The following is a 56,560-nucleotide window of genomic DNA, read 5'->3' as shown; positions in this document are numbered from 1 at the left end:
GGCGCATGTCGCCAACATGAGGGACCCGCAGATTCCGGCGGCGCTCGCTCCGGCAATTGCCGGCGTGGTGTCACTCAACGACTTCAGGCCGCGCGCTATGAACAAGCCGCGGCCTGCATACACCTTCAGCGGATGTGGATTTCTTAGCGGTGAGGACTGTTACGCGATGGTGCCCGCGGACCTTGCCACCATCTACAACTTCAACCCGCTGTTCGCGGCGGGTTATTCCGGACAGGGACAGACGATCGTGGTGATCGAGGACAGCGATCTCTACGAAACTTCGGACTGGGACACTTTTCGTAACGCGATGGGACTCGCTAGCGCCTACCCCGCGGGCTCGCTCAGCCAGGTTCATCCGGATAATTGTTCTGATCCCGGAATAAATGGCGCCGATGGCGAGGCGGAGATCGACGCGGAATGGTCGAGCGCCGCCGCGCCGAACGCAAAGATCGAGGTTGCTTCGTGCAAGGATACGGCTACCACGTTTGGCGGATTCATCGCGATGGCGAACCTGCTCAACGAATCGAAGACGCCACCGGCTATCATGAGCATCAGTTATGGCGAGTCGGAGGCCGAAAACGGCGCGACGCAAAACGCGTACATCAATTCGTTGTATCAGCAGGCGGTTGGCGAGGGCGTGTCGGTGTTCGTGGCGGCGGGCGATGAGGGCGCGGCCAGCTCCGACGCCGGCGGGGCCACGGCAACCCACGGGATAGGTATCAGCGGATTCACCTCGACGCAGTATAACGTGTCGGTGGGCGGCACCGATTTCGGCGATACTTACGCGCACGACAACGGCACTTACTGGAGCGGCTCGAACGGGGCGACCGATGGCTCGGCGCTGTCGTACGTTCCGGAGATTCCCTGGAACGATTCATGTGCGAGCGGGTTGATCGACAGCTATCTCGGCTATAGCAGCGCGTACGGCTTGAGCGGGTTCTGCAACAGCACTATCGGCTCGCAGGATTTCCTGTTCGTCGTCGCCGGTGGCGGCGGCCCGAGCGGATGCGCTACGGGCTCGCCATCGAGCAGCGGCGTCGTCGGCGGAAGTTGTGCGGGATACGAAAAGCCGACCTGGCAGTCGATTCTCGGCAACCCTCACGACGGCATGCGTGACATCCCGGACGTGTCGCTGTTCGCGGCCGACGGAGTTTGGAATCACTACTACGTCATCTGCTATTCCGACCCGGCGCCGGGCCGGTACGGCGCGCCCTGCACGGGTGCACCAAGCACTTGGGCAGGATTCGGCGGGACGTCATTCTCCTCGCCGATTATGGCGGGGATTCAGGCGCTGATAAATCAAAGGACAGGAAGCCGGCAAGGCAATCCGAATCCGGCCTACTACGCGCTGGCCAACGCGGAGTACGGTGCGGGCGGCGCGGCCTCGTGCAACTCGACGCTCGGCAATGGCGCGGGCAGCTCGTGCATCTTTTACGACGTGACGCAGGGCGACATCGACGTGCCGTGCGGCGGCTCGCATAACTGTTACACGCCGTCGGGCAAGAATGGCGTGCTGTCGGCGTCCGACTCCGAGTTTGCGCCCGCGTATCCGACGGGCACCGGATGGGACTTCGCGACCGGCATCGGAACCGTCAACGCATACAACTTGGTGATGGCATTCGGCGGGACGGGCCCGACGCCGACGCCTACCCCGAGTGCGACGGCGACCGCTCCAACTCCCACGCCAACCGCGACGGCAACCGGAGGAACACCCACTGCCACGCCGACTTCAACGCTTACGCCGACGCCTACGCCGACATCGACGCCGACCGGGGTTCCCGGGTCGCTGAAGGTCAGCCCGTCGCCGGTCAATTTCGGCGAAGTGAAAGTGGGACACATCGCGAGCATGACGATGAAGTTCAAAAATTCGGACGGGCATGGACCGCCGATCACCTTTGGCAATCCGCTGGCGACGGTCCCGCTGACCAGCCCGCAGATATTCGGATTTCCCCGGGGCCAGGGCGCGTCCACCTGTCCCGCGCAGCTGGGGCCCAACAAGAAGTGCAAGCTCGTAGTGCTGTTCGCGCCGACGTCGCCGGGTCCGACTTCCTCCACGGTGACCATTTTCGACAACGCGGGAAACGCGAACCAGACGATCGAGTTGAAGGGAACCGGGAAGTGAGGCGGGTTACGCGGAGACTTTTGCGGCGAGATTCAGCAGTTCCTGCAGCGTCTGATTGAAGCGGTAGAACTTATCCTCGCGCAACTGGTCGCGACTCCAGTTCCTCGCCCACCAGCGCCAGCGCTTTAATTTCTCCGCGCCCGACTTTGGCCTCAACGCGGGTGAAACTGCGGAATGATGTCCTCGGCGAAGGCCTGGATGTCCTCTTCGGCGGTCAACGGCGGGCTGTGCAGGAAGATGAAGTGCGTGACGCCCGCCTTGATGTAGCCTTCGAGCTTGTCCACGCACTCCTGCTTGTTGCCGATAACCATCATATCTCGCGCACGTTCGGGCGTCGTCTGCGCCATCATCGCGACTATAGATGAGAGCGTTTCCTCGCGCTGTTTGGGCGCCTTGTAGCAGAGCGCGAGCATCAAGGTTTTTTCGATCTCGTCAGTGTTGCGGCCGACCGTGTCGCCGTGGCGCTCGATCACTCCGATCAGCCGCTTCATTTCCGCGGCATCCGCATTGCCCATGTTCCACATGTCCGCATGCTTGGCGACGAGCTTCAGCAACACCTTCTCGCCATGGCCGCCGATCATTAGCGGCAGGTTTTTCTGGATTGGCTTCGGATTACAGATCGCATCGACCACGTTGTAGTGCTTGCCCTGAAGCGTGGTCTTCTCCTGCGTGAGCATGCCCTTGATTATCTGGCACGACTCGTCGAGCGCCTGAAGCCGGCCGCCCAGAGTCTTGAAATCGAAGCCGAGGCTGCGATGCTCCGCCTCGAACCATCCTGCACCGAGTCCGAGATTGAGCCGGCCGCCGCTCAGGTTGTCGAGCGTCGCCGCCATCTTCGCGGTTAGGGACGGGTTGCGATATGTATTGCCGTTGACCAGTGCGCCGATCCGCGCGCGCTTCGTGTTCTGACTGAGAGCGCTCAGCAGCGTCCAGCCCTCGAGGCACGGCCCTGCCGGGTCGGGCGTAAAGATCGGATAGAAATGGTCGAACACCCACAGCGAGTCATAGCCCCAGCCGTCGGCATTCGCCCAGAAGCTGCGCAGTTGTTCCCACTCGATGTTCTGCTGGCCGGTCTGAACTCCAAAGCGAATCGGATGCTTGTCCATGCGCACTTCCATTGTGTTCGCCGTCGAGACGCGGCAAACGTTTTCGAAACTTCTTAAGCGGGGACTTTCGCGGCGAGATTCAGCAGTTCCTGCAGCGTTTGGTTGAAGCGGTAGAACTTGTCCTCGCGCAACTGGTCGGTGGACTCCAGCCACAGTTCCTCACCTACCAGCGCGAGCGAACTCAGCGTATGCCGAAGCTGCGGCCGGCCGTGCTCGGCAATCTCACCGAGCATTCGATCCCAAATCTCGCGCTTGCCGCAGATGACGAAATCGGGATCGTATTCGTTGAGATCGACGATCGGCTTCGCCTCGGTAAGTTGGTAGCCGTCGATCACTAGCCCCACGATTCGATCGCCGCCGTTGCCGGTGTTGTTCGGCACGACGCGTACCGCGAAGCGCGTCTCGGCGTATCCGAGCCGCCGGAAAAGTTCACCCTCGGCATGCATCAGCTTGCCGAGGGTGAGGAACCACTGCGAATCGGGAAACGACGCCATCAGGCCGCTGCTTCGAACATCTTGTTAAAGTCGGTCGGCAGGATGCATCGTGGACGGCGATCGAGTCCGGCCGAGTCGCAGCGCTGCAGGTACTCGTGCACGATTCGCCGCCACAACTGCCCCTGCAGCTCCATGCCCTTGTCGAAATGATCGATGCCGCCGCCCATCAGGATTGCCATCGGCTCGACGGCTTCGGGCACGCTGAACGTTTCGAGCAGAATCCGCTCAGCGTCATCGAGCTGCTCGTGCAGCTGTTCTGCCACCGCGGGATTCGCCTTGAGCTGCGTGCGCAGATGCATCGTGCCGAATCCGACGTGACGCGATTCATCCTGCATGCAGCGCCGGAAGATCTCCTGATCGACGCGGCTCGGCGCCAGGAACTCGCCTTGGCGGAACATCGTCAGCACGAAGCCCTCGCCAAGTAGCTGCAGCCGTCCGGTCTGCGCCGAGAAAGTCGGGCAGTCGAAGATTCGTTTCAAGGAAAGCTCGCTCAGGTAGCTGGCCTTGCCGAGACCGCCGCCATTGGCCAGCGCGCGCTTGCGGAACACGTCCATGTGACGCGCCTCGTCCATCGCTTGCGTCGCGAGGAACATCTTCACTTCGAAGAAGTCATGATTCATCTGTCCCATCCATCGCGTGGGTGCGTCGGCCGCGATGAATTCCACCTCGGTCAGGAACGTGCACAACTGGCACATCGCGCGCTCGAGGTCGTCAGGCAGCGGCTTCAGTTCGGTCCACGGGATGTCGCGGGCAGAGCTCCACTGGCGCGCGACAGCTTCTTCGTACAGCTCGCTCACGTTGTCGGCCCAGCACTCGGCTTTTTCGTTAATCGTGAATCCGAGCGACGGCAGATCTTCGACGATCTTCGCGCCGCGCGGCGCCATCGATCGATGCGCTCCGCCATGCTCGGGAACGACGCCGTAGCTGCCGATCTCGATGTCCTTGAGGCGCAGTCCGAGGTTGCCGGGCTTGGCGCGCACGCCCCATTCGCCCATCTGGTTCATCCAGCCGAGGTCGGGGGTGCCGGACTCGTAGAGCTTCTGCAGATAAACCGAAGGTTCGAGTTTATATTTAGCTTCCGAACCGACCCGCTCTTCATCTTTGATATGGACTGATCCCATCGGCTGTCCTCCTGACCGTGCGTGGATGCGAGGTTTCAGTGGCGCGGAAATCGCGCACAAAATGCCCGCAACAAAATCCCAATCTTAAGGGGCTATCAGAAGCGTTTCTGAAAAGTCAATCTACCGAGCCCGACCTACGGGCGTCGCCGCCCGTTTTACATCGGCGTGCCGCGATGCTTTTGTAGGCGAGGCTCCTCACCAATTCCAACCGACCAACGGAGGACGCATCGTGTCGATACTCTCGGAGTTCAAGCAGTTCGCAATCAAGGGCAACGTGATCGATCTAGCGGTCGGCTTCGTCGTCGGCGCCGCGTTCGGGAAAATCGTCACGTCGTTCACCAATGACATTCTCATGCCGCCGGTCGGCCTCGCGCTCGGCGCGGTGGATTTCTCAAACCTGTTTATCAACCTTTCGTCCAAGCATTACGACACGCTCGCAGCCGCCAAGGCCGCAGGCGCGCCGACGCTGAACATCGGATTGTTCATCAGCACGATCATCGATTTTCTGATAATCGCGTTCGCGGTCTTCATCCTCGTCAAGTGGATAAATCGTCTCGTCGGCGACAAGCCTGCGCCGCCTTCGACCAGGGACTGCCCGTATTGCGTAAGCGCGATTCCGCTCGCCGCCACGCGATGCCCCCATTGCACGTCGGAAGTGAAGGCGGCTTAGTCCCCGCCGGAATCAGTCGCGCACAAAAGAAAAAGGAAGCGGGCGCGTGCATAGCATGCGCCCGCTTTCGCTGCATCAAAAATGCTGGCGCTTACTTGTGGCCGCCGGTCACTAATCCAGTCGAAGGATCCAGGAATACCTGGTGGCGATGGCCCGGGTTCACCTTCTGCGTAAAGTCGAACATGTTCTCGATTGACCCCGACAGTGCATCGAACGAACCGCCGCCGATCCTCCCGAGGCCCCAGTTGTCCTCGACGAAGTGGATGATCGAGCTCTGGTCGGTCAAAGTGTGATCGACGAAGTTCGTCTTCGCGTACGGTGAGATCACCAGCATGGGGATTCGTGGACCGTATCCGCAGCGGCCTTGGATACCGCCGAGCTGGCCACTGACGCCATTGCCGCACTTGCCAGGTCCGTTGAGCTGATCGCTGTTCGACGCGGAGCCGGCCTGCAGGACCGCCGACGAGTTGACGATCGGGCTCATCTGATGGTCGTACCAGCCGTCGGAATCGTCCCAAGTGATCACAACCGCAGTGCTGCTCCAGAAGCCGGAGTTCTGGATCGCGTTGATGACGTTGACCACGAATTCCTGCTCCAGCAGCGGATCGGAGTAGCCCGCATGACCGTCCATGTTCGCCGGCGCCTTGAGGAAGCTCACCGCAGGCAGATTGTTCGCGTCGAGCGCGTCGAAGAAGTCGTGGATGTCGTAGTTGTGGTTGGCGGCGTCAGTGGGGCTACTGAACATGCCGTACTCGCTAGCCGGAACAGTGGGCCGGGTGTGACTGAGATTTACGGTACTGGCCCAATACTGGAAGAAGGCATGATGCGGAATGTAGTCGGCGGTAAAATTCATATCACCCGGTTGTGGGGGGAAATTCTTAGTGTCGTTTGCAGCAGTCGCCAGACTGGACCGTTTGCACCCGGTTGTTCCGTTGGGATTCGTGATGGTCAAATCGAAGCCGCCCATGAACGAGCCCCAACTCAACCCCTGCGCGCTCAGCAGGTTGCCGATGTTCTGCCCGCCCATCTGGACATTAGTCGCGCTCGAACACACGTCACCGGTGGGATCGAGGTCGCCAACTAGCGTCCCGTCCACGACCTTGGTTGATGACCCGGTTAGCGTCGCCGGATTCGTGTTGCCGGCGACCAGGTTCAAAACGCCGGGCGTCGACGGCCCGAAGGTGGTGCCGTAGAAGTTGTCGTTAAGCGCGTAGTTCTGCGCGTAGTTCCACATCGCGGTCACGGTGTTGCCGTCGAAATAACCCTCGTTGATGCCATTGCCCATTCCGTACGAGTATTGGTCGAAGCAGAAGGCGCTTTCGCCCACGCCGACGCTGGCCGGGAACAGATCCATCAGGCCCATGTCGAAGGCCTTCTGTTCGTCGCCGTAGTTGTGATCCTGGTCGCAGGTAGAAGCCTGGGTGCGATCGAGAAGAAATGGATTAATCTGGGGGCTGTTGGTGGCGTTGTTCTTGTTTGGATTGTTGCTCAGCAGCGAGCCCGTCAGTCCGTTAACGGTCGGGGTTCCGGGTTGCGCGACGAAGCCCGCCGCGTTTGGGTAGCTGCCGAAGTAATGATCGAACGACACATTCTCCTGAAAGATCACCACGACGTGCTGGATCGGAGTCACCGTGCCCGGGTCCGCCATCTCCGGCCGCGCCATCACCGGCGTCGTGCAGATCGACGTGATCGCGAGCGCACTGACGGCTCGCGCGAGTAGTTTGGTTCCTCGCATAATGAGTATTCCTCCCTGGAGTTTGTTTGCGCGCGGACCGATTCGATCCGCGAGATGCGCCACACTAACCAGCGAAGGTGACGGCGCGATGAAGGAAATTTTTCGGCGCGATCAATTTCATGTGACGCGCGCGATTCAATTGTGAGTCGCGACTATAAACGGAAGCGGAAAAAGAAACCCGCGTCTATGACAACGCGGGTTCCCGTCAATCAAGACAAACTATGCGGTGACGCTGCTATTCGCCTGCCTGTGCGACGTCGGCCATCGCCTTCGCGGCGCGTTCGCAAACCTCGCTCAAGACTTCGTCGGTGATCACGGTTGAGAGTGCGATCATGCCGCGCGGCGCGAGGAACAGTCCTTGATTGAGCGCCGCCAGATGGAAGTTGGAGACTGCGCGCGCATCCTCGCGCGCGATCGTCGCGGGCGGCGGCTCCTTAAGGAAAAATACGTTCAGTAGCGATCCGCAATGCCGCACGGAAAACGGCAGCTCCACCTGCCGCGCCGCGCGCGCCAGCTCCGCGGCCAGCCGCTCGCCCTGCTTGGCCATCTTGTCGATTCGCGCCTGCGTCAGTTCGCGAATCGATACGACGCCGGCCGCGCAGGTGACAGGATTTCCGTTGAAAGTGCCCGAATGAAAAATCGATCCGCGATTGCGCGGATCGAACGCCGACATCACGTCTTCGCTGCCGCCGATCGCTCCGACCGGGAATCCGCCGCCGATGATCTTGCCGAACATTGTCAGGTCCGGCTTGACGTCGAAAATCTGCTGGCCGCCGCCTTCGGCCAGCCTGAGCGTGATTACCTCATCGACAACGAACATCGCGCCCGCGCGGCGCGTCGCTTCGGCCACCCGTTCGAGAAATCCCGCCGGTGGCTCGACGACGCCCGCCGAGCCGAGTACCGGCTCGAGAAACACCGCTGCGATTTCCGCACCGCGCTCCGACAGCAGCGCCTCGAAGGCCGTCGCCTCGCCGAAGTCCGCGAGCATCGTGCGCTCGCCGTCCTGCCCCGCAAGCCCGACTTCCAAATCGTCGTACGATCCATGATAGCCGTAGCGCGCCATCAGGATGAGCTGGCGACCGGTGAGGCGCCGCGCGACGTGCGCCGCGAGCATGCCGGCCTCGGTTCCTGAATTGCAAAAGCGCACGCGGTCAACAGACGCGACGCGCTCGCACAAAAGCGTCGCCAGCTCGAGCTGCGCTTCCGAGCGCGCCGGCCACGAGGAGCCATCGCGCACCGCCTTCGTCACCGCCTCGACAATCGGCGGATACGCGTTGCCGTGAACCAGGCTGGTGTAGTTGCCGAGCAGGTCGATATACCTGTTGCCGTCAACGTCCCACAAAAAAGGTCCTTCGCCGCGCTTGAGCGTGAGCGGGTAGGGGCGGTAGTAGGTCGTCGTGCGCGTATCACCGCCGGGCATCACGCGCTCGGCGCGCTTGGCGAGTTGCGCGGATTGTTCGGTCGCCGCGCGGTAGGTTTCCTCGATACTGTTCATCGTCGCCATCCCCTGATGAGATTCCACGAGAGGTTGCGCGTCTGCTTCCATTATGTTTCCTCCATCATTTGCGGGCATTCCGCCGCTGCAAGTCAAGCTCCCCGCCGCCGGCAACTTTGCCGATGAACCCTACTGTCTACTATGACCGCGCGAATGAATCAAATTGTAAGAAATTATAACTTGAAGACAGTCCGGGGTTAATTCCAGCCCCCGGACTGTCGCGGCCGGCCTTTCAGAACTCGACCGGCAATGATTCCAGTCCGCGAAAGCGCCCCATCGTCTTCCATTTCAGTGCATCGGTCACCAGCCGCAGCCGCGGCATCCTGCGCACGATCGCGCCGACTGCGATTTGCGCCTGTAGCCGCGCGAGGCTCGCGCCGAGGCAATAATGCGTCCCGTGGCTGAACGCCAGATGCTCTCCGTCGGCGCGCGCGATGTCGAATCGGTCAGGCTGAGGAAACTTCGCGGGATCGCGATTGGCCGCGCCGATCAAAACGGTCACGACTTCGCCTTTGGAGATTTCACGTCCGCCGATCTCGACGTCCTCGGTCGCGACCTGCGGGTTAGGCGCCTGGGTCGGGCTGTCGTAACGCAGCGCCTCTTCGATCGCGCTTTCGATCAACTTGGGATTCTCGCGCAGCTTCTCGAACTCGGCCGGATTTCGTATCAACGCGAGCACTGCACTCCCGATCAGATTGCGCGTCGTGCCATGGCCAGCCGTGAACAGTTGCTCCGCCATCGTGACCGCTTCGTCATCGCTGAGCCGGCGCCCGCCTTCTTCCGCAGCGATCATCGCGCTCATCAGATCGGTGTGCGGCCGCGCGCGGCGTTCCTGCACCAGCGCGCGCAGGTACCCCATGAACAGGCGCGCCGACCGATCGCCCTCGGCCATCATCGCAGCCGTACGCACGATTCCGCGCGACAGGATCACGCCATCCACGAAGCCGCGCAGCATCGCCCAGTCCTCGCGCGGCACGCCGACCATCGCGGAGATTGCGTCGGCCGGCAGCGGATATGCGAAGTCCGCGATCACGTCCATGTGGCCGGAGCGGGAAAGCCTGTCGAGCAACTCGTCGACGTGCGCCTCCACGCCGGGACGAGCCGCTGCGATCGCACTGGGCGAGAACGCTTTCGCGGCCAGTCCCTTCAGCATCGTGTGGTTCGGCGGGTCGTTGAATGCCAGCTCTCCTGCCTGCAACTCGAGGATTGGCTGGTCGCCGAACTTCGCGCGCATCTTGTCGAGGTAGGCGATGCGGCTGAACCGCCGATCGCGCAGATACGAGATCGCGTCGGCGTAACGCGTCAACACCCAGCCGCCGACGAACGCGCTGAAATGAACGGGGTCGTCGGCGCGCAGCCGATGCAGCAGAGGATACGGGTCAGGATGTCCGGGCAGCGTCGGGTCAACGTCGGTCGGAAAGCTATCCTCGGCGAGGCGCATTGCGGAACCGATTGCTCACTTCACCGCCGCAATCGCTTCCATCTCGACCATCAGCCCGTCGACCGCCAGCGACGTGACGCCGACCATCGTCGAAGCCGGCGGCTCGCCTTCAGGAAACAGTTCGGCGCGCGCCTCGCGCATCGCGGAATAGTCCGACTGCTTGTAGTTCACGATGTAGGTATTGGTCTTTACGATGTCCGCGGCGGTCGCTCCTGCAGCCGTCAGCGCGGCTTTCAGATTGCTTGCTGCCTGCCGAATCTGCGCCTTCAGGTCACCCGGTCCTACCAACTTGCCTTCCTTGTCGACCGCGACCTGGCCCGAAATGAATACCAGCTTGGCCGGCCCCGCGATCGTCACGATTTGCGTAAAGCCGCGCGGCGTCATCAACGTATCCGGATTGATGTACTTTTTTTCCACGTTCGTTCTCCTAACTTTTCGATTTCCCGCCGCCGTATTGCAGTACCTGCACCTTCTCGACCGTGATCAGCCCCGAGCCCATCATCTGGTCGAGCACGGGTAAGAACGCGTCGATCTTCGTCTGGCTATCGACGATCTCGATGATCATCGGCAGGTCCTCCGACAGCCGCAGAATTTTCGCCGAATGCAGATGGCTCGATCTGCCGAAGCCCATCGGGCCGCGCAACACCGTCGCACCGCCGAGTTGAAGTTCGCGCGCCTTCAGCACGATCGCTTCGTACAGCGGCTTGTGGTCCGAGCGTTCGCTCTCGCCGATGAAAATTCTCAGCAACACCGCATCGCGTGGGATTTGCATCGCTACACCCCCCGGTTGAGCGCCGTCGCGGCGACATACCCGATCGATACTGACACGAGGCACAGGATAACCGAACCGGCGGCGTTCATTGCCGCGGGCATCCACTCGCCCGCCTGCATCAGGTAAAGTGTCTCGAGCGAGAAACTCGAGAAGGTCGTGTAACCGCCACACATTCCGATCATCACGAATTGACGCGCCGGCGTGCCGACCAGTAAACGCCCGTCGGGACCGCTCAACGTCGCGAAAAATCCGATCACCAGGCAGCCGGTGATATTCACAATCATCGTGCCGTACGGAAACGTGCCGCCGGTGAGCGTCGTGACAACGCCCGAAACAAAATACCGGCCCATCCCACCCAGCGCGCTGCCAATCGCAATCAGAACGTACGCGAGCACCGCAAACCTCCCGTCAGATTCCGGCCGCAATATGGCCGGCGTCGACGACTGCGTTCACAATCAGATGAAGATAGATGAGTCCGCCGTACGGATGCCACCGCTCGAGCATCGCGGCGACGCCGTTGTAAGTCGGCTCGCCGTCCGCGCCGAGCCATTCGAAGAGTTTGTTGCGGCCGCCGACATCGTCGCCCGGGAAAATGTTGATGCGGCCGAGACCCCTCAGCATCACGTACTCCGCGGTCCAGCGTCCCACGCCGCGAATCTTCGAGAGGCGCGCAATTGCGTCGTCGTCCCCGAGCCGCTCGACCGACGCGAAATCGCGATCCTTGGGATCGATCGCCATCCGCGCGAGTCCAATCAGATATTCCCCCTTCTGCCTGCTGAGCCCGAGCGCGCGCAGCGCCTCAGGATTCGAGTGCGCAATCGCGCCCGCGGCCGGGAATGATCGCATCAGACCCGCAGCGCCACCGATTTCGCCGCGCACTCCGAATGCTTCCGTCAGCCGGTTCAGTACGTGCATTCCGGCGCTCAGCGACACGAGCTGGCACGCGACCGCATTCGCGAACGCCTCGAATGCCGTGGCGTAGCGCACCGGTTTCATTCCCCGCAGGCGATCTGCCAACTCCCGCAAATGCGCATCGCCGCGCGCGAGCCGATAGAAGTCCGACAGGTCGCGCTCCAGCCCGAGCATCGTCGTCACGAGCGCGACGACTTCCGCCTTCACGGCTCGCGGCCGCGCCGCTGAAATCCGCACTTCGATTTCCGGACGCGAGCCGCGCCGCGTCTGCGTGACTGCGACCGTCACCGGTGACCTTCCGATCACGAGAACGCGCCGCCAGACGCCGTCGTCGAATTGGTCGACGACGTTATGCGCTCGCCGCCGGATCGCCCACACGGTCAGGTCGAGTCGAAACGGTGGCCGCGGCGCGAGAGTGAAGGTCAGCTCTGGCACAAGCGGCGGCCGAATCCTTTACTCGATTTCGCTGTCAGGAATTTTTTGCGGCGTCGCGCTCGTGGACTTATCGCTCTGCGTGTTTGACGCGCTCAACGCCGCGTTGTTCTTGTCGTGCTCGTACTTGTAGCCCGAATACGCGAGACCCGGAATCATCAGCGCGGGACATCCCGAACAAAAGAACGCCGCCGCCACCAACGCGATCGTTACAACTGATTGACGCACGTTGCGTATTTCACATCGCCACCGCTAAGACTTACGCCTCGTCGCCGCCGATGCCGACGCGACCCTCCAGCGCGCGCACGCGCCGTATAATCTCCGGCAGTCGCGTCAGCACGACGGCGTAGCGGCGGAACTTGCGCACATCGACCGCCGGGATGCCCGAGACAATCGCGTCGTCTTTCAGGTCGTTGTGGATGCCGGCTTTCGCCACAACCATCACGCGATCGCCGATCGTCACGTGGTCGGCGCATCCCACCTGTCCGCCGAACAGGCACCATTTGCCGATTCGCGTCGAGCCCGAGATTCCGGTGTGGCCCGAAAATCGCGAGTACTCGCCGATTTCGCAGTTGTGCCCGATATGTACCTGATCGTCGAGTTTCACACCGCGATGCAGCACCGTCGCACCCATCATCGCGCGATCGACCGTCGAGTTCGCGCCGATCTCCACGTCGTCCTCGAGTATTACGCTGCCGACCTGCGGAATTTTGATCAAGTCGCTCTTTTCCTCGACAAACCCGAAGCCATCGGCGCCGATTACCGCGCCGTTCAAAAGCGTCACGCGATTTCCAATCACGGTGCCTTCGCGAATCGACACGCCGCTGTGCGCGGTGAAGCGATCGCCGATGCGCACGTTGGGGTAAATCGTGACGTTCGGATGAATCACGGCGTCGCGCCCAATCGTCACGCCCACGCCGATCACCGCCGACGCGCCAATCGACGCGTTCGCACCGATCGTCGCGTCGGGCGCAATTGAAGCCCGCGGATCGATCCCCGGTGCGGGGCGGTACGGCGGAAAAAAGATCTCGAGCACGCGCGCGAAGTCCGCGTACGGATTCGCGCTGATAAGCGTCGCGCACTTCGCGCCAACCGCCAGCTCCGCCGTCGTGATGGCGGCCGACACATTGGATTGCAGCGCAGGGGCGTACTTCGCGCCCGCGACGAAGACGATCATGCCGGGACTGGCCGCCTCGATCGGCGCCGGCGCGAAAATCTCCACGCCGCCGTCACCGCGGAGTTCAAGTCCCAGCTTCGATGCGAGTTCCTTGAGTTTCATCTTGATGTCCTGATTTTCCGCTCGCGAAAGTTTCTCAATCTTCTGGATTCAACGCGGCGCGCGCATCGCGAGGATCGCGTCGGCGAGCTCTGCGGGCTCGATTTGCGTCAGGCAGTTGTAATGCCCGAAGCGGCAGGTGCGCGCGTGGCATGGGCTGCAATCGAGCTTGCGGTAAATCACGCGCGTCTTCGGCCCCAGCGGCCCGGTGCGATTCGGATTGGTCGATCCGAAAATCGCGACTGTCGGTATTCCGAGCGCGCCCGCCAGGTGCATGCAGCCGGAGTCATTGCCGATGAAGCCGTCGCACAGCGACAACAACGCGATCAGTTCGCCGATATTCGTATGTCCGGCCGCGATCATCGCGGCCGCTTTGCTCGCCGCCGCGACCTCCTCGCACTTCGCGCGCTCCGACGGCGCGCCCACCAGCACGACTTCGGAATCGTCGCGACGCGTGAGCAAATCGATCAGCGCGCCGTAGCTGTCCGCGGGCCATTCCTTGGCCGGTCCATACGCCGCAGCGGGTGCGATCGCAAAAACGGGGCGGCCGGGACGCTTGCGATTCGCTGCGAGCCATTCGCGCATCCGCTCGCGAGACGGCCCATGCACGTCGATTGCGAAATCATCGGCGCGCCCGTCGGCGACGCCCGTCGCACGCACCATCGCGAGCCAGTAATTCACCTGATGCCCCGTCAACGCTTCAGGTGGTGGCGACGCTTTCATTGTCAGCATCGCGCCGCGCGCGTCGGCGATAAACCCGGCGCGGCGCCGGATTCCGGCCATCGCGATCCACAACGCCGACTCGAAGCTGTTTGGGAACAACACTCCCAGATCGAATCGTCGCGACCTTATCTCGCCGACAATCCTGCGCCGATCGAAAAACCCCGAGAGCCCCCGCCCGACCGAGTAGGGGATCACTTCGTCGAGCCATCGCGCGCCGTCAAAGAAGCTGGCGAGCTCTTTCTTGACGAGCACTGCAAGATGCGCGCGGGGCCACGCGCGCCGAATCGCCCGCAGCGCAGGCAGGCTCATCACGACATCGCCCAGCCAGTTAACTTCCTTGACCAGGATGCGCGCCGGCGGAGGATCGAGCGCGACTACACGCGCCGCCAATCCCGGCTCGCGCGAGTCAATCCCCTCATCCTGCCGAATATTCTCCGATTCCACGCTATTGGTTCTCTGCAAAGCGCAATTCGATTCCGCTGGAGATTTCATCACGCGCGCGCCCCCAAATAAACCCGCCTGGCAGCGTTGCGTTTTCGTTTCAGCATAGCTGGAATTAGTACTACCATCGGGGTATTCCCATTGTGGAATCGCACGCGAGAGGTATGCCGCGATGGCTGGGTTGAGAGAACGACCGCTGATGCGCGATGCGTTGCTTGTCGGTGGAGTGATCGCTGCAAGCGCCGTGGCGGTATTGGTCGCTCTCGATCCCGGCCAGGTGATTCGTCCTCGCTTCGGTTCGATGGCCTCCCCGCCGATGCGCTCCGACAGCGCCGCCTCGACCTCGCCACCGGGAACATCCAGCGTAGCAACCGATGCGCGTGATGGCCCTCCCGCCGCGCGCTCTCTCCCTAAACAGATCGGATTCGGGCCGCCTTCACAGAAAGAGAACTCCGGCGGGGGCGATGTAGTCGTGATGGTTCCGGATTTGCCGCGCGAAAATCCTGAGCCACCGCCGTCGGGCGTGTGGAACGATCAGGGCAGCGCCGGTCCTGTCAGCGGCGCCAACGCTCAAGCTGCGGGGCCGATTGCGATGAGCGCAGTCGGTGGCATCTCGAGGCCACTGACTTCGCCGACGGGCGGATCGTTGCCGAGCTCTCCGGCAGCGTCTGGCGGCGGGATCAATGCTCCAGCTGTATCAAATCCTGGCGGCGGCACTTCACCGGCAGGACATCCTGACTTGGCGTCGCATAATGGTTTCGTACTGGTGGCGGGCGGGCAGGGCGGCGGGCAGTTTGCGCTCTCGAGTGCCGAGCTCTTCGACCCCGCCAAAAGCGCGTTCGCAGCCGCTTCACCTATGAAGGATGCGCGCGCGGATCACACGGCGACGGTGCTGCCCGGCGGCACGATCCTGGTCACGGGCGGCGAGGGCGCCTCGGGCGGCGCGCTGTCGTCGGCTGAGTTGTACGACCCCATCAGTGGAAAATTCTCAGCGATCGCCTCGAAGATGGACACCGCTCGCGCCGAGCATACCGCGACGCTGATTTCCGGATGCAACTGCCCGGCCGACGGCCAGGTGCTGATTGCGGGCGGCACCTCCGCCACTGGCTCGCTCGGCTCCAATCTAAGGAGCGCGGAACTGTACGACCCTGCCACCGGCAAGTTCACCGCGACTGGCGCGATGAAGGCGACGCGCGCGCCATTCGGCCACGTTAATCGTCAGCGGTCCGCTGGCGGGGAACGTGCTGATCGCGGGCGGCGCCAGCGATGAAAGCGGCGGTCCCGTCGCCTCGGCTGAACTCTACGACCCTGTAACGGGACAATTCACGCCGACCGGCAGGATGAGCGCGCCGCGCGAAAATCACAGCGCCACTTTTCTTTCGCCGAGCGTTGTTTCGGGTTCGCTCGCTGGCAGCGTACTGGTCGCGGGCGGTGGCGACGTGAACGCACCGAGCGACAGCGCGGAAGTTTTCAATCCCCAGACTGCGACCTTCTCGCCGGTGGGCGCGATGACCACGGCGCGCACACTGCAAGCCGCGGTATTGCTGGCCAACGGCAAGGTGCTGATCGCGGGCGGTCAGAGCAGCGATACGGAATTTCTGCAGAGCGCCGAGCTTTTCGATCCCGCGCACGCTACTTTCGCCGCCACCGGGTCGATGCGCAACCTCCACACCGGCGCGACCGCGACGCTGCTCGAGAACGGCAACGCACTGATCGCCGGTGGCCGGTCAAACTGGGCCGACCTCTACGACCCGATGGCCGGAACCTTCTCGGCGACAGGCGGGATGGTCACCGACGTCGCCGAATCGACCTCAACTTTAATCAGGTAGCAGCTATTTCTTCAGCGCCGCGATCACGTCGTTGACGATCGCGTCGGCCTTCGCGCGCATCTGCTCGTCGGTCGCGTCCTGAATCGGATGCGGCACGAAAACGCGCCGCAGTTCCGGCAGCCCCAGCGCGTCGGCTTGTTTCTGCGCCGCGTCGACGAACTCATTCGACGCGATTACAACCGCGGGCTTCTTATTCGTCTCGAACCATACGGAGTCGTGCACACTGCACGTTGTGCATGACCCTCAATCGGCTAGCGCTTCGATAACGAAGTCGCTCTCCTGCGCGATCCGGCGGCGCAACTCGTCGGGCGCCGGCTTGGTGAAGGTTGGTTTGCGAAAGCGCGTGATCTCGATGCCGGGGATGCGGTTCTGCAAATGCTCCGCGAGCCGGTCGATCAACACGCTGCCGCGTGGTTTGGCGATGTCGAGCAGCGCGACGCGCCCGACAATGGAGTCAGAGCGCGGCGCAAGCGTGCGCCGAATCGGCACGCGCTCGTCGGTCGGATCGATAATAACCTGTTTCATGTCGCCTCCTCGATTCGCCGGCTGACGCTCGACGATCCCATCGGACCCGAGACCCATCCGGCGAACACCGCCGAAAACTTTCCCGCGTTGCCGCCAGCGACGATGATATTGATATCCTCCGGCTTGCGAAACTTCGCAATCTTCTCCGCCAGCCGCTCTTCGGTCACAGTGCCGAGTGAGCTCAGCGGAATTCCCTCGCCGCTACTGTCGTCGCGCATCAACTCGCGAACAGGCCGCGACGTCACCTCCTGGATTCGCGCGCGCACATCAGCCTTGCTCCACTTCTCGCGCGCAAGAGTGTCGGCATGCTCGGGCGAGATGACCAGTAGAATCTCGCCGGCATTATGCTGCTTGGGATGCCAGCATGCTTCCAGCCCCATGCCCAGGCTGCCGGCCAGCGCGCGTGCCGTTCGCGAAGTCTGATCGGCGATCTGTCGCGAACCCGCCTCGAGCCCGAACACCGTCACGACGTTTTCATCCTTGTTGAAGCCGCGCTCGACGTGCAGCGGCTCCCACGGGCTGCGCTCCTCCCATTCGGCAAAGCAGGTCGTGAACTTGCCGATCGCGCCGAGCGTCGAGCGCTCGATATCGCCGGGCCGCGCGCCGCCGACATTGCGCAGCACCAGTTTCAGCGCGCGCCCGATAGTCGCGTTGGACCGTGTGCCGTAGCCCAGCGCCATCATGCCCATGTTCATGTCGAGGCGATGGCGAATCGGACCATTGACGACAATCACCGGCGTCGCGCCCCACGTCGTGGACATGATGCCGTGGATGTTGAACTCGTCGGTGCACACCGCTTCGAGCGCCGCGATCACGACCGGCAGATACTCGGGCTTGCATCCCGCCATCACGGCGTTGACCGCGACCTTCTCGACCGTCACCGGCGCCAGGTTCGGCGGCACGATGGCTACGACGTCGCGCGGATCGCGCCGCGTCCCCGTCAGCATCCACATCACACGCTCGGGCGTCGGCGGCACCACGGGCAAACCGTCGGTCAGTCCGCGTTCGAACATGAATTCGAAAACGTCTTCCGCGTCGCCCAGCTCGATTCGGCGCGCGGTGAGCTTGTCGCCGCGCGCATTCGCTTCGAGGCGTTCCGCGATTCCCGGCTCGACCGACTTGGAGCCGCATCCAGGCCGCGACTCGGGATATGAATTCCAATCGACGGCAGGCCACTGCTTGCCCGACAGTCGCGACAACTCCGCATTCATATCGCGCCAGTCGTCGCGCCCGAAGCCAACGAAGCGGCGCTGCTCGTAGCCGTTTGCGTCTGCGAGGATGATCGTCGGAACAGTGTCGAGGTCGTACTTGAATGAGACCTGGAGCGCGGAGTCGTCGAGCATCGGAGCTGTCAGCGCGTATCGCTCGACGAGTTTCGCATTGCCTTCGGCGTCCTGGCCTATCGCCCACACATCGACCGCTGCACCGAACGTACGATGTGCGGCCTCGATCAGCGGCATCGTCATTCCGCACGTCGGGCAATCTTCCTTGACGAAGCAGAGCAGCGCCGCTCGCGTGGACGGGAACGCGCGCCCGGTTCCGCGCGCGTCGTGCAACTCAAACGCGGGCAATAGATTTGTCGGCGACTCTTTCATTCCGTTGACGCGGAGGTTTCAGGGAGCATCAGGAACCGATGCTGCGTTGGAGAATAGAATTCGACCGCCGCCGTGATCAGCGCCTTGTCGGCGATGCCGCCGGCGACCAGCACTTCGCCGTCGTTCAGCAGCGTTGCGGTGTTCGTCAGCCGCGCGACGTTGGTGCGGCCGACGTGCGAAAACAGGTTGCTCTCCGGCACGAAGAGTTCCGCGTCGTGCATCCCGACCACCACCGGTCCCTGGATAGTCCATCCTCCGACGACGAGCACATTCCCGTTGTCGAGCATCGTCGCAGTCGCCAGGTAATGCGGCGCGCTCATGTCGGCGGTTCCGATGAAGCTGCCGGATTCAGGATCGTAAATCTCCGCAGTGTTGAGTGGTGCCATCGAAGCGAGTGTACGCATGCCAACCAGAACTTTGCCGCTCTTTCCGCCCACGATCAGCACGCGCCCGTCGTTCAGCTTCACCGCAGCCGCGCCGACGCGATCGCTTTTCATGCGCGCGAATATCGGCGTGAACCTGCCCATCGCCGGGTCGTACATTTCCGCAGTGTCGTACGAGATATAGCCGCTCGGCGTGCCGCCGCGGCCGCCGCCGGCGATCAACACTTTTCCCGTGCCAAGCAGCGCCGCGATATGCGCGATGCGCGGCTGATTCAAGTGTCCGGTGCTGCTGAAAATGCCGCTCGAAGGATCGTAAATCTCGGCCGTGTCCAGCGTATGGATGCCGTTGTCGCTGCCGCCCACGATCAGCACGCGCCCGTCGCGAAGCATCGTCGCCGTGTGCCCTTCGCGCGCCACCGACATCGAGCCCGTCGCGCTGAAGGTGCCGGTGCCTGGATCGTAAATCTCCGCGCTCGAGAGCTGCGACCGGAAGCCCGCGTTCTGAACCCCGCCCGCCACCAGCACGCGCCCATCGCGTAGCATCGTGATCGTCTGCCCGGCGCGCGCGACTGTCATCGAGCCGGTCGGCGTGAACGTGCGCGCCGCGGGATCGAAAAGTTCGGCACTCGAGAGCACGCCGCCGACTTCTCCGGTCGCCGTGCCGCCGCAAATCAGCACGTGTCCGTCGCGCAGCCGAATCGCTGCCGCATTGGCGCGCGGCGTGGTCATCGAGAGCGCTTCGACGCGGTTCCCTTGCGGATTCGTCAGGAACACCGGCGGCGCCTCGGTCACACCGCCGCCCGCGCACGCGGCGAGTCCGGCCGCGATCAGGAGCGACATTGCAATAAGATACCGTCGATTCATGCAGACCTCGCGCGCTGAATCATAAGCTCGGCGAGGCGCGAGGGAAAGTTATCTATTCGGCGACCGGACGCCGTGCCGAAGTGCGTTCATCGTTGCGCGGATGAACATCAGTCCGGGAAAGACGCCGCGCTTGCGCGGTTTGGTTTGCGGTTCGGCGCCACGGCCGAGTTCGCGCACCAATTCGAGCAGTTGGTCTACGCTGACGCGCGATGCAACATCTTCCAATGCGCGGAAGCGCACGACGCGATCGCGGTCAATCACGAATGACGCGGGAAACGCGATGCCGCCGGCTTCCCGCTCGTTGAACAGACCGTACGCCTTGACGACCTCGCGCCGCGTGTCGCACAGCAACGGAAATTTGATGCCGAGTTCCTCGCGCACTGGCTCTACGCGAGCGGCGTCGTCCACCGAAATAGCAACCAGCGCGGCGCCAGCTGCGCGAAAGTCTTCGATATGCTCCGAGTAGTCCGCCAACTGGCGGAGGCAGAACGGTCACCAGTGTCCGCGGTAGAAAACGAGGACGCACATTCCGCCGGCGATCAGGTCGTCGAGCTGGCGCACGACGCCGGTCGAGTCGGCGAGCGCGAACTCGGGCGCGGTCTCGCCCACCGCCGGGATGTGCCGTTCGTCCATGCCCACAACAATAACTCCGCTCGCGCGTTAGAGGAACATCGCACCTTCGCCGACGATCGCGCATCGTCCGCCGATTCGAATCGCAAATGAGCCGCTGTCCTTGCGAGCGACCTCGACATGAATCTCGCTCGGCCGTCCCATCTCGACACCTTGCCGGATCAGGAACGCCGCCTTGGGCGCGGGATCGATCAACTTATACGTCGCAGCGTACGCACCGAATGGAGCCGAAGCACCCCCTGTCGCCGGATCCTCGGGAACACCATCATGTGGCCCAAACATCCGCGACCGCGGCGCGAACTCGCCCGCCTCGTTCGCGACGAACATATATACCGGAAGAATCGTTTCGCCCGGTTTGAACAGCGCGGCGAGCGCCGCCGCGTTGACCGCGCATTTCGCGAGCGCGTCGAGACTGCGAACCGGAACAAAGAGAAATGGGACGCCGGTCGAGACGGCCTGAATCGGTAGATCGTCGCGGATGTCGGCTGCCGTGATTCCAAGGGCTTTCGCGATGCGCCCGCGGTCGTGCCGCTTGGCGCCGAACTCCGCCGCGCGATGCCCCATCCAAACAAAATCCGGCTTGCCGCCGGTATTTTCGATCGTCACCGTCACGGGCCCGATCCCGAGATGCACCGTCGCATCGACACTCGCCGAGTCGAGCGGGATCTCGCCGCGACTGGCGAGCACCCATGTGGTGCCGACAGTAGGATGCCCAGCCATCGGCATTTCGTGCTTCGGCGTGAAGATCCTCACGCGGCGCGCGCCCGAAGATTCGGGTGGCATCACGAACGTCGATTCACTGAAATTCATCTCGTGCGCCAGCTCCTGCATCTCGCTCGCGCTGAGCGCGGCGCCTTCGGTGAACACGGCGAGCTGGTTGCCGCCGAAAGGCCGCGACGTGAATACATCGACGAGGATGAATGGAGTTTTTCTGGACATCCGGAAATTGTGCCGCGCCGGCGCGCGCGAGCCAATCGCGATTGAAAAAAAACGGCGATCCCTTCCAGGACCGCCGCTTCGACAATTCGAGAATCGCTCGATTACTTGCCGACGATGAATACGCAGCTCGTGGTGCCGCTGCCGCCGATATTCAGCATCGCAAATTTCTTCGCACCTTCGACCTGGTAGTCGCCCGCGCTATGCGTGATCTGCCGATGGCAATCGAGCATCTGGCGCACCCCGGTCGCGCCCACCGGATGGCCCGCGCCAATCAGCCCGCCGCTTGGATTGATCGGCAACTTGCCGCCGAGCTCGATCACGCCTTCCTCGACCGCTTTCCACGATTCGCCCGGCTTGGTGATTCCGAAATGATCGATCGCCATGTACTCCGACGTGGTGAAGCAGTCGTGCGTCTCGATTCCCGACAGCTCAGCCACCGACCCTATCCCCGCGCGCTTGAACGCGTCGACAATCGCCTGCCGCGTATGCGGCAAGACGTACGCGTTGTCGCGGCTCTCTGCGACCTTGGCGTCGAATTCGAGCGGCGCAGTGTGATGGCCCCACCCGAGGATGCGCGGAATATCCGCTAGCGTCTTGCCATTGCGCTTCGCCCACGCGCTCGCAAATTTTTCCGACGCGAGGAAAATCGCGACCGAGCCGTCGGTCACCTGCGAGCAATCGCTCACTTTGATGCGCCCGCCGATGACCTGGTTGAACTTGCTTTCGTGCTGCGCGTGACTCTCGCTCATGAACCAGTTGCGGGTCTGCGCGTTCGGATTGCGCTTGGCGTTGGAATAATTCACCGCCGAAATGTGGGCGAGGTGTTCGTCCTTGAGGCCGTAGCGCTTGTCGTACTCGTCCCCGAGCCGCCCGAAAAGTTTCGGAAAAGGGAACTCGATTCCCTTGGCCTCGCGCTCGTACCACGCCGCAGTGCCCAGGTAGTCGCCGCCGGTGGTCGAGTCGACAGTCTTCATTTGTTCGACGCCGACCACGCACGCCAGGTCGTAGCGTGCCGCCTCGATCTCCGCCGCCGCCGCGATCAGCGCGATCGAACCCGACGCGCATGCCGCCTCATGACGGCCCGTCGGCAGTCCCGAAAAAGTTGGATCGATCTCGACGAAAAACGCGCCGACATGTCCCTGCTTGGCGTACAGCTCGGCGGCGAAGTTGCCGACGTGCGCGGTTTCGACCTCACGCGGCTCGATCTTGGTGGCTTCGAGCGCGCCCAAAGTCGCCTCGCGCATCATCGCCACGAAATGCTTCCCTTCTTTCGACCAATTGCGGGCAAAGTCGGTTTGCGCTCCGCCCAATACGTACACCGGCGCTGGTTTCGTCATCGCGCGCTCCTATTGATTACTAACGTAATCATACGCCAAGGAATCTAATCATCCAACACGGGAATTTCATCATCCAACAAAAGTCCGGCCGTATTCGAGTACGCCGCCCACAAACATTTTAGCATCGCGCGACGCGGCTTGCTCGACGGTCGCGGGGACCTTGAGCTTCAGCTTTTGCAGCATCGCGATCGTATTCTTCGCCCCCAGCAGATCCACGATTGCCGTCGGCGGCGCCCAGTTGAAGCCGTACGACATGATCGTATCCACGTCGGCCGCGCTCGCCGCCACTTCGCCGACCCGATTCAGCGCGTAGCTGACGTAACCGAGCACGACGCGCCGGCACAGGTCGGCATCCGCGCCCTTCGCATCGGCGAGGACCGTCAACGCCTCGGCGTAGCGGCCCACACGATGCAGCTGTTTCATCCTTTCGACGAATTCGATCGGCGCGGGCTTCTGAAGCTTGTCGTGCCCGCCCGTTTTCGGATCGAGCACGAAAACTTCCTTGCCCGCGCGACGGTAGAAGCCGCCACGCTCGGGTGTCTTGTCACCGAGGCATCCGTTGCGCAGCCCGGCGTTCATGTATGCGGGCATCGCGAAAGATTCGTGCGCCTCATCCTTACAATTCGCATGGACGTTATCGACGATTGCCTTGTGCACGTCCCAGCCGACGAGATCGACCGTCGCCAGCGGCGCCATCGCGCGCCCGGTATGCGGCCCTATCAGATAATCGATGTACGCGACACCGTGCTCGGCGGCCAGCTGCGCAGTCTCGTTCAGGACCTTGAAGCCGACCCGATTGCCGACGAACGCAGGCATATCTTTGGTGACGATCACCTTGCGGCCCAGCCGTTTCGTCAGCACCGCGACGACGCTCTTCACCACGGCAGGGTCCGTATCCGGTCCTGGAATCACTTCGGTGCCGACGATCACGTGCGGCGGATTGAACAGGTGCACGCCGAGGAAATTGCGGCGGAGCGACTCGCTCCGCCCGCGCGCCATCTCCGCGATCGACAGCCCCGACGAGCCGGTCGCGACAATCGCGTCGGGACGCCGGCTCTTGTCGATCAGTTCGAAGAATTGTTTCTTGAGCGGCAGATCTTCGGCGAGCGACTCGAACACGATCGCGGCCTCGCCAACCGCGCGGCCGAGGTCGGCGTCGTACGCACCCAGCGAGATTCGCTCCGCGATCGCCTCTGCGCGCGCATCGTTTTGCGCGTCCGTCAATCCTTCCGCCGCTTTGACCGGCGACCGCGCGAGCATCGTCACGTTGTATCCGGCGCCGGCGAAGACGCATCCCGCGCCCGCGCCCATCGTGCCGTTGGCGCCGATAATTACGACCTTGTTGTTGTCGGCCAAGGAGCTCTCCGATCCTCGTGGAATAATGATTTCGCAGTCGCGGGCCGCGAGAAATGTTAGCCGAGGTCGCCCAGCTATGCCACAGGGCAGGGATGACCCCTGCCCCCAATGTTAAGACAAAGATGCGTCCATATCAGAACTCTCGCTCTGTCATTCTTGAGCGAAGCGAAGAATCCAGCATCCTTCCTGGACTTGCCTGTCAGACCGACGCGTTGCTAAAACGCGTGCGCCAGGAATTCTTTCACGCCGGGGCGACCCGTCAGGCTTACCCACACCGGGCCGGACTTTGGCGCGACGTCGATTCTTAACTCGAAGAACGGGCAACATTTGCGCTCGAAGGAAATCCATTCCGCGAGCTGCGCGAGCGTCATGCGCGCGGTTGCGATTTGTACCGCGATGCCGTCGGGAAGTTCGCGCTTGCCAGCGGCTGAGGCGGCGAGCATTTTGCGCAGTTCCTTGTAGCGCGGGCGATCGCTCGCGGAGATCGCGTCGAGGTCGCACACCAGCGGAGTTTCGGCCGCGGAATCTTGCACATTGCAGCAAGCGTCGGTTGCCATTCAGTTTATCCTCTACGGTTCGTGCCATACTCGTCCCGCCGTGCGAATCAAGTCGTCGGCCTCCTTCGGTCCCCAGCTTCCCGCGGGATACTCGACCAGCGGCACGCGCGCGCCGTCGCTCCACGAATCCAGGATTCCCTGCACGAACTCCCACGACTTCTCGACGAACGGCGCACTGATGAACAGCGTATGGTCGCCGTCCATCACGTCGAGCAGCAGCCGCTCGTATCCTTCGGGCGACGCACCGTCGCCGAACGCGGCGTTGTAGCTGAGATTCATCCGCACCGGTTGCAGCACCAGGTCCAGCCCCGGCCGCTTGGTCATCACGTCGAAAGAAAAACCTTCGTCGGGCTGAATCCGAATCGTCAGCGCGTTGGCTGGAACCGTCGAGCCGCGATTGAACAGAATTTGCGGCACGTCCTTGAACTGCACGTAGATCGAACTCGCGCGCGCCTTCGTCCGCTTGCCGGTGCGAATGAAAAACGGCACCCCCGACCATCGCCAGTTGTCGATGTACGCCTTCAGCGCGACGAACGTCTCGATGCGCGAATTGTCCGCGATGCCCGGTTCGTCCATGTAGCCCTGCACCGGCTTGCCGTCCGCGTCGACGCCCGCCGCGTAGCGCGCCCGCACCGTGTTCGCGCGCGCATCCGCCGGCATGATCGGCCGCAGCGTGCGCAGCACGTTGAGCTTGGCGTCCCGTATCGCCGACGAGTCGAGCGACACCGGCGCTTCCATCGTGAGTAGCGCGAGCGTTTGCAGGATGTGATTCTGCACCATGTCGCGCAGCGCGCCCGAATGATCGTAATACATCGCGCGGCTGCCCACGCCTTCCGCCTCAGCCACGGTGATTTGCACGTGATCGACGTTGCGGGCGCCCCACAGGCGCTCGAAAATATTATTCGAGAAGCGCAGCGCCAGCAGGTTCTGCACGGTTTCCTTGCCGAGGTAATGATCGATGCGGAAAATCTGCGACTCGTCGAGATACTTCACCATGGTGCGATTGATTTCGAGCGCGCTCGGCAGATCGTGGCCGATTGGTTTTTCGACGACGACGCGTGAGAAGTGCGGCGCGTCGGGCGGATAGATGAGGCCGGCCTTCGCCAGCCGCTCGACCGAGTCGCCAATCGCCGTGGGCGGAATCGCGAGGTAATAGACACGATTCGGCGGCAGGCCGCGCGCCTTTTCCAAGGCTTCAAGTTTAGCTTTAAGTTTTGTGAATCCGTCGGGACGGTCGAGCCCGGACAGATAGTCGAGGTTGCCGGCGAACCGCGCCCAGCAAGCCTCGTCAACCTTCAGGCGCGAAAAGCGGGCGGTCCAGTCGTGCGCACTCTTGCGGAAGTCGTCGAGCGACATCTCGCGCCGCGCAAATCCCAGCACCGCGCTTTTCGGCGGCATCATACCCTCGCCGCACGCCACGAGATTGTACATCGACGGGATCAGCTTGCGCTTGGCGAGATCGCCCGACGCGCCGAAGATAACGACGGTGCACGGCGGCGCCGCCTGGGCTCGTTGTATCGTCAGCAGATTGTCCATGTTGCGGCCTTCCTTATCGGATCGCGCGTCGCGCGGTTCTACTGGCAACTGGTAGCGATGATTGATAAGTTTGACATGTTTCAGATCTTCATGAAAAAGTGCCCCGACCAAGATCTCTGCCTGCTGAAAACGGCGGCCAGCTAAATGCCGGCAGCAAAGCCGTTGTCAGCCGGCGCCCCGGAGCTCGCCCCGCTCGGCGAATGGATCCCGGTAGTTCTGTGGGGCGCTTTGATCTTCACTCTCTCGACCTCGGCGTTTTCCGCCACGAACACCGGCAAGATCATCGACCCGATACTGCGATGGTTGATTCCCGGAATCACCGCCGCGTCGGTTGACGTCTGCCACATGCTAGTCCGCAAATGCGCACATTTCACCGAGTATGGAATTCTTTTCTGGCTGTTGGTCCGCGGTCCGATGGCGCAGCGGCCGTACCTCGCGCTGATGCTTTGCGTGGTGTACGCGCTCACCGACGAGGGCCATCAAGTGTTCGTGCCCGGCCGCACCGCGTCGTTATATGATGTAGCGCTCGACTCGACCGGCGCGCTCTTCAGCCATTTCCTTAACACCGCAATCGCCGAAATCGCCTAGCCGGTCTTTCTGTCTGCTCTGCCCTAACAACTTCCTAACAGGGACGAAGTCCCGCATCCTTTCCTTTTATAACTGGGTGCAGGGGTCACCCCTGCCGAGGGAAGCGTGAAACCCACGCGGGTTTCACATTCAATTGATTAACCGTTCGTTTCCTCGATCGCCGAACTGATCCGCTCAACGCGCCCGAAGAACGCGCGCAGATTCTTCATGTCAGCGGGAATTTTCAGCTCGCCCGTGAACGCCAGGTAGAACAACTGGCCGTAGAGCGCGAAGTCCGCCAGCCCGATCCTGCCCGTCAGAAACGGCACGTTGCCGAGCTGCTCCTCGAACGGCGCGAGTGAACTACGAAAGCGCTCCCAGTTGGCCGAATGATTCGCGATAGTTCGATCGACGAAGCCTTTGCCAAACTTGCGCTCGCGGATAAAACGCCACAGCGCGCCGCGATCCGCCCCCTGGCGGCTGTAGTATGCGAGTTCGTCGGCCAGCGCGACGGGATACACCGACTCTTCGAGATGGTTGTCGATGTAGTCGGCGAGCACGACATGCATCCCGCGCCATCCGGCGGGAAAAATCGTCGGCTCGGGATAAAGCTCCTCGAGGCGCAGCGCGATTCGCGCGGAATCAACAATAGTCTCGCCGTTGTCGAGCGTGACCGCCGGCACCGTTATCTGTCCCGACGCGAGCAGCAGTTCCTTGCGCTCGAGGTAGTCGACCTCGACCACCTCGAACTCGACGCCCTTGAACGCGAGCAGCTTGCGCACCTTGGCGCAGAACGGGCTGCCGAGAAACTGGTAAAGCTTCGCCGCCATCATCGCCCTCTGAATGCGTGGATTACATCGTCGAGATCCAGATTGGAAATCGACCGGCGCACGACGTCCGCCGACGCAAGCTCGCTCTCCGGCGCCATATGGCATAGCGCGAGCACCTTCATGCCCGCTCGATGCGCCGCCTCGATTCCGGCCTGCGTATCCTCGACCACCAGGCATTCATCCGCCAGCACCGGATCGCGCGGCCGCAGCAAACTACCGATACGGCCGAGCGCCGCGATAAAACCGTCGGGCTCAGGCTTGCCGCGCTCGACGTCCTCAGCCGCGATAACGTCGAGAAACAATTCGCGCAGCCCGCCGCGCCGAAGAATCGCTTCGGCCTCGGCGCGCAGCGTCCCGGTCGCGATCATCAGCGGAAACCGCTGTGCAAAATCGCGCACAAACTTCTCCGCGCCCGGATAGAGCACATCCCGCTCCCCAATAATCGCCTGGTACACGGCAGTCTTCCGCGCGATCAACTCCGCGACGTGCTGTTCGCCCGCATCCCCGCGATTCTCGCGCAGCACCGTCGCAAAACAATCGCGATCGTTGAGCCCGATTAGCCGCGCAGTGTAATCCTCAAACCCAATCTCGATTGCATCAGCCCGCAAAACCTCGTTGAAAGCCGCATAATGCAACGGCTCGGTATCAACCAGCGTCCCATCAAGATCGAATATCACGGCACGAATCATCGTCGGGCTAAGTTGCCACGCCCGGTTTGCGCTTGGAAGTGGCTGCCGCGAGCAGCGCGACGATCTCGCGCTGGCGCGGCTCACCGCTGACCAATGCTCGTCCGTCTTCGATTGTCATGTCGAGTTCGCTGCGGACGCCGAATTTGTTCGGGAGATAAATTCCCGGCTCGACTGAGAAACATGTGGTGTCGATAAGACTGCGGTCATCCAGCGTCTCGAGCGAATCCAGATTAGCGCCGGTACCATGCACTTCGCGGCCGATCGAATGACCCGTACGATGCACGAACGCGTCGCCGAAGCCGGCCGCCTCGATTACTGAACGCGCCGCGCGATCGGTCTCGCGGCCGCTGACTGGCTCGCCGGCGGCGACCCGGCGCTGCACCAGTTCCACTGTCGCGTCTCGCGCCCGCGCGACAATCTCGAACACGCGCGCGTGCTCGTCGGGAACCTCGTTGCCGGCGAACGCGACCCAGGTGAAGTCGGCGTAGATGCTGTCGGGCGCGGCTTGCTTGGCCCACAGGTCGAGCAGGATGAAATCGCCGCGGCGAATCGCGCGGTCGTGCCTGGAGGTCGGCCCGTAATGCGGATCGGCGCTATGCTCATTGACGGCGACGATCGGCGGCGCGTGCGTCACGAGACCTTGCGCGGCAAACCGCGCCATCACGGATTCCTGCACGGAGACTTCGCTGACCGGCCGGCCGGCCGAAATCAACTGCGCGATCTCAGCAAAGGTTTCATCGACGATCGAACGAAGGGCGCGAGCGGCGCGCTGATGGCTCGCGAGCTGCTCGCGCGTCAACGTCGCCTCGAAGCGCTGAATCAGATCGGCCGCGGTGACGACTTCGATTCCCATCGCTCGGACGATTTCGACTGTGCCCGCGTCGACGCGCGAGACGTACGGAATCGCGCACCCGGGCGAATAATCCATCGCGACTCGCCGCGCGCCGCCGAGCACGGCTCGCAATGCCGACACCATCTCGTTGTGCGAACGATAGACGATCTTCTCGGCGCCGAGCGCGTCGAGCCGATGCGCCTCGACGGCCGACACGATCGCCCGCGGCTTGCCGTGCGCTGGCACGAAGCAGAACCATCGCCGGGTCGCGATGCCGTCTTCCGAAAGGCCGAGGATTCGATACGCGAGCGGGTCGCTCAGGCGGAAGTCATAGAACAGCCATCCGTCGAGTTGCGCATGGCCGAGCGCGAGCGCTATTTCGTGGACGCGCGCCGTCACGTATCTGAATCCCTGCTGAAGCGTGCGCCCCACACGTGCACGCTCTCCGGTTCGATTTTCACGATTGGATTTTTCTCCGGCGTCAGGCTCATTCCGCGGTACTGCAGATACTTCTCGCGCAGATGACGCAGCGCGCCGAGATATTCCTCGGGGTCTTCGACCACGCGCGCGAATCCGCGGATCATCACGTACGCGAGCTGCGACCAGTCTTCTTCGTAGTAATCGATCACGACGGCGACGCGCGGATTTTCGGAGATATTGCGCATCCGCTTGAGCGCCAAGCCCTTCTGACGCTTGGGTTTTTCGTCGATCGCGAAGTAGATGCGCTCGCCGTCGAACCAGTAGCAGAGTGGGACGTTGTGCGGCGCACCGCCGCCGTCGGCGGTTGCCAGATGGGCGACGCGCGCTCCGGCAACAAACTCGCGAACGCGCGGATCTACGAGTCGAGCCATGTCATTCGTTGTTTTTGTCGCGGCCATCATCGTTTCTCCAGCCGGAGTTTCTCCAATCGATCCAGCGCGCCGCGCGCGGCTCGCGCGAGCGATTCGTCGGCCGGGTCGGCCGCCGCCGAGGTTAGCGCGGTCATTGCGTCGGCGCTTGCGCTTTGAATATTGCCGAGGGCCGAGGCTGCGGCGCGCCGCACGCCCGCGTCGGAATCGCACTTCAGGCATCCGAGCATGATTCGCACGGCCTCGCCGGACGCATCGCGAATCCGCGACAACACTGCCAGCGCCGCCAGCCGCACGTGAACATCTGAGTCGTGTACGGCGCGGTCGGCGGCGGCGAGCGGTCCGGGTCCGGCGATCTCGAGGTCGCGAATACAGTAGAGCGCCATCTTGCGAGCGTTGCGATCGTTGCCGGCGGCGAGGTTGAGCAGACGCGCGCTTATCTCCGCGAGATTCTCGCGCCCGAGTTGGACCATCAGGTTGGTCGCCGCCCACCTGATATCGCCGTCGTCGTCGGCCATCGCCTCGCACAGCGCATCGGCGGAATCCATCGCAAACGCGCCCGCGCCGATCTGCGCGAGCGCGTACGCCGCAGCCCATCGCACGCGCCGATCGTCGCTTGCGATCGACGCGCGAAGTTTTTCAGTGACGATACGGTTGCCCAACGCGGCAATCGCTACGAGTTCATCGATCGCGCGACGTTGCACGGTCTTGTGCGTGTCGCCAAGTTCGCGAATCAACTTCTCGACGAGCGTCGCGTCGCTGTGGTCGGATGCTTTCAATTCACACCCGCAATCAGCCGCACGAGATTGGACAATTCGCCCGCGCCGAGAAAAAAATTGCCGTCGTGGCCGAACATCTTCGTGACTGCATGCGAAATCGACGGCAGGTCGAGCGTGCGGCCACGAAGTTCGCTTTCGAGTTCGGCTATCGCCGGCGAATTGGCGATGAAATCTCCGCTCAGGCGCGCAGCCTCGATTGTGCGGTCGGCGTTGAGCGCAATTGCGGCCTCGATTGCACCGAGTTGCGATGCAATTCGATTCCTCAGCGTCATCGACGCCGCGACTGGCCGGCGCAACCAGTTCGAATTGGCAAGAGCGCGACCGCGATGCTGGGCCTGCGCGGTTTCGAGCGCGCTCAGCTCGCGGCGTCGAGTCTCACCCAGCGAACTTCGGTAGCCAGACGCGATTGCGTCTGCCAGCTCGTCGAAAGAGATGTCGCGGGCCAGTTCGCGCACCACTTTGGTCGCGGACGCGGCGTCGTACATCCGGCATGAAAGCGCGCCATCGGGGTCGATGCGCTCAAGGTCGTGCACGAGTTCTTCCATCCCGCGGTTGTGCGCGATCGACGCCTCGAAAAGCATCGCGCCTGCCGCGTCGGTCTCGAACGTGCACATGGCAATCTCGCGCTGCTCGAAGGTTATCGCGTCGCGGCCGGGGTAGAAACATTCGACGCCGAGCGCTCGCATAGCGGTCAAAATACCGCGCACGTAACGATTCATGATCTGCTCGGGCTTGAGTCGCGTGACGTCTTCCTTCAGCAGCGCGGTGCGAGTCGGGAGTATGAGCGCCAGCCCGAGCCATCCCTGGCCCGCGCCGACCACGCGGCCACCGGTCAGACGCCGCGTCACGTTGATGCCGTCGCGCTCGGGCGGTCCGCAATATAGATGATAGCGCCCGATCGAGACCGAGCGGCCCGGCGACGCGTGGATGAGCAGGACCGGCGGCGTCTCGCGCGCAGCGACCGCGTCGAGAAAGTGGAACTCGAGACCGAGCAGGTCGTCCGGAGCGAGAGCGCGCGCGATGATTACGTCGAGATCGGGCACCAGACGAATTATAGCAGGGGCGCAACCCGTCCACCCTCCCGAAACCCAGACCGGGTACCGGACTTCCTGTGAGACTTACATCGCTTGAGTTTGGCGGGGGTGATGCGCGATAAGTGATCCATGTTCAACGGCAACAGAGTGATCGACGCCGACGGGCATGTGATGGAGCCCAACGAGCTCTACGACGAATATATAGACAAGCGGTTCAAAACCCAGCTCGACGAACTGAAGAAGGTAGCGTCGACGCGGGCCTCGAAATATTTTTTCGGCTACTTCCATCAGTTGAACACCGGGCGGCCGCTGGGCATCGCGGCGCTCGACCGGCCGCTGACGCGAACCGGCCGCAAGCCGCATGGCGAGCGGCCCGACATTCGCGGCGGATTCGATCCCCAGGTGCGCATCAAGGACATGGATCGCGAGGGAATCGACGTCGTCGTGCTGTTCGCGACGGTGGTGTCGAGCTTCTGCGCTCTCGACAGCGTCGATTTCGAAGTCGCGATGATCCGCGCGTACCATCGATGGCTCGCCGACTACTGCGCGGCCTATCCGACGCGGTTGAAGGGTGTCGCAGTTGTGCCGATGCGCGCGCCCGAGCGTGCGGCCGAGGAAATCCGGCGCGTCGCGAACGAGCCGTGGTGCGTCGGCATCTACCTGTCCGCTCACATGGAGGACAAGCTGCTCGACCATCCCGCGTTCCATCCGATTTGGAATGCGTGCGTCGATACCGACCTGCCCGCCTGTTTCCACGGCGGCACGGCGCGCCCGCCGTACGGGCTGGGTACGTTCGAGATGGGCAACAATCTTTTCATCCAGCATTCGGCGACGAATCCGTTCGAGGTGATGCGCGGGATCGCGTCGCTCGTCGGCGGCGGCGTGCTGGATATTTTCCCGAAATTGCGCGTCGCGTTTCTCGAGGCGGGCGTGGGCTGGCTGCCGTTCTGAATGGAGCGCCTCGACGAGCACTACGAACTGATGCCTGAGTACGTGCCGTTTCTGCATCGCAAGCCGTCCGACGTGATTCGCAGCGAAAACTTTTTCATCTCATGCGACCCCGACGAGGAGACTCTGCCGTACGTGGTCGAAACCGTTGGCGCGGAGCACATTCTGTATGCGTCTGACTATCCGCACTTCGACGGCCGCTTCCCGCATACCGTGAGCCTCACGGCGGGGCGCAAGGAGTTCGCGCCCAGCGTGCCGAAAAAAATCCTGCACGAGAATCCGACGCGGCTTTACACTCGGCTGAAGTAGTTGAAATGAGGATTGGGAAAATTGCGGCGGGCTTGACGGCGATTGCGCTGGTGGCTTGCGTCGTGCGGAACGCGAAGGCACAAACGCCGGATGCGGAGCAGTCGGCGGAGGATTTGCGCGAGGCCGAGGTTGTCAGCAAGCGGCATCGTGCTGAGCTGATGAAAATCCCGCACGTCAGGGTCGTCACCGGCGAAGTCGATGGGCAGAATGAGGCCGCAATACTGGTCGAGGTGGACGATCAAAAGAACGTCGATGCGGTGACGCGGCAACTGCCGTCGCAGATCGAGGGCTTTCCGGTGGAAGTCGACGAGGGTGCGCCCGTTGACGCGCAGGACGAAGCTGCTGCCGCTCCAACGCCGTTTCCGACGATCGACAAGAATGGTTACTACCATCACACCTGGATAAAACGATCCGAGCCCGCGGCGAACCCTGACGCGCCGCAGTGATCTATCGACTTCTGAACGGCGGCGCGCGGAACATCTAACTTGACTGCAATTCCGAGGACTCCTTATAGTCTAGTTTCGGAGTCCGGCGAAGCTGCGGCGAACGCAGAAAACCCCGTTCAGACAATGGATTTCGCGCTGGTTTAGAGATGCAGAGAAGCGAACAAATGACCTTCTGGGAGCGGATTTACATCCCCGAAATCCTGCGAGGTCTTGCGATCACTAACTACCATTTCATCCGCAACCTCGGGCTGCATACCGCGCATCTGTTCGGCATGAAGAAGGGCGTCAACGCGACCTCGACGACGCAGTATCCCGAAGAGCGCAAGCGTTATTCCGATAATTTCCGCGGCAGTCATCGCCTGACCCTGCGCGAAGATTGTTCGGTGCGATGCACCGCATGTTTTCTATGCGCGACGGCGTGCCCCGCGCAATGCATTTATATAGAAGCGGGCGAGTCGCCCGATCCGCACGTCGAGAAATTTCCGGTGCGCTACGAGATCGACACCCTGCGCTGCATTTATTGCGGGCTGTGCGTCGAGGCGTGCCCCTGCGACGCGATTCGGATGGACACCTACGTGCATCCGCGCATCTGGGGTTTCGATCGCAAGGATTTCGTCGAGCCCAAGGAACTGCTGATGCATCGCTCGCGCGTGCTAGCCGAGAAGGGCCGCGACGGCAATATGAATGAGATGCTGGAGTGGTACCGCGAGCAGGACGCCGCGGTTTACGATCCGCAGCGGCCGGAGATGAAGACCTACACCAATCGCGAAGCGCCCAAACATTACGCGGAGCCGCCGGACCATATCGACGACCTCACTGTGATTGACCGGCATCCCGCGCGCAGCGGCAAGTAGCCAGATGACGCGAGTGACTATTGGCCTGACGGTGGCGGGTCTGATCGTTCTGTTCATCGCCTATGCGAAAGGCGTCGGCGTGATTCACGGCGGCGACGTGCTGAGCCACATGTACTGGGCGACGGGCGCGCTGACTCTCGTGGCGCTCGCCAACTTTATCGCGGTGGCGCACCTGGCGCGCGCGGAGCGGATGATCCAGCAACTGCGCGCGCTGTGCGAGAAGAACGGCATCGAGTACGGCGAGGATTGAGCTATACTTGGAGATCAAGGGCCGAGCGCCGAGCAAGGCCGCGGAGGTGACGCAATGACCCAGATTGAAGCTGCCCGCAAAAATATAATCACCCGGCAGATGACCGAAGTTGCCGAGGACGAAGGTTTCGCCGCCGAGGAAATTCGCGCGCTGGTCGCGACCGGCGAGGTCGTGATCCCGCACAACCTCCATCACGACTTCAGGGCGATCGGAATCGGCAAAGGCCTGCGCACCAAGGTCAACGCCAACATCGGTGCCTCGAACTTCCATCAGCTGATCGAAGAGGAAGTCGAGAAACTTTACACCGCCGTCCGCTACGGCGCCGACTCGGTGATGGACCTTTCGACCGGCACCGACCTCGACAAAATCCGCGCGGAAATTCTGTCGCGATGCCCCGTGATCCTCGGCACCGTGCCGATTTACCAGCTCGGGTCCGAGCGCTCGATCATGGAGATGGAGGCCGAGTACTTTCTCGACGTGATCGAGCGGCAGGCGCGCCAGGGCGTCGATTACATGACTCTCCATTGCGGCGTCACCCGCGAAAGTGTGAAGCGGCTCCGCGGGCATCACCGAATCGAGGGCATCGTGTCGCGCGGCGGCTCGATGCTGGCGGCGTGGATCGAGCGGACCGGCAACGAGAATCCGCTCTACGAGCATTTCGACGAAGTCTGCGCCGTGCTGCGGGAGCATGACGTGACTATTTCGATCGGCGACGGGCTGCGCCCGGGCGCCACCGGCGACGCGACCGATCGCGGGCAAATCGCGGAGCTGCTGCTGATGGGCGAGCTGACCGATCGCGCGCGCGCGATGGGCGTGCAGGTGATGATCGAGGGTCCCGGCCATGTCCCGCTCGATCAAATCGATGCCAACGTGAAGCTCGAGAAGCGGGTCTGCGGCCGCGCGCCGTTCTACGTGCTCGGGCCGCTAACCTGCGATGTCGCACCGGGTTACGACCACATCACGGGTGCGATTGGCGGCGCGATCGCGTCGGCGGCGGGCACCGATTTTCTCTGCTACGTCACGCCGGCTGAGCATTTGCGGCTGCCCGACATCGACGACGTGCGCGAAGGCGTCATCGCGACGCGCATCGCGGCTCATTCGGGCGACCTGGTCAAGGGCGTGCGCGCCGCGAAAGTCTGGAACGATCAGATGTCGCGATACCGCAAGGCGCTCAACTGGGAAGGGATGTACGCGATGGCGATGGACCCCGACAAGGCGCGCCGCTACAAGGAAGAAAGCGAGGCGGCGGGTTCCAACGTCTGCACGATGTGCGGCTCGCTGTGCTCGATCAACATCGACAATGCGGCGATTAAATTCACCAAGCGGCGCTCGCTGGCCGAGGCTCCGTCGCATGCCGCCGGCTAAAGCGAACCGCATCCCGGATTATTCGTTGCCGTCATTGCCGGTGTGAGCACGGAGCTGACTCCGCCGGCGGGCTGAACGGATAAATTTATGGCGAAAACTTCGAAGGATATCCTCGACGAAGCACGCGCAACAATTAAGCAGATCGATATCGACGAAGCGCGCCGGATGATCGAAAAGCCCGGCACCGTGCTGCTCGACGTGCGCGAAAGCGACGAGTGGCGGCAGGGGCACATTGCGCAAGCGGTCGCGATTCCCCGCGGTTTCCTGGAACTCAGAATCGAGGAGCGCGTCCCCGACCGCAAGACGCCGGTCATTGTGCAGTGCGCGTCGGGCACGCGCTCGATCCTGGCGGCGCGAACGATGCGCGAGCTCGGTTATGAAAACGTGTACAACATGACGGGCGGTTTCAGCGCGTGGAAGGATCGCGGCTTGCCGTGGGTGGCGGATCGCGCGTTCACGGCCGGGGAGCTGACCCGCTATTCGCGCCATTTCGCAATTCCCGAGGTCGGCGAGAAGGGACAGGCAAAACTGCTCGACGCCAGGGTGCTGGTGCTTGGCGCGGGCGCGCTCGGCTCGCCGTCGGCGCTGTACCTCGCGGCGGCGGGAGTCGGCACGATCGGCCTGGTGGATTTCGACGTGGTCGATCTGTCCAATCTTCAGCGGCAGATCATCCACACGACCGATCGCGTCGGGATGCCAAAGACCGAGTCGGCACAAAAGCAAATCAACGCGCTGAATCCGGGCATCAGGGTGATTCGTCACGACCTGCGGCTTACCTCCGGGAACGCGATGGACATCATCAAGGACTACGACGTGGTCGTGAACTGCGGTGACAATTTCCCGACTCGATATTTGATCAACGACGCGTGCGTATTCTCAAAGAAGCCGCTGGTGGACGGCGCGATTTTCCGCTTCGAAGGCAACGCGACGGTTTTCTACCCGGCCAAAGGCGGACCCTGCTATCGATGCCTGTATCCCGAGCCGGCGCCGCCGGGAATGGCGCCGTCGTGCGCGGAAGCCGGCGTGCTCGGCGCGCTGCCGGGATTGATCGGATCGATCGAAGCGCTCGAGGCGATCAAGTTGATAATTGGCGCGGGTTCTTCGCTCATCGGCAAGCTGGTTTACTTCGACACGCTGTCGGACAAGGACTACGTGCGAGTTCTGAAGATCCGCAAAGATCCGAAGTGCCCCGTCTGCAGCGAGCATCCCAGCCAAACCACGCTTATCGATTACGAAGCGTTCTGCGGCCTGGGTGCGCCTGCCAACGGAGCCGCGCATTCGGAACAAACCGCGCATACGAAAGCGGCAGCGCCGGCGCGGTAACGATCACGCGGCTGTCAGCACAGTCGAAAATCTGGTTTGATTGCGGCGGGCGCTCATGAGCGAGGTCCCGCCGCCTTTTCTTGGGGGCTGAATTTCATCTGCGAGGCGAGTTCGATGGCGCTGGGACCGTTTTACGTCGCGGATAAGCTGAAGGGGGCACCCGGGATGAGAGGAATCGCGCTTTTGATGCGCCACGGCGAGACCGCATGGAACCGCGAAGGCCGCGTGATGGGCCAAAATCCAATCGAACTCGATGAGCATGGACGCGCGCAGGTGCAAGCTGCAATTCCCTTCGCTCGCCTGATAAAGCCCGAGTTGATCGTCACAAGTCCGCTGGCGCGTGCGCGGCAGACGGCGGAGATAATCGCGGCCGGCGTCGGCGGCATCCCGGTTACCGAGGACCCACAACTGTCCGAAGTCCAATACGGGCGATGGCAAGGGATGGTGTACGACGATTTGGTCGAGGATGCCGATTACCTGAACTATCGCGATCATCCGCTGGACGCGCCGACTCCCGGTGGCGAGACGATCGCGCAGGTGCAATCGCGAGGGGTCGAGGCAGTGCGCCGTGCGGTCGGAGCGAACCGCGGCCGGCGGATCCTGTTCGTCTCGCACGGCGATATCATCCGCACCGTTTTGTGCTATTTCATGCGGCTCGAACTCGCGCACTTCCGGCGGATCCGCGTGGACAACGCGGCCTTCTCGGGTTTCCAGCTGATCGGCGACTTCGCCGAAGTGAAATTCCTGAACCTGTTGCCGGATCCGAATCGCGCATTTGTCGCGCCATTTGTATCGAACAAGCGCCAGACGCCTTGAGCGGCGACCCGGATGGATCAGGGTCCGCCGGCGACCGACGGATCGAGGCCGGTCGGCGCCGAGCGCCCACCGACTTCGATTCCCTTGCGGACGCGAACGTCCGCTCCTGATTTGCCGGGAACGTCCACTTTCAGGCTGCGGTATCCGCCCGCGGTGGGATCGGGCGCGAGAAATCCTATTGTGTATTGCTCACGCAGCTCGAGACTGATGTTCTCGCACGCGCGACGCAGAGCCTCTCCGTCCCCGGCCTGGCGGATGATGTACGTCCTGGCGCCGGATTCGGTCGAAAGAGTGTGCAGGGTCTCAGCGTCAACGTGCTCGCTCTCATCGCCGCCGCCGACCACGAATGGTCCGATCGAGAGGCCAATTCCGGAACCGGAAGGATCGCCGATTCCGATCGAGTACACCAGCACACCCATTCGCCGCGCCTGGGCAACGACGTCATTCACCGTCGCGGCGCTGGTGTTGTCCATTCCGTCGGTGACTACGAGCAGCGCTTTTTTGTCGTAGCGGCCGCGTTGCACCATTTGCAGCCCCTGCATGATCACGTCGAACAAAGCGGTCTGTCCGTAAGCATGCAGCAATGCGAGCCGGCGCATCACGAGATCGTGATTGGTCGTGAACGGCTGGAGCAGGAACGGATGGCTGGAAAACGCGAACAGAAACACGTCGTCCTTGTCGTTCAGATCGCGCAGGAACTGTGCGATCGCGGCGCGCGCCTGCGGAATTTTGGGCGTCATGCTGCCCGACGTGTCCACCAGGATGCCGACCGAGACGGGAGTGTTCAGGTCCTGGCGAAAGAATTCTATCGGGCGCTGCAGCCCGTCCATGTAGAGTTTGAAATCTTCTTTTTGCAGCCCGGTGACGTAGCTGCCGCTCGGTTCGGTCACGGTCACCGTGACCTGTTCGTAGCCCGGTTGCTGGCGCAACTCGCGCATCGGCAGTACCAGCTCCTGGCCGGTTTGCGGAACCTGCGGCGGGATGTTGAGCGAGTCGCCGCCCTGTTTCGCCGGCATCGACGGCAGCTCGAGGGTCGAGGTTTCCTTGCCCTGACTGCCGGGTATCACGATCGGCGCAGGAATCGACGAGCCCTGCTGCGCCGCGGCGGGCGCGAATCCGCCAATCGCGATCGCCAGTCCAATCACCGCGGCCGTAAGCGCGGAAATCAAGCTGCGTCCTGTACCCGGAATGGTTGTCGTTGTCATCGCGATGCCAGCGCTGCGCCGAAGCGGCGCGCGTTCGTATGTAATGATCCTATTTGCTCCTGCGTTGGGCAAGCCGGTCAGTTTTTCCGGGCTCTTGCGTTCCCGATGCTCTCACCTCCTGGACGAATTCGCGCCGGCAAAGTTTCAGCGGCCGCGCCTGCCGGGCGAATTCATGGAATTTGAGTCAGCAATCCGCGAAGCTTACGATTGGCCTTGGCCGATAGCCAGGTGGCCGAGCCACGCCGTGAAGCACGGCGGCAGGCAGGCTCGACGGCCTTCTGAAGCAAGGCAGCTCCAGGAGTTCCATATGAATCTGCAAACGACAGGCGCGTTCGTTTTCCTCGACGGCATGAATGGAGCGGAGACTGCGCGATTCGCGCGCAAGGTGGAACGCCTTGGCTACTCCGTACTCTGGATCACAGAAGGAGCCGGGCGTGAGACATTCACTCACGCTGGCTTTCTGCTCCGCAGCACCGACTCTCTTGCGGTGGCCTCTGGCATCGCCAATGTCTTCATGCGCGAGCCGTCGGCAACGATTCGCGCCGGCCGAACGCTGGCTGAGCTGTTCGAGGGGCGGTACATCCTCGGACTGGGCGTCAGCGGCGAGGCCGGGAACATCTATCGCGGAATCCCATGGGAGAAGCCGTACACCTTCATGAGCGAGTACCTCAAGAAAATGCACCTGACACCTCATGCTGCGCCGGCGCCGAAGGAAGATCCGCCGATCCTGCTCGCAGCTATACTACCCAGGATGCTGCGGCTTGCCGCTGCGGAGACTCACGGCACGCACTCGTACTTCGTCCCGCCGGAACATACCGCGTGGGCCAGAAAACAGATCGGTCCGGACCGGTGGCTTTGCGCGGAGCAGGCCGTGATGCTGGAGACCGATGCGTTGAAAGCGCGGACGGTGGCGCGTAACTACATGAATATGTATCTGCGCCTGCCAGGTTCTGCCTACAAGAAGAACTTGCTGGCCTTCGGGTTTGAAGAGAGAGATTTTGGCGAGACGTTGAGCGACAGAGTGGTGGACGCGATCGTGGCGTGGGGGTCGGAGGACACAATACGCGAGCGAATCGCGGCGCACTACAGGGCCGGAGCGACACACGTTTGCATCCTCCCGCTACGGTCCGATGGGGCCTTCGTTCCGGACGAACGAGCGTTGGAGGCCCTGGCTCCGAAGTGAGCAATCAGCCGCCATCACGGGCTTGAGAAGCCGATAGACTGCGAGCGTCACGAGGGCGCGAATCAGCGGATCGGATGATGTCGAGAAGGGAGAGCTGGTGCCGGAAATGTTGACGCAGCCGCTGACCCGCGTCCGCCCCTGATTCGGCGCGCAAGGGCGGAGTTTGGATAATTTGCGCGCGCGGTGCTACTCACAATGCTACTCAGCATCGAGGGGAGCACACCGATGGACGCTCACGCTGAAATCTGCCGCGCGATCGATACCTATCGCGACCAAGCGGTCGCGCTCAGTCACGAAATCCATGAGCATCCCGAGCTCAAATTCGAGGAGCATTTCGCCGCCGGCCTGCTGAGCAAAGCCGCTACCGAATTGGGTCTCGAGGTCGAGCGCGAAGCCGGTGGACTCAAGACTGCGTTTCGCGCCGAGTTCGGCGCCAGGGGTCCCGCAGTCGCAATCCTCGCCGAATACGACGCGTTGCCCAATGGTCATTCATGCGGCCACAACCTGATCGCCGGCGCCGCGCTCAGCGCCGTCGCGGGTTTGAAGAGCATCGCGAGCCACCTGCCGGGGCGAGTCGTTTTTCTCGGCACCCCGGCCGAGGAAGGCGGCGGCGGAAAAATAATCCTGATCAATAACGGCGCGTTGCGGGGCGTCGATGCGGCCATGATGGCGCATCCCACCGACGCCGAATTCTGCACGATGCCCGCGCTCGCCACGCAGCATCTCAAGCTGACTTTTCATGGCCGCGGCGCGCACGCGGCGATGGCGCCGTGGGACGGTTCGAGCGCATTGGCCGCGGTGATCCAGACCTTTCAGAGCGTCGATGCGATGCGGCTGCACCTGCGCGACGGCTCGCGCGTCCACGGCATCATCACCGACGGCGGCCAGGCGGTTAATATCATCCCGGAGCGCACCGAGTGCCTGTTTTTAGCGCGCGCCAGGACCAGCCGCTACGCGATTGAAGTCGGCGCGCGGGTGATCAGATGCGCCGAGGGCGCCGCGATGGCGACCGAGACGCGCGTCGAGCACGTTGTCGAAGGCGGCTACAAGAATCTGATCAACAATCTCAGCATGGCGCATCGTTACGCCGCGCATAGCGAGGCGCTCGGCGCAAAATCTGTCGAGGCCCCGGCAAACACGCCCACCGGCAGCACCGACATGGGCGACGTCAGTCATGTGATGCCGGCGATTCATCCGTCGTTCGCGATCTCGCGCCACGGCGAGGGCAATTGCCACGAAGACGCGTTCGTCGCGCGCGCCGACTCAGAGCGCGGCTACGATGCGATGATTCGGGTGGCGAAGGCGATGGCGATGACCGCGTACGATTTGCTCGCGGAGCCTGAATTACTGGCCGCGGCAAAAAAGGAATTCGAAGCGCGCAAGGAGAGCTGAACCGGGCGAGCAACGAACCCGGCGCTAGTGGCAGCCGCATCCACCTCCGCCGCATCCACCCCCGCCGCATCCGCCGCCGTTCGCCGCGCCGGAATTGGCCATCGCGGCCGCGACTGCGGCGCCGCCGTCGCCATTGCTGCCGCGCGCCGCGAAGGTGGACAGCTCGCGCTTGAGCTTCGAGCCGTGACAGAGCGGGCACTGCGCGCCGCCGTCGCCGGGGCGCACGAACGCCTCGAACGAGCAGTCGCACTTGGTGCATCGGTATTCGTAGATCGGCATGTCTTTTTTCACTCTCTACTCGCCGGGTGGCTGGGCGTATTCAACCAGCACGCCGCGGGTGGCCTTGGGATGCAGGAAGCAGATCATTCCTGCCAGGCCGCGGCGCGGCTTCTGATCGATTAGCTGGATTCCTTTGGCGCGCGCCGCTTCGAGCTCACGCGCGACGTCGTCGGTCTGGAAGCATACGTGATGCAAACCGCCGCCGTGGCGCGCGAGGAACTTGCCCACGGCATTGCCGGCGTCGAGCGGCTCGAGCAGTTCGATCTCGCTGTCGCCGGCTTTGAGCAACGCGGCGCGGACGCCCTGCTCCTCAATCGTGGCGCTCGCGGTGAGATGCAGGCCAAGCGTGTCGCGCCAGAATCTTAAGCCCGCGTCGAGACTCGGCACGACGACGCCGACGTGATGAATCTTTTTGAGCATCGCCGCGCTAGTGCTGCCTATCGAGGCATAGCTTGCGCTGCGTTACGTCCCACTGCGTCTTCATCTCGGGCGAGCCCAGGGTAGGATGCTCGGCGCGCGTCTGCGCCAGCTTGCTGCACGCACCCTGGGTATTGCCTTGCTCGTTGTATATCACAGCGATGTTGTACTTCGCCTCGTACCACAGGATGTCGGACTCGGCCGCCGTGCTCTCGACGGTGGTCCACAGCGTCACCGCGTCCTTCCAGTTTTTCTTGGCTTGTGCGATACGGGCCAGTCCGGCGTTAGCATCGGGCGATGCCGGGTCGGCCTTCACGACCTCCTGATAAACCTTTTCCGCCTCTCCCTCATGGTCGGTAGCTTGCAGCGCTTGGCCGTAAATAGACAGCGTGCCGGTCAGATTTTTGACCGGGATTTTGCCCGACGCCACCATGTCTGCGAAAAATTTGTACGCGGTGGCGGTCAACATCGCGTTTTTCTTATATGCCGTCTGATTGTTGCTGGCCTTGGCTTCCTGTGCGGTCTTCCAGAAGTCGATTCCAAGTTCCTTGATGAAATCGCCCTTGGCGATGTTGCCCTTACTGCGTTCGACAATCGCGGCGACATCGCTGTTAACCTCGTCGTACCGGCCGAGATGGTCGAGCGCCGCGATGCGCCATTCGGCCACATCCTGGAACTTCGCGTTCATGCTCGGGTATTGCGATTCGTAGCCGGCAAGGAGCGTTGCGACCTGCGCGTAGTCGACCTTTTCCGGGTCGTCTTCCAGGATTCTGGCCAGCGTGTAGATCGCCTCGCCGCGAATCTCATGAACCGCTTTCTTGCGAGGTCCGGAAGCAGTGCTCTCCGCGGCGGGACCCATCTTGATTGCCTCGTTGAGGTTTTCGAGCGCCAGTTTTCTGACCGACTCGGTATCGATCTTGGGGCCCTTGTTATCCTTGGCGCTGGCGCCCTGGAGCTCCGCGTAGTAGCACTCCGCGGCCTTGAACTTGGCGGTGAAGGTGAATTCGGGGTCGCCCTTGACCTGGGAATACAACTGGGCGGCCTCGACGTATTTATTCTGCCGCTGCAGGCGATCGGCGAGCTGCACGCGCATCTCGGCGGCGTGCTCGCCATTGGGATCTTTCTGCACGTAGTCCTGCGCGTCTTTCACCCACTGATCTTCGAGCGCCGTATCCTTCGAACCGCCCTGCTCCCATCGGCTATGCGCGAGGCTGAACTTCACGTACGCAGCCCATTGCGCGTCGCCGCCGCCGCCCGACGCGATCTTGCTCAGCATCGCCTCGACCTGGTCGTAGCGCTTCTCCCGCAGATAGATGTCGATGGCGAACTTGTAGGCCTTGGGATATTTTCCGCTGGCGCCCGCCTCGGCATAGTACTTGGCCGCGTTGGCCTCATCCTTGCGCGAGAGCAGGACCGCGGCGAGCAACCATTTCTCGAACGGATCGCTCGAGTTGCCGAATTCCTCGACTACGTTGGTTGGAAACCTGGACGCCGCCGATACATCGACCGCCCATCCTTCCTTGTCGTTTTCCTTGGACTTCATCGCGTCGACGATCTGCTTGTGATAGGCGGCCTTCTTGGCGGGGTCGCTGGTGGCTCGTTCGGCGCTGAACAGGGTCTGCAACTGAAGCATGAACTGGCCGGACCCGGTTTGCGCGCCGCCACCAACCGGAAGCATCTTCGCGGCCTCGTCAGCCTTGCCCATCTTGGCGTAGGTCGTGGAGAGTCCCTCGCGCGACGCGGCGTATTGCTGCGTGCCGCTGCCGTCATCCATTATTTTCTTGAAGTCGGCGATCGCGTGGTCGTATTCGGCGTGATCGAACTTGCCCAACTCGCGTTCGCAGTAGGCGCGGCCGAGCGTATTTTCGCGTATCAGGTTGGGATCGGGCATCGCCAGCGTGCTGGCGGTGAAGCCGTCGATCGCCTCGTTGAGCAGTTTCTTCGATTGCTCGGCGTTGTCGTCGAACAGCGTGGTCGCAGCCGTGAACCGCAGCCAGGCAAGCGGATATGCGGCTTTCAATGCCAACTGTTCGGGTTGGTCGTAGTCGCATTGCCCGCCGTTGTCGATCTGCGCGATGCAATCGTCCTTTTTCTTCGAATAGACCGTGTTCATCCGATCGAGCATCGATTCGAGCTGGCGGTAGAGCGGTATCAGCGCGCCCTTGTCCACCTTGCCGCTCGACGTGAGCTTGGCGAAGGTTCCCTCGGCGTTGTCGAGGCGGGCGATCACCTGGTCGGCAGTCGAGGCGTTGGCCTCGGCGGAGGACATTTGGCCGGAGAGGCTCGCAAGCTCGCTCTCGAGCTGTCCGGAACTCTGCGCGCAGGCGAGGCCGGCGGTGAAGGCGAGCGTGAGAAATGCGGTTAGCATCACCATCAGGCGATGCGAAAAAATACGGTTCATTTTTCTCCCCAAAATACTGTTCCCCGGAAAATTGTCGCCTTAGATAAGAATAACGGCGCGATAACGTCAAGTGAGTCAGAATACTTGCGCAACCTCTGGGACGCTGGCAAGCGAACAAATTCGGGCGGTGCGGGCCGCGATCGATGGCGCGGCCTGCTGATTGCCGCGATCGATCAGGACGGCAGCCATCCCGATGGCCGCAGCCGGCGCGAAATCGAGATGCTCCGAGTCGCCGATATGCATCGCGCCGTGCGCCGCGGCGCCGGCGCGTGCCAGGGCGGTCTGGTACACCTCGCGCCGGGGCTTGGCATAGCCGGCTTCAGAGGAAATCGTGATCGAATCGAAGTAACGGGTCAGATCGAGGCCGTCGAGAATTCGATACAAGCGGTAGTCGAAGTTCGAGATCACGCCCAGTTTGAGTCCATCGTTCTTTAGACGTTGCAGCATCGGCGCCGCTTCACGATCCGCAATCCAATGATCGGGATCGGCGAAGTGGGCAAACAGCGCGTCGAAGTAAGCGTCGAAGTCGGAGAATGTGCCCATCGGTGCGAACGTTTCGCCCACGCGGCGACGCCACCATTCCCGCTCCAGGCGTCGCAGCTCGCCGGGCCCATGTCCGGGTCCGAAGGCCAGCGCGGGCGCCGCACCGAAGGCGCGGCGAAAACCGGCGGCGACGGCGTCCTCGGAGGCGTCGAGGCCGAATTGCCGCGCGAGGCGAGCGTAGGTGCGTCCGACGGGCTCGCGCGGTTCGAACAGCGTGCCGGCGGCGTCGAAGAATGCGGCAAGGATCATACGTGTTTTAATCGTACGCTCAGCGCGTAGCGATGGCGATCAGTCTGTCGGCGGTTTCGTCGTAGGGTGTCCCTTTCAACCGTCCGTACAATTCGACCTTGGCGAATCCCGCTTCGCGCAGTATGCTTTCCAACTCCGCGCCCGAGTAGAGGCGCAGCGTCAGCGTCGATTCACGCCGTTCGTCGCCGCGAATCCAGGTCCATTTGCTTTCGATTCGCTTCCAACCGTCGAGCAGGCGGCGCTCCTCGAGCACGATCGCATCGCCGCGCCTGCTCCAATCGCGCGCGCGAAATTTTGCGGCGAGGGTTTCCTTGCCGTTCACATCGAGCAGCAAGCGGCCGCCCGATTTGAGCGATGTGCACAGATTGCGCGCGACTTTAAGATCATCAGCAGGATCGTCGAAGTACCCGAACGCGGTGAAGAAGTTGATCGCGGCGTCGAAGGTGTCCGGCCGCACAAACTCACGCATGTCCGCTTCGACGAACGCGATGCTGAGTCGCTCGGTTGCGGCGATACTGCGAGCTTTGTCCAGGTAGGCACGCGTGCGGTCGACGCCGGTGACGTCGAATCCGCGCCGCGCGAATTCAAGCGAATGCCGTCCGGCTCCGCAGCAGAGATCGAGGATTTTCGCTCCGCTCTGGATCCCGAGCAGCCCGGTCATCCCATCGACTTCGACGCGAGCAAACTCGATTCGCTCGGGCGTGAACATGTAGCTCTGGAATGTTTCCCAGAACGCATCGTCATTGTACCAATCGCTCATTATCGTGCTGGCCCCTGCTATTGCAGGCCGTCCCAGACCTGGATCAGCACGCCGAATGCCGACTGCGGCGAGATGAAGTATTGGCGCTCGCCGCGCCAGTTGCGTCTTTCGTCCACCACCCGGACGCCGTCGCGTTTGAGCCGCTCGCAGGTGGCGTCGAAATCCTTGAGGTCGATCGAAATATGATGCATCCCCTCGCCGTAGCGCGCGATGAACTTGCCGACGAAGTCGTTCTGGACTTTGTGCGGCGGGCTCGCGATGAATTCGAGCTTGAAGCCGGCGACCTCGAGATGGCCAAGGGCGAAGTTGCCCGAGGAATTGCTGAGGTGAGGCTCGTGGGTAACTTTCGTGCCGGGAAAGTTGCGCATGAAAAAATCGTAGGCCGCGTTGATGTCCTTGACCGCGATCGAGACGTGATCGAAGTGGGCCAGCCCGTCGGGCGCCGGCTTGGGATGGGCCTGTTCCCAATTCGGGGTGTGCCAGAACTGGATCAGCGCGCCGAAGGCGGAGCGCGGCGAGATGAACGCGGTCGCAGCGCCTGAATCGTATTTTTGCTCGTCGACGACCCGCACGCCTGCGGCCTTGAGCCCGGCCACCATCGCATCCAGGTTGTCGGTCTCGATCGACAAATGATGCATCCCCTCGCCATGCTTGTCGATGAACTTGGTGACGAAGCCGGACTTGCCCGGGATGTCCTCGATCAGCTCGACCACGAATCCGCCAAGGTGGAAATCCTGCCAGTAGAACGACCCGCTGACCTGCTCGTCGATCATTTTCGCGGTGCGCAACTGGACTGGAAAATATTTCGCGAAGAATTCGTAGGCGCGGTCGATGGACTTCACCGCGATCGATACGTGATCGAACCTCATCCGAACATCGCCAGTCGCATCCATGCGCAAGCAATTCTCCCTTCGACAAAAATGTGCAAACAACGAAAGCCACGCGGTGCGGAGCAGCTGCGTTGTTTTATTCCGCCCCCGAACAATCTCCCGCCCTACTTAACGCGCGCGTCCGCGCCGGAAGCGCCACAGTAGCCGGATCGAGTTGCGCAGCACCAGCGGCCATGCGTTGGCGATTTTTCCGGCGTAAATGCGCAGCGATTGATCCACGCGCGACAATGCCGGCACGTCAAAGAAATTCGAGCCTCGCGTCAAGCCGCCCGTCGCGGGCCCGTACAACTACGTAGCCGCCGCCCTTGAACGGGCCTGCGTTGAAAATCCTGGTCGGACCGATTTGATCGGCGCCGGCAGATTCGTGAACGTGCCCCGAGATGCAAACTTCGGGCTTCACTTCCTCGATGAACTGGCGCGCCGCAGTGCTGCCGACCGGCTGGCCGCTCCGGATTCGATCGCATTTGGTGTCGAACGGAGGCGCATGACAAACCATCAGGAGCGGCCGCACGTCGCGCACGAAGTCATAACCGGCGCGCAGCGTCGCATAGATTTCGTCTTCGCTGAGCTCGGTCGGCGTGCCGAATGGCGTGACATTCGAGCCGCCGCATCCGAAGATCCCCACTCCTCCCTTGACGAGCCCCTTGCCATGCAGCGCGACGCCGGCGTGTTCGAGGAACGGGATCACCTCGCGCCGGTCGAGATTGCCCGACAGCGCGAGCACGGCGGGACATGCGCGGCGGACGTCGGCGAGGACCTTGCGCGCGTCGTCGGCGCCGCCGAAGTTGGTGAGATCGCCGGACAGGATTATCAAGTCGCAATCGCGCATCACCTCGCCCATCCGGTCCAGATTGCGGGTCGCCATGTGAACGTCGCCGAAGGAAATTATTTTCATCGGAGGAATACACTTAATTGTAGTGAAACCCACCGTGGGTTTCACGCTTCCTTGGGCAGGGGCCAGCCCCTGCACCCTAGTAATGAGAAAGATGCGGGCTTCGCCCTGTTAGAAGGGTGAAGGCGAAGAGGTGCGAGGCTGGCTCCGGCGGTTTCGCATTCCTTAGAGGCTACGATTAAATGAAAAGATGGCTTCGCGGGAGAAATTCGCGTTCGTGCTGTTCAGGCCGCAATCGGCCGGCAATATCGGCGCGGCGGCGCGAGCGCTCAAGAACATGGGCTTCGACGATCTTCGCCTGGTCGCACCCGGCACGTTGAAGAGTCGCGAGGCGGCCGCGATGGCGGTGCATGCCGATGACGTCCTGGCGCGCGCGACGGTCTATCCCGATCTGGCGGCTGCGCTGGCGGATTGCTCGGTCGCGGTCGGCACGACCGGCCGCCGCGGCGGCTATCGCAGCCGGGCGTATCCGCTGCGCGCGGCGGCGGCGGAACTCGACGCCATTGCCGGCTCGAACAAAATCGCGATCGTCTTCGGCCGCGAAGATCGCGGGCTGACTAATCGCGAGCTCAAGCTCTGTAATCGGTTGATCACAATCCCAACCGCACCCGAATATCCGTCGCTCAACCTGGCGCAGGCGGTGGTAGTCGTCGCGTACGAGCTGATGATGGCGGCGGAAATCGAAGCCGCCCGCGCGCCGCATTTCGTCGCCGCGGCGATCAGCGACCCGATGCTGGCGCGGATGGAGGAGGCGCTGGTCTCGATCGGTTTTATTCCCGACGACAACCCGGACCATATCATGTTCGCGATCCGCGAGATTCTCGGACGGAGTGGATTGACGGCGCGCGAGGTCGAGATTCTCAACGGCATGGCGCGCCAGATGCGATGGGTCGCCGAGGGTGGGCATCGGACGCTCGCGGAGAAGCGGCGCGCGGGCAAGAAATTAAGGTGACTCTCTCGTGGTTTCCACGCGCGGCCGCGATAAGCGATAATCGCGATAGCTCGCGCGCAGCGTGAAGCATCAATGGCCGAGATAATCGATTTTGCGGAGATCCAGGCGGCGCGGCGCAAAGCCCGCGTGCCAGCGCCCGAGCGCGAAAACCTGGAGCGCGCGGTGCAACTGATGCGCGAGAATCTGGCCGCCGTCGCCGCCGAGCTGGCCGACGCGCCGCGCGGCGAGCAGGGCGAACTGTTGACGCGGGTCGAACGGCTGGTGGCGCTGATTCGCTACGGAATGCGAATGCTCGGCGAGACGACCGACGCTGGACTGGACGGGCCGGCCTCGATTCGGTCGCGATAGGCAGCGGCCGGCGCACGATCCCAACCGATGGACGAAGGACTGACTCTGAGAATCACCGGCGTCGAGCCGGGCGACGAGATCGCGGGCGCCCGCAGGGTGACGATCGCGACGACGCGCGGCTCGATTGCGCTGGTGCTGCATTCGGCGCCGGAGAAGGGGCGCGCGGTGCTATGCGTCAGCGGCGCGATCGGCGGATTCGACGGTCCCTCGATGCTGTATCCGCGCCTCGGGCTGGAGATGCCCAGGCGCGGGCTCACGATTGCGCGGCTGGATTATCGTGCGCCCAGCGAGTTCGGCGAATGCCTGGTCGATGCGATGGCGGCGCTGACGTTCCTGGGCGGGATTGGCCACGAGCGCATCGCACTTATGGGGCATTCGTTTGGCGGCGCGGTCGCGATCAACGCGGGAACGCTCAGCCCAATCGTCACCACCGTGATCGCGCTGTCGAGTCAGCTCGCGGGCGCGCACGTGGCGGGCGAGCTGGCGCCCAAGCCGCTCCTGCTGATTCATGGCGGGGCGGACACGATTCTTTCGCACGAAAGTTCGCAGGCACTTTACGATCGCGCCGGCGAGCCCAAGACGCTCAAGATTTTACCCGGCGTCGGACACGGATTGGCGCACGGCGAAGTGTTCGAACTGGTTAGCGACTGGCTATTGCAAAAGACCTGAAACCTGAAGCGGCTGTTCACTCGAACAACAACTTCACTATACAATCGAAAAATGGCCAGCGGACAACGAATCGCGGTGGTGGGTGCAACGGGCGCGGTCGGTCAGACCACGCTCAAAATTCTCGAGCAGCGCAAGTTCCCGATTCGCGAGCTGCGCGCGTATGCGTCGGAGCGATCGGCGGGAAAGACCGTGACGTTCGCGGGCGAGTCGATAACGGTGGGGCGGCTCGACGCCGACTCGTTCAAGGGAATTGACATCGCGCTGTTCTCGGCGGGCTCGGCGCAGTCGCGCGAGTTCGCACCGATCGCGGTCAAGGCGGGCGCGATCGTCGTGGACAAGTCGAGCGCATTTCGAATGGACCCGGACGTTCCGCTGGTGGTGCCCGAGATCAACCCCGCCGCCGCGCGTCGTCACAAGGGCATCGTGGCGTGTCCAAATTGCACGACGATCGTCACCGTGATGCCGCTCAAGCCGATCCATGACCTGGGGCGTCTCAGGCGCGTCGTGGCAACGAGTTTCCAGGCGGTATCCGGCGCGGGCGTCAATGGCGTCGCGGAGCTGCGCGAGCAGACGATGGCGTGGTCGAAGGGCGAGGCAATCAAGGCGAAATTTTTTCAGCATCAGATTGCGTTCAACCTGATTCCGCATATCGACAAATTTGTCGAGGGCGGATACACGGGCGAGGAAATCAAGCTGGTCAACGAGATCAGGAAGATCCTCGAGCAGCCGGAATTGTTGATTTCGCCGACCACGGTGCGGGTGCCGGTGTTCACGGCGCATTCGATTTCCGTCAACGCGGAGACCGAGACGAAAGTCGCAGCGGCCGACGCGCGCGAGGCATTTGCGCGCTTCCCGGGGATTCGGCTGTTCGACGATCCCGCGCACAATCGCTACCCGATGCCGATCATCGTCGAGGGACAGGACGACTGCTTCGTCGGGCGAATCCGCGAAGACCTGAGCTGCCCGAACGCGCTGAACTTCTGGGTGGTGGGCGACCAGTTGCGCAAGGGCGCGGCGCTCAACGGCGTTCAGATCGCGGAACTGCTTGTCGGCGGCCGCTAGTTACTCCGCTACGAAAGTCACCAGGCCGGTCGGCAGCGGGTTGTTCACCGTGTGACCCGTTCGCGGCGCGCTCAGCAGCCCCTGAAGATCGACGATGGCCAGGTAGCTGAAGTCGGCATTCTCCAACACAGCGTATGCTTTATTGCTGTTGGGGCTGACATAAGCCGTCACCGTATGTGGATCGTAACCCTCCGACCAACCTTCCTCGGGGGCCGGGGGGCTGGGCACGGTGAACGCCACGTAGTCGACAAAGGCGGGCGTTCCGCTCCCCGAAGTGGCCGGCAGCTCGACGACGCCCTCCAGGCTGCCGCCATACTCACCGGTCACAATGGCAAGGTGCGTGCCGGGTGCGACAGCAATCCCGCAGGTGCCGGCGGCGAGGCTGTCAAACTCGGGAAAGTTCACAAGCTGGCTGCCTGTGTCGGTCCAAGTGCCGGGCGTTCCGGGCGTGAATACCGCCTGAGTCAGATCGGCGATGAAGAGATCGCCGGTAAATTCAATGGTGGACAGCGCGATGCCGGTGGTGCAGTCTTCGCCTGCTGAGTCGAACTCCCCGTCCTCAAGTTGATTGTTGAACAGCGCCGGCGTCGCGGTGGTGATGTTAACGAGCTGGTAATTCGATGCCTCATTTGGCGACAACACCAGGTGGCGGACGGGGTCGATCGAAATGTCTTCTGAAGTATCCCCTCCGGCAGGAATCGGTGTTTCGAAGGTGGGAGTGCCGCCAAGGTCGAGGAATTGGTAAGCACCTGTCGATGAGTCGTCGACTGCCAAGCCAATCGAGATCAATGCCTTGTTGGTTGACGAATCCACCACCACGCCGCAGTTTTCGCAGGTGCCGCCCGTGAAACCTTCGGTGGAGGTCGCGCCACTGGTCAACGTGCTGGTAAGGGTCGTGCCGTTAATGAGGTAAACGTCGGTGTTGTTGCCGACGCATACCGTCTCGCCGGTCGTGGAGTTTGAGGAGCAGGAGTTTGGGACGTTCCCGGTCGTAATTGAAGTCGGCGCACCACCGGTGCCAATGCCACTCTTGGTTTCAATCGGTACGACCTTAACACTGGGGGATCCAGCACCGCAGCCCCCGTCCTGCCAGCATCCCTGTGGAAGATAGGCAGTGGCGTTCTTGCCCTGGACCAGTATCCCTATGGAACTGGACGGCAAGCACGCATTGGGGGCAGGCGTAGGCGAAGAACTGGGTTGGGCGTGACCAGAACACCCGCCGCACGGATCGCATCCCGCCGCGCCGAGAGACAGCCCTGCGACCACCAGTAACAGTCCAATAGCCAGCCCCGCCCATCGAGAAGTCATAGTCGATCTCCTATGCATTTCATCCGCAAAATCCGCAGTCCGGCCGTGCGAATTTAGTTCCCCCAAAAGGCCCCTGCATGTTGCGGCAACATAGACAAATGCAAGGCGAGTAGCAAGTGAACTGGCAGGCGCCTGACCGATTGGTTCGTCGATTGACAACGCCCGCGCTCGCATATTACCGTCAGCCAACTGTTAGCGATTGCAGCTTTATCGTCGTCGCAGGATTTTTCACCAGCTCCCACAAGCACTGATGGCGTTGCGGCTCTCGACGGGCGGGAGAAGCACGACGAAGTGGCAACACAACGAATACTGATCGTCGGCTTGGGGGGACTCGGCGTTCCCGCATTGTGGGCACTGGCGCGCGCCGGCGCGCAGCGGCTGACGCTGATCGATCCCGACCCCGTCGAACTGTCGAATCTCGCTCGCCAGGTGATCTATCGAAGCCGGGATACCGGCACGCCGAAGGTTGAAGCGGCGGCGCGGTGGTTCGCCGAGCGGTTCCCCGAGGTCAACGTTGAACGGCATCCGATTGCGCTCGAAGCGTCCAACGCGGCGCCTCTGGTGGCAGTACACGACTTTGTAATCGACGCGACTGACAGCCCGGCCGCGAAATTTTTGATCAACGACACGTGTATCGCCGCGCGGACGCCGTTCGTCTATGGCGGTGTAGTCGGGATGACCGGGCAGGCGATGACGGTAATTCCGGGCGAGACGGCGTGCATCCGATGCGTGTTCGAGACTCCGCCTGATGACAACGAAACCCAGAGTTGTCGCGAGGCGGGGATCGTCGGTCCCGTCGCGGGCGCGATCGGCGAACTGCAGGCGGCGGAGGCGATGCGCGCCTTGCGTGCGCAAACGCTCTTGCTCTCAGGAAAAATTCTCACCTACGACGCGTCCGACCCGGCCCGGGTGCGGATTGCGGCGGTTAGTCCGCGCCCCGGGTGCGGCTGCGGCGCGTGGAAGCCGCAAAGTAGCGATGCGCGCGGCCGGCGCGAGTCGCAATCGCCGGGCAAGTAACGGAATCGCGATGACCCTGACTGACGCGCAAATCGAACGCTACAGCCGCCAGATAATCGTGCCGCGCGTCGGCGGCCGCGGCCAGGAACGTTTGCTTGCCGCACGGATGCTGCTGGCGGGCGATGCGCGCGATATCGAAGCGCCGCTCGCCTACCTGGTTGGCGCTGGAGTCGGAGCGATCGGCGTTCGACTACCCGGGGACCAAGACGGATTCACTGAAAAGATCGCTGCGGCATGCGAACTGAACGCCGACGCATCTGTCACCGTCGCGGATGAGTCGAAAGACCGCGTCGATTTGGCGCTCTTGATCGTTGGGAGTGACGCGGCGCTCAAAGTTGCAGATGAATTCGTGAGCGATCGCGACGTGCGAGCGTGGGTGGTCGCGCGCCTGGACACGCCGGGAATAATCGCCGTCATCCCCGCTGGCTCGCCCAGCCCGCCAGCCGTCGATGCGTCGATGCGTCCGGGAGTGGGCAACCGCTCGGAAGCTGCGGATTTTATCGCGATGCTCGCGACGGCGGAGGCGTTCAAGCTGATCGCTGGATACGCGGAAAATCCATCGCGGGCGACCATCGAGTTCGACGGTTATCAAACCAGGGTTCGCCTTCATCCGTGATGCACAAGCTCTGGATGTTCGATTTCGACAACACGATCGCGCGGCTCGAGCCCGAGGTCGATTGGGCCGGCGGCCGGCTCATGCTCGAACCCTACCTGCGCTCCATCGGCGCGCCTGACCAACTGTTCGCACGAATCCCGCGCGGCAATCTGCCGCTCTACGACGCCTACCGCACGCTCATGCTCGCGCAGACCGGCCAACCCCGGGTCACGGAAGGACTGCGCCGCGCTTCGGAGATAATCGAGAAAATCGAGCTGGCAGGAGTCGATCGCGCGCAACCACTGGAAGGAGCGATCGAAGCGCTCGCGGCGCTGAAAAAAACGGGCGCCGCCGTCGCGATCGTGACCTCCAACTCGTCGAGAACGGTCGAGCGCTGGTTCGACCGGAACCGCGGCGCCTCCGTCGACGCAATCGTCGGACGCGACACGATGCTCGGACTCAAGCCGGCGCCCGACATGCTGATTCGCGCACTCGAATTGTTTTCCGTCGATCGATCGCAGGCTGCGTTTGTCGGCGACAGCGAAGCCGACCTGCTGGCCGCGCAAAGTTGTGGCGTGCGGTTTTATGGAATCGCGGCCACCGATGTCGCGCGCGATCGGTTGCTCGCGGCAGGCGCCGCAGAAATCTTCGGCTCGCCGGCGGCGCTCGCGATTCACCTGAACCTGCCGGCTGCGCGCGCCTGAACAGGGCAATCGGCGCCCAACTCCAGGACCACCGGCAGCCTTGTTTCTTTCGATAAGATTAAGTAATTTTCAAGGTTCACCAAGTAATCTAATTCTTAAGGGAGCATCAGTTTTTGCCGATGAATCAAGGTTTTACCTTGTGGTTTACAGGCCTGTCCGGGGCGGGGAAATCCACGCTTGCGAATCTGGCTGCCGAAGAATTGCGCAAGCGGGCGCATCGCGTAGAAATCCTCGACGGTGACGAAGTCCGCACCAATCTTTCCAAGGGACTTGGCTTTTCCAAAGAAGATCGCGACATCAACATCCGGCGCATCGGGTATGTGTGCCATCTGCTGGCGCGCAACGGGGTGATCGCGATTTCAGCGGCGATTTCGCCCTACCGCGAGATTCGCGACGAGGTGCGGCGCAATCATGAGCGCTTCTTCGAAGTCTATGTCCGCTGCACGATCGACAAACTCGTCGAGCGCGACGTGAAAGGGCTTTACAAAAAGGCGCTGGCCGGCGAGATCAAATCTTTCACTGGCGTCTCGGACCCCTACGAAGAGCCGCTGAAGCCCGAACTCGTCGTCGATAGCGGCACCGAAACCGTCGCGCAGAGCCTGGCCAAGTTGCTCGCGCGGCTCGAGGAACTGAACTACATCGGCAATGGAGCACGGCGATGAGCGTGCGCGACGACGCAATCGCGGCTCATGGCGGCGGCGAGCTGGTCGATCTGAAAGCGCCGGTCTCCGAGCGCGCTGCGCTGGCGGCGCACGGCGCGAAACTCGCGGCCGTTACGCTCAACGCGCGCGACCTGGCCGATCTCGAGATGCTCGCGTCGGGCGCGTTCTCTCCCCTGACCGGCTTCATGGGCGAGGCGGACTACATTCGCTCGCGCGACGAGATGCGGCTTGCGTCGGGAGTGCCGTGGTCGATTCCAATCACGCTCGGCGTCGATGAAACGACCGCGAAATCACTGAAAGCCGGACAGGATATCGCGCTCGCGACCGAAGACGGCCGGCGGCTGGCGATTCTGAAGCTTGCGGAAATTTACCAAGTCGATCGCAAAAGCGAAGCGCAAAACGTGTTCGGCACCGCCGAGGACGCGCATCCGGGGGCGAAGAACGTCACCTCGATGCCGCCGTACTGCCTCGCGGGCCAGGTCACGCTGATCGAAGACATACCGGGGCGCACGTTCCTGGAATTTCCGCGCGAGCCGCGGCAGACGCGCGCTGCGTTTCGCGAGCGCGGCTGGAAAAAGATCGTCGCGTTCCAGACGCGCAACCCGACCCATCGCGCGCACGAGTATATCCAGAAAGCCGCGCTCGAAATTTGCGACGGCTTGATGATTCACCCGCTGGTGGGAGAGACCAAGGGCGACGACGTGCCGGCCGTGGTCAGGATGGAAACCTACAAGGTGCTGCTCGACGCCTACTACCCGAAAGACCGCGCGATGATCGGCGTGTTCCCGGCGCACATGCGCTACGGCGGACCGCGCGAGGCCATTCTGCACGCGATTATCCGGCGCAACTAC

General features: G+C 62.6%; 60 protein-coding genes and 2 pseudogenes (1 of these 62 cut by a window edge). 23 read left to right on the top strand and 39 right to left on the bottom strand.

The features are described from left to right. Positions 1-2,122 carry the 3' portion of a protease pro-enzyme activation domain-containing protein gene (locus tag VJX68_RS15060; protein WP_324096533.1) on the top strand. It extends 509 nt beyond the left edge of the window, so 2,122 of the gene's 2,631 nt are visible here — the last part of the coding sequence; its start codon lies beyond the left edge, outside the window; its stop codon occupies positions 2,120-2,122. A gap of 152 nt (positions 2,123-2,274) precedes the next feature. On the opposite strand, the gene VJX68_RS15055 is transcribed toward VJX68_RS15060, so the two are convergent. From VJX68_RS15055 to VJX68_RS15045, 3 genes are read right to left on the bottom strand one after another with little or no spacing between them, the layout of a single operon-like run. Beyond that, positions 2,275-3,240 carry a TIGR03560 family F420-dependent LLM class oxidoreductase gene (locus VJX68_RS15055; protein ID WP_324096532.1) on the bottom strand — a complete coding sequence of 322 codons (966 nt, stop codon included), beginning with the start codon at positions 3,238-3,240 and terminating at the stop codon, positions 2,275-2,277. A gap of 41 nt (positions 3,241-3,281) precedes the next feature. Further along, positions 3,282-3,722, bottom strand: a complete 441-nt coding sequence (locus VJX68_RS15050; protein WP_324096531.1) for a hypothetical protein — start codon at positions 3,720-3,722, stop codon at positions 3,282-3,284. Beyond that, positions 3,722-4,843, bottom strand: coding sequence for a ferritin family protein (locus tag VJX68_RS15045; RefSeq protein ID WP_324096530.1), 1,122 nt, complete (start codon positions 4,841-4,843; stop codon positions 3,722-3,724). The genes VJX68_RS15050 and VJX68_RS15045 overlap by 1 nt, the downstream gene beginning before the upstream one ends. 235 nt (positions 4,844-5,078) lie before the next feature. Here VJX68_RS15045 and mscL point away from each other — a divergent pair, with 235 nt between their 5' ends. Next, complete coding sequence (gene mscL / locus VJX68_RS15040) at positions 5,079-5,513, top strand: large conductance mechanosensitive channel protein MscL (protein ID WP_349255925.1); 435 nt, start codon at positions 5,079-5,081, stop codon at positions 5,511-5,513. 91 nt (positions 5,514-5,604) lie between these two features. Here the strand turns inward: mscL and VJX68_RS15035 are convergent, their stop codons facing one another. The 10 genes from VJX68_RS15035 to waaF all read right to left on the bottom strand — a co-directional run bounded on the left by VJX68_RS15035 (position 5,605) and on the right by waaF (position 14,743). After that, positions 5,605-7,248, bottom strand: coding sequence for a phospholipase C (locus VJX68_RS15035; RefSeq protein WP_324096528.1), 1,644 nt, complete (start codon positions 7,246-7,248; stop codon positions 5,605-5,607). A gap of 235 nt (positions 7,249-7,483) precedes the next feature. Beyond that, complete coding sequence (locus tag VJX68_RS15030; protein ID WP_324096527.1) at positions 7,484-8,794, bottom strand: aspartate aminotransferase family protein; 1,311 nt, start codon at positions 8,792-8,794, stop codon at positions 7,484-7,486. 181 nt (positions 8,795-8,975) lie between these two features. After that, positions 8,976-10,184 carry a cytochrome P450 gene (locus tag VJX68_RS15025; protein ID WP_324096526.1) on the bottom strand — a complete coding sequence of 403 codons (1,209 nt, stop codon included), beginning with the start codon at positions 10,182-10,184 and terminating at the stop codon, positions 8,976-8,978. A 15-nt stretch (positions 10,185-10,199) separates the two neighbouring features. Beyond that, entirely contained in the window at positions 10,200-10,601 is a 402-nt protein-coding gene (locus VJX68_RS15020) for a RidA family protein (RefSeq protein ID WP_324096525.1), read from the bottom strand. A gap of 10 nt (positions 10,602-10,611) precedes the next feature. Next, positions 10,612-10,956: a DUF190 domain-containing protein gene (locus VJX68_RS15015; protein WP_324096524.1), complete on the bottom strand. Its 345-nt coding sequence runs from the start codon at positions 10,954-10,956 to the stop codon at positions 10,612-10,614. A 2-nt stretch (positions 10,957-10,958) separates the two neighbouring features. Beyond that, on the bottom strand, positions 10,959-11,306 hold the full coding sequence (crcB, locus tag VJX68_RS15010; protein ID WP_349255924.1) for a fluoride efflux transporter CrcB: 348 nt from the start codon (positions 11,304-11,306) through the stop codon (positions 10,959-10,961). A 58-nt stretch (positions 11,307-11,364) separates the two neighbouring features. Further along, on the bottom strand, positions 11,365-12,303 hold the full coding sequence (locus VJX68_RS15005; RefSeq protein ID WP_324096522.1) for a DNA-3-methyladenine glycosylase family protein: 939 nt from the start codon (positions 12,301-12,303) through the stop codon (positions 11,365-11,367). Between the two features lie 18 nt (positions 12,304-12,321). Beyond that, positions 12,322-12,528 carry a hypothetical protein gene (locus VJX68_RS15000; RefSeq protein WP_324096521.1) on the bottom strand — a complete coding sequence of 69 codons (207 nt, stop codon included), beginning with the start codon at positions 12,526-12,528 and terminating at the stop codon, positions 12,322-12,324. A 31-nt stretch (positions 12,529-12,559) separates the two neighbouring features. After that, entirely contained in the window at positions 12,560-13,579 is a 1,020-nt protein-coding gene (gene lpxD, locus VJX68_RS14995; RefSeq protein WP_324096520.1) for a UDP-3-O-(3-hydroxymyristoyl)glucosamine N-acyltransferase, read from the bottom strand. A gap of 48 nt (positions 13,580-13,627) precedes the next feature. Then, the gene (gene waaF, locus VJX68_RS14990; protein WP_324096519.1) at positions 13,628-14,743 is read right to left on the bottom strand and encodes a lipopolysaccharide heptosyltransferase II; all 1,116 of its coding nucleotides are present in this window, start codon (positions 14,741-14,743) and stop codon (positions 13,628-13,630) included. Between the two features lie 169 nt (positions 14,744-14,912). On the opposite strand from waaF, the gene VJX68_RS14985 reads away from it, so the two are divergent. Beyond that, positions 14,913-16,010, top strand: coding sequence for a kelch repeat-containing protein (locus VJX68_RS14985; protein ID WP_324096518.1), 1,098 nt, complete (start codon positions 14,913-14,915; stop codon positions 16,008-16,010). After that, entirely contained in the window at positions 15,982-16,569 is a 588-nt protein-coding gene (locus tag VJX68_RS14980) for a Kelch repeat-containing protein (RefSeq protein ID WP_324096517.1), read from the top strand. Before VJX68_RS14985 ends, VJX68_RS14980 begins: the two co-directional genes overlap by 29 nt. Before the next feature lie 3 nt (positions 16,570-16,572). Here the strand turns inward: VJX68_RS14980 and VJX68_RS14975 are convergent, their stop codons facing one another. The 10 genes and pseudogenes from VJX68_RS14975 to zwf all read right to left on the bottom strand — a co-directional run bounded on the left by VJX68_RS14975 (position 16,573) and on the right by zwf (position 26,339). Further along, entirely contained in the window at positions 16,573-17,094 is a 522-nt protein-coding gene (locus tag VJX68_RS14975) for a UGSC family (seleno)protein (RefSeq protein WP_324096516.1), read from the bottom strand. Further along, positions 17,091-18,689: a TlpA family protein disulfide reductase gene (locus VJX68_RS14970; RefSeq protein ID WP_324096515.1), complete on the bottom strand. Its 1,599-nt coding sequence runs from the start codon at positions 18,687-18,689 to the stop codon at positions 17,091-17,093. Before VJX68_RS14970 ends, VJX68_RS14975 begins: the two co-directional genes overlap by 4 nt. Then, a complete protein-coding gene (locus VJX68_RS14965) occupies positions 18,686-19,912 on the bottom strand; it encodes a Kelch repeat-containing protein (RefSeq protein ID WP_324096514.1) in 1,227 nt (408 codons plus the stop codon). The genes VJX68_RS14970 and VJX68_RS14965 overlap by 4 nt, the downstream gene beginning before the upstream one ends. 72 nt (positions 19,913-19,984) lie before the next feature. Continuing rightward, positions 19,985-20,416: pseudogene (locus VJX68_RS14960) on the bottom strand (peroxiredoxin family protein); the annotation flags it as partial. 12 nt (positions 20,417-20,428) lie between these two features. Then, the gene (locus VJX68_RS14955) at positions 20,429-20,569 is read right to left on the bottom strand and encodes a thioredoxin domain-containing protein (RefSeq protein WP_324096513.1); all 141 of its coding nucleotides are present in this window, start codon (positions 20,567-20,569) and stop codon (positions 20,429-20,431) included. 27 nt (positions 20,570-20,596) lie between these two features. Further along, positions 20,597-21,505, bottom strand: a complete 909-nt coding sequence (locus VJX68_RS14950) for a PhzF family phenazine biosynthesis protein (protein WP_324096512.1) — start codon at positions 21,503-21,505, stop codon at positions 20,597-20,599. A gap of 101 nt (positions 21,506-21,606) precedes the next feature. After that, entirely contained in the window at positions 21,607-22,842 is a 1,236-nt protein-coding gene (locus tag VJX68_RS14945; RefSeq protein WP_324096511.1) for an acetyl-CoA acetyltransferase, read from the bottom strand. Positions 22,843-22,911: 69 nt separating this feature from the next. Continuing rightward, positions 22,912-24,198 carry a 3-hydroxyacyl-CoA dehydrogenase family protein gene (locus VJX68_RS14940; RefSeq protein WP_324096510.1) on the bottom strand — a complete coding sequence of 429 codons (1,287 nt, stop codon included), beginning with the start codon at positions 24,196-24,198 and terminating at the stop codon, positions 22,912-22,914. 215 nt (positions 24,199-24,413) lie between these two features. After that, positions 24,414-24,755: a hypothetical protein gene (locus VJX68_RS14935; RefSeq protein WP_324096509.1), complete on the bottom strand. Its 342-nt coding sequence runs from the start codon at positions 24,753-24,755 to the stop codon at positions 24,414-24,416. A gap of 12 nt (positions 24,756-24,767) precedes the next feature. Then, a complete protein-coding gene (zwf, locus tag VJX68_RS14930; RefSeq protein ID WP_324096508.1) occupies positions 24,768-26,339 on the bottom strand; it encodes a glucose-6-phosphate dehydrogenase in 1,572 nt (523 codons plus the stop codon). Positions 26,340-26,435: 96 nt separating this feature from the next. Between zwf and VJX68_RS14925 the strand changes: the two genes are divergently transcribed. Continuing rightward, complete coding sequence (locus VJX68_RS14925) at positions 26,436-26,879, top strand: VanZ family protein (RefSeq protein ID WP_324096507.1); 444 nt, start codon at positions 26,436-26,438, stop codon at positions 26,877-26,879. 137 nt (positions 26,880-27,016) lie between these two features. Here the strand turns inward: VJX68_RS14925 and VJX68_RS14920 are convergent, their stop codons facing one another. Genes VJX68_RS14920 through VJX68_RS14895 form a run of 6 tightly spaced genes read right to left on the bottom strand, consistent with a single transcriptional unit; the run spans position 27,017 to position 31,879 of the window. Then, positions 27,017-27,688 (bottom strand): glutathione S-transferase family protein, encoded by a 672-nt coding sequence (locus VJX68_RS14920; protein ID WP_324096506.1) that lies wholly within the window; start codon positions 27,686-27,688, stop codon positions 27,017-27,019. Beyond that, a complete protein-coding gene (locus VJX68_RS14915; protein WP_324096505.1) occupies positions 27,688-28,377 on the bottom strand; it encodes an HAD family hydrolase in 690 nt (229 codons plus the stop codon). The genes VJX68_RS14920 and VJX68_RS14915 overlap by 1 nt, the downstream gene beginning before the upstream one ends. A gap of 7 nt (positions 28,378-28,384) precedes the next feature. Beyond that, positions 28,385-29,641 carry a M24 family metallopeptidase gene (locus VJX68_RS14910; protein ID WP_324096504.1) on the bottom strand — a complete coding sequence of 419 codons (1,257 nt, stop codon included), beginning with the start codon at positions 29,639-29,641 and terminating at the stop codon, positions 28,385-28,387. Beyond that, positions 29,605-30,060 (bottom strand): TIGR03668 family PPOX class F420-dependent oxidoreductase, encoded by a 456-nt coding sequence (locus tag VJX68_RS14905; protein ID WP_324096503.1) that lies wholly within the window; start codon positions 30,058-30,060, stop codon positions 29,605-29,607. Before VJX68_RS14905 ends, VJX68_RS14910 begins: the two co-directional genes overlap by 37 nt. Before the next feature lie 26 nt (positions 30,061-30,086). After that, entirely contained in the window at positions 30,087-30,836 is a 750-nt protein-coding gene (locus tag VJX68_RS14900; RefSeq protein ID WP_324096502.1) for a HEAT repeat domain-containing protein, read from the bottom strand. Then, a complete protein-coding gene (locus VJX68_RS14895) occupies positions 30,833-31,879 on the bottom strand; it encodes a lipoate--protein ligase family protein (protein WP_324096501.1) in 1,047 nt (348 codons plus the stop codon). Before VJX68_RS14895 ends, VJX68_RS14900 begins: the two co-directional genes overlap by 4 nt. Positions 31,880-31,999: 120 nt before the next feature. On the opposite strand from VJX68_RS14895, the pseudogene VJX68_RS14890 reads away from it, so the two are divergent. From VJX68_RS14890 to VJX68_RS14860, 7 genes and pseudogenes are all read left to right on the top strand, one after another. Then, positions 32,000-33,127 (top strand): annotated as a pseudogene (locus VJX68_RS14890) (amidohydrolase family protein). 5 nt (positions 33,128-33,132) lie between these two features. Further along, the gene (locus VJX68_RS14885) at positions 33,133-33,573 is read left to right on the top strand and encodes a hypothetical protein (protein WP_324096500.1); all 441 of its coding nucleotides are present in this window, start codon (positions 33,133-33,135) and stop codon (positions 33,571-33,573) included. Positions 33,574-33,719: 146 nt separating this feature from the next. Next, positions 33,720-34,427 carry a NuoI/complex I 23 kDa subunit family protein gene (locus VJX68_RS14880; protein ID WP_324096499.1) on the top strand — a complete coding sequence of 236 codons (708 nt, stop codon included), beginning with the start codon at positions 33,720-33,722 and terminating at the stop codon, positions 34,425-34,427. Positions 34,428-34,431: 4 nt separating this feature from the next. Beyond that, positions 34,432-34,677, top strand: a complete 246-nt coding sequence (locus VJX68_RS14875; protein ID WP_324096498.1) for a hypothetical protein — start codon at positions 34,432-34,434, stop codon at positions 34,675-34,677. Between the two features lie 54 nt (positions 34,678-34,731). After that, the gene (thiC, locus tag VJX68_RS14870; RefSeq protein ID WP_324096497.1) at positions 34,732-36,042 is read left to right on the top strand and encodes a phosphomethylpyrimidine synthase ThiC; all 1,311 of its coding nucleotides are present in this window, start codon (positions 34,732-34,734) and stop codon (positions 36,040-36,042) included. A gap of 87 nt (positions 36,043-36,129) precedes the next feature. Next, positions 36,130-37,365 carry a molybdopterin-synthase adenylyltransferase MoeB gene (gene moeB, locus VJX68_RS14865; RefSeq protein WP_324096496.1) on the top strand — a complete coding sequence of 412 codons (1,236 nt, stop codon included), beginning with the start codon at positions 36,130-36,132 and terminating at the stop codon, positions 37,363-37,365. 114 nt (positions 37,366-37,479) lie between these two features. Then, on the top strand, positions 37,480-38,181 hold the full coding sequence (locus tag VJX68_RS14860) for a histidine phosphatase family protein (protein WP_324096495.1): 702 nt from the start codon (positions 37,480-37,482) through the stop codon (positions 38,179-38,181). 17 nt (positions 38,182-38,198) lie between these two features. Here VJX68_RS14860 and VJX68_RS14855 read toward each other — a convergent pair whose 3' ends face one another. Beyond that, positions 38,199-39,386 carry a VWA domain-containing protein gene (locus tag VJX68_RS14855; RefSeq protein WP_324096494.1) on the bottom strand — a complete coding sequence of 396 codons (1,188 nt, stop codon included), beginning with the start codon at positions 39,384-39,386 and terminating at the stop codon, positions 38,199-38,201. 307 nt (positions 39,387-39,693) lie between these two features. Between VJX68_RS14855 and VJX68_RS14850 the strand changes: the two genes are divergently transcribed. Then, positions 39,694-40,569: a TIGR03620 family F420-dependent LLM class oxidoreductase gene (locus VJX68_RS14850; protein WP_324096493.1), complete on the top strand. Its 876-nt coding sequence runs from the start codon at positions 39,694-39,696 to the stop codon at positions 40,567-40,569. 225 nt (positions 40,570-40,794) lie between these two features. Continuing rightward, complete coding sequence (locus VJX68_RS14845) at positions 40,795-41,961, top strand: M20 family metallopeptidase (protein WP_324096492.1); 1,167 nt, start codon at positions 40,795-40,797, stop codon at positions 41,959-41,961. Positions 41,962-41,985: 24 nt separating this feature from the next. Here the strand turns inward: VJX68_RS14845 and VJX68_RS14840 are convergent, their stop codons facing one another. The 8 genes from VJX68_RS14840 to VJX68_RS14805 all read right to left on the bottom strand — a co-directional run bounded on the left by VJX68_RS14840 (position 41,986) and on the right by VJX68_RS14805 (position 48,395). Beyond that, positions 41,986-42,240 carry an FmdB family zinc ribbon protein gene (locus VJX68_RS14840; protein WP_324096491.1) on the bottom strand — a complete coding sequence of 85 codons (255 nt, stop codon included), beginning with the start codon at positions 42,238-42,240 and terminating at the stop codon, positions 41,986-41,988. A gap of 15 nt (positions 42,241-42,255) precedes the next feature. Further along, positions 42,256-42,660, bottom strand: a complete 405-nt coding sequence (gene mce / locus VJX68_RS14835) for a methylmalonyl-CoA epimerase (RefSeq protein WP_324096490.1) — start codon at positions 42,658-42,660, stop codon at positions 42,256-42,258. A 7-nt stretch (positions 42,661-42,667) separates the two neighbouring features. After that, a complete protein-coding gene (locus VJX68_RS14830; RefSeq protein ID WP_324096489.1) occupies positions 42,668-45,058 on the bottom strand; it encodes a tetratricopeptide repeat protein in 2,391 nt (796 codons plus the stop codon). Between the two features lie 75 nt (positions 45,059-45,133). Further along, a complete protein-coding gene (locus VJX68_RS14825; RefSeq protein WP_324096488.1) occupies positions 45,134-45,850 on the bottom strand; it encodes an HAD-IA family hydrolase in 717 nt (238 codons plus the stop codon). Between the two features lie 19 nt (positions 45,851-45,869). Next, on the bottom strand, positions 45,870-46,610 hold the full coding sequence (locus tag VJX68_RS14820) for a class I SAM-dependent methyltransferase (protein ID WP_324096487.1): 741 nt from the start codon (positions 46,608-46,610) through the stop codon (positions 45,870-45,872). A 17-nt stretch (positions 46,611-46,627) separates the two neighbouring features. Further along, positions 46,628-47,503, bottom strand: a complete 876-nt coding sequence (locus VJX68_RS14815) for a VOC family protein (RefSeq protein ID WP_324096486.1) — start codon at positions 47,501-47,503, stop codon at positions 46,628-46,630. Positions 47,504-47,608: 105 nt separating this feature from the next. Further along, entirely contained in the window at positions 47,609-47,737 is a 129-nt protein-coding gene (locus tag VJX68_RS14810) for a hypothetical protein (protein ID WP_324096485.1), read from the bottom strand. A gap of 1 nt (position 47,738) precedes the next feature. Beyond that, positions 47,739-48,395, bottom strand: coding sequence for a metallophosphoesterase (locus VJX68_RS14805; protein WP_324096484.1), 657 nt, complete (start codon positions 48,393-48,395; stop codon positions 47,739-47,741). A 187-nt stretch (positions 48,396-48,582) separates the two neighbouring features. On the opposite strand from VJX68_RS14805, the gene VJX68_RS14800 reads away from it, so the two are divergent. The 4 genes from VJX68_RS14800 (at position 48,583) to VJX68_RS14785 (ending at position 51,423) form a co-directional block, all read left to right on the top strand. Beyond that, the gene (locus VJX68_RS14800) at positions 48,583-49,344 is read left to right on the top strand and encodes an RNA methyltransferase (RefSeq protein WP_324096483.1); all 762 of its coding nucleotides are present in this window, start codon (positions 48,583-48,585) and stop codon (positions 49,342-49,344) included. Between the two features lie 72 nt (positions 49,345-49,416). Then, positions 49,417-49,692, top strand: a complete 276-nt coding sequence (locus VJX68_RS14795; RefSeq protein ID WP_324096482.1) for a hypothetical protein — start codon at positions 49,417-49,419, stop codon at positions 49,690-49,692. 27 nt (positions 49,693-49,719) lie between these two features. Then, positions 49,720-50,361, top strand: coding sequence for an alpha/beta hydrolase (locus tag VJX68_RS14790; RefSeq protein ID WP_324096481.1), 642 nt, complete (start codon positions 49,720-49,722; stop codon positions 50,359-50,361). Between the two features lie 51 nt (positions 50,362-50,412). Beyond that, entirely contained in the window at positions 50,413-51,423 is a 1,011-nt protein-coding gene (locus VJX68_RS14785) for an aspartate-semialdehyde dehydrogenase (RefSeq protein WP_324096480.1), read from the top strand. Here the strand turns inward: VJX68_RS14785 and VJX68_RS14780 are convergent, their stop codons facing one another. Continuing rightward, a complete protein-coding gene (locus tag VJX68_RS14780; protein ID WP_324096479.1) occupies positions 51,424-52,584 on the bottom strand; it encodes a hypothetical protein in 1,161 nt (386 codons plus the stop codon). It abuts the gene before it with no gap. Between the two features lie 321 nt (positions 52,585-52,905). Between VJX68_RS14780 and VJX68_RS14775 the strand changes: the two genes are divergently transcribed. The 5 genes from VJX68_RS14775 to sat form a co-directional block, all read left to right on the top strand. Next, positions 52,906-53,748, top strand: a complete 843-nt coding sequence (locus VJX68_RS14775) for a HesA/MoeB/ThiF family protein (RefSeq protein WP_324096553.1) — start codon at positions 52,906-52,908, stop codon at positions 53,746-53,748. A 10-nt stretch (positions 53,749-53,758) separates the two neighbouring features. Next, a complete protein-coding gene (locus tag VJX68_RS14770) occupies positions 53,759-54,364 on the top strand; it encodes a hypothetical protein (RefSeq protein ID WP_324096478.1) in 606 nt (201 codons plus the stop codon). Further along, a complete protein-coding gene (locus VJX68_RS14765; protein ID WP_324096477.1) occupies positions 54,364-55,047 on the top strand; it encodes an HAD family hydrolase in 684 nt (227 codons plus the stop codon). Before VJX68_RS14770 ends, VJX68_RS14765 begins: the two co-directional genes overlap by 1 nt. A 113-nt stretch (positions 55,048-55,160) precedes the next feature. Continuing rightward, the gene (cysC, locus tag VJX68_RS14760) at positions 55,161-55,709 is read left to right on the top strand and encodes an adenylyl-sulfate kinase (protein WP_324096476.1); all 549 of its coding nucleotides are present in this window, start codon (positions 55,161-55,163) and stop codon (positions 55,707-55,709) included. Continuing rightward, a partial coding sequence (gene sat, locus VJX68_RS14755) for a hypothetical protein (protein ID WP_332843437.1) occupies positions 55,706-56,560 on the top strand: 855 nt, incomplete at its 3' end. The genes cysC and sat, both read left to right, overlap by 4 nt.

It is taken from the genome of Binatus sp. (SeqCode), from assembly GCF_035272065.1.
GTDB lineage: Bacteria > Desulfobacterota > Binatia > Binatales > Binataceae > Binatus.
The sequence above is the reverse complement of the archived record's forward strand: the minus strand, read 5'-3'. Positions and strand labels throughout refer to the sequence as shown.

Coding starts and splice junctions, on each gene's coding strand:
- VJX68_RS14800 (WP_324096483.1), top strand. CDS start 48,583: ATGGCTTCGCGGGAGAAATTCGCGTTCGTGCTGTTCAGGCCGCAATCG.
- VJX68_RS14840 (WP_324096491.1), bottom strand. CDS start 42,240: ATGCCGATCTACGAATACCGATGCACCAAGTGCGACTGCTCGTTCGAG.
- VJX68_RS14850 (WP_324096493.1), top strand. CDS start 39,694: ATGAATCTGCAAACGACAGGCGCGTTCGTTTTCCTCGACGGCATGAAT.
- VJX68_RS14765 (WP_324096477.1), top strand. CDS start 54,364: ATGCACAAGCTCTGGATGTTCGATTTCGACAACACGATCGCGCGGCTC.
- crcB (WP_349255924.1), bottom strand. CDS start 11,306: ATGGGCCGGTATTTTGTTTCGGGCGTTGTCACGACGCTCACCGGCGGC.
- VJX68_RS14970 (WP_324096515.1), bottom strand. CDS start 18,689: ATGAAAGAGTCGCCGACAAATCTATTGCCCGCGTTTGAGTTGCACGAC.
- VJX68_RS15055 (WP_324096532.1), bottom strand. CDS start 3,240: ATGGAAGTGCGCATGGACAAGCATCCGATTCGCTTTGGAGTTCAGACC.
- VJX68_RS14845 (WP_324096492.1), top strand. CDS start 40,795: ATGGACGCTCACGCTGAAATCTGCCGCGCGATCGATACCTATCGCGAC.
- VJX68_RS14920 (WP_324096506.1), bottom strand. CDS start 27,688: ATGGCGGCGAAGCTTTACCAGTTTCTCGGCAGCCCGTTCTGCGCCAAG.
- VJX68_RS14820 (WP_324096487.1), bottom strand. CDS start 46,610: ATGAGCGATTGGTACAATGACGATGCGTTCTGGGAAACATTCCAGAGC.
- VJX68_RS15030 (WP_324096527.1), bottom strand. CDS start 8,794: ATGGAAGCAGACGCGCAACCTCTCGTGGAATCTCATCAGGGGATGGCG.
- VJX68_RS14985 (WP_324096518.1), top strand. CDS start 14,913: ATGGCTGGGTTGAGAGAACGACCGCTGATGCGCGATGCGTTGCTTGTC.
- VJX68_RS14925 (WP_324096507.1), top strand. CDS start 26,436: ATGCCGGCAGCAAAGCCGTTGTCAGCCGGCGCCCCGGAGCTCGCCCCG.
- VJX68_RS15050 (WP_324096531.1), bottom strand. CDS start 3,722: ATGGCGTCGTTTCCCGATTCGCAGTGGTTCCTCACCCTCGGCAAGCTG.
- thiC (WP_324096497.1), top strand. CDS start 34,732: ATGACCCAGATTGAAGCTGCCCGCAAAAATATAATCACCCGGCAGATG.
- VJX68_RS14860 (WP_324096495.1), top strand. CDS start 37,480: ATGGCGCTGGGACCGTTTTACGTCGCGGATAAGCTGAAGGGGGCACCC.
- mce (WP_324096490.1), bottom strand. CDS start 42,660: ATGCTCAAAAAGATTCATCACGTCGGCGTCGTCGTGCCGAGTCTCGAC.
- VJX68_RS14915 (WP_324096505.1), bottom strand. CDS start 28,377: ATGATTCGTGCCGTGATATTCGATCTTGATGGGACGCTGGTTGATACC.
- VJX68_RS14855 (WP_324096494.1), bottom strand. CDS start 39,386: ATGACAACGACAACCATTCCGGGTACAGGACGCAGCTTGATTTCCGCG.
- VJX68_RS14805 (WP_324096484.1), bottom strand. CDS start 48,395: ATGAAAATAATTTCCTTCGGCGACGTTCACATGGCGACCCGCAATCTG.
- VJX68_RS14945 (WP_324096511.1), bottom strand. CDS start 22,842: ATGACGAAACCAGCGCCGGTGTACGTATTGGGCGGAGCGCAAACCGAC.
- VJX68_RS14880 (WP_324096499.1), top strand. CDS start 33,720: ATGCAGAGAAGCGAACAAATGACCTTCTGGGAGCGGATTTACATCCCC.
- VJX68_RS14785 (WP_324096480.1), top strand. CDS start 50,413: ATGGCCAGCGGACAACGAATCGCGGTGGTGGGTGCAACGGGCGCGGTC.
- VJX68_RS14965 (WP_324096514.1), bottom strand. CDS start 19,912: ATGTCGCTCCTGATCGCGGCCGGACTCGCCGCGTGCGCGGGCGGCGGT.
- VJX68_RS14885 (WP_324096500.1), top strand. CDS start 33,133: ATGAGGATTGGGAAAATTGCGGCGGGCTTGACGGCGATTGCGCTGGTG.
- VJX68_RS14790 (WP_324096481.1), top strand. CDS start 49,720: ATGGACGAAGGACTGACTCTGAGAATCACCGGCGTCGAGCCGGGCGAC.
- VJX68_RS14825 (WP_324096488.1), bottom strand. CDS start 45,850: ATGATCCTTGCCGCATTCTTCGACGCCGCCGGCACGCTGTTCGAACCG.
- VJX68_RS14935 (WP_324096509.1), bottom strand. CDS start 24,755: ATGGCAACCGACGCTTGCTGCAATGTGCAAGATTCCGCGGCCGAAACT.
- VJX68_RS14905 (WP_324096503.1), bottom strand. CDS start 30,060: ATGGCTCGACTCGTAGATCCGCGCGTTCGCGAGTTTGTTGCCGGAGCG.
- VJX68_RS15015 (WP_324096524.1), bottom strand. CDS start 10,956: ATGCAAATCCCACGCGATGCGGTGTTGCTGAGAATTTTCATCGGCGAG.
- VJX68_RS14955 (WP_324096513.1), bottom strand. CDS start 20,569: ATGGACGAACGGCACATCCCGGCGGTGGGCGAGACCGCGCCCGAGTTC.
- VJX68_RS14875 (WP_324096498.1), top strand. CDS start 34,432: ATGACGCGAGTGACTATTGGCCTGACGGTGGCGGGTCTGATCGTTCTG.
- VJX68_RS14950 (WP_324096512.1), bottom strand. CDS start 21,505: ATGTCCAGAAAAACTCCATTCATCCTCGTCGATGTATTCACGTCGCGG.
- VJX68_RS14830 (WP_324096489.1), bottom strand. CDS start 45,058: ATGAACCGTATTTTTTCGCATCGCCTGATGGTGATGCTAACCGCATTT.
- moeB (WP_324096496.1), top strand. CDS start 36,130: ATGGCGAAAACTTCGAAGGATATCCTCGACGAAGCACGCGCAACAATT.
- VJX68_RS15025 (WP_324096526.1), bottom strand. CDS start 10,184: ATGCGCCTCGCCGAGGATAGCTTTCCGACCGACGTTGACCCGACGCTG.
- VJX68_RS15035 (WP_324096528.1), bottom strand. CDS start 7,248: ATGCGAGGAACCAAACTACTCGCGCGAGCCGTCAGTGCGCTCGCGATC.
- VJX68_RS14770 (WP_324096478.1), top strand. CDS start 53,759: ATGACCCTGACTGACGCGCAAATCGAACGCTACAGCCGCCAGATAATC.
- VJX68_RS15045 (WP_324096530.1), bottom strand. CDS start 4,843: ATGGGATCAGTCCATATCAAAGATGAAGAGCGGGTCGGTTCGGAAGCT.
- VJX68_RS14795 (WP_324096482.1), top strand. CDS start 49,417: ATGGCCGAGATAATCGATTTTGCGGAGATCCAGGCGGCGCGGCGCAAA.
- VJX68_RS14815 (WP_324096486.1), bottom strand. CDS start 47,503: ATGGATGCGACTGGCGATGTTCGGATGAGGTTCGATCACGTATCGATC.
- lpxD (WP_324096520.1), bottom strand. CDS start 13,579: ATGAAACTCAAGGAACTCGCATCGAAGCTGGGACTTGAACTCCGCGGT.